This window comes from Streptomyces sp. NPDC104096, from assembly GCF_055584385.1.
On the sequence record NZ_JBVJMD010000024.1, the window covers coordinates 1 to 55,243 of the forward strand.

General features: G+C 70.2%; 52 protein-coding genes and 5 pseudogenes (1 of these 57 cut by a window edge). 30 read left to right on the plus strand and 27 right to left on the minus strand.

Features of this window, described 5'->3' with window-relative positions; translation table 11 throughout:
• Positions 1 to 482: 482 nt before the first annotated feature.
• Positions 483 to 1,159, plus strand: a pseudogene (locus tag ACZ60B_RS23540) (RNA-guided endonuclease InsQ/TnpB family protein); the annotation flags it as partial.
• Positions 1,160 to 1,175: 16 nt separating this feature from the next.
• Here ACZ60B_RS23540 and ACZ60B_RS23545 read toward each other — a convergent pair.
• Positions 1,176 to 1,793: a VOC family protein gene (locus tag ACZ60B_RS23545; RefSeq protein ID WP_469389987.1), complete on the minus strand. Its 618-nt coding sequence runs from the start codon at positions 1,791 to 1,793 to the stop codon at positions 1,176 to 1,178.
• Positions 1,794 to 2,027: 234 nt separating this feature from the next.
• Between ACZ60B_RS23545 and ACZ60B_RS23550 the strand changes: the two genes are divergently transcribed.
• Both ACZ60B_RS23550 and ACZ60B_RS23555 read left to right on the plus strand, forming a co-directional pair.
• Positions 2,028 to 2,267, plus strand: coding sequence for a hypothetical protein (locus tag ACZ60B_RS23550; RefSeq protein WP_469389988.1), 240 nt, complete (start codon positions 2,028 to 2,030; stop codon positions 2,265 to 2,267).
• Entirely contained in the window at positions 2,267 to 2,644 is a 378-nt protein-coding gene (locus tag ACZ60B_RS23555) for a fic family toxin-antitoxin system, toxin component (protein ID WP_469389990.1), read from the plus strand. Before ACZ60B_RS23550 ends, ACZ60B_RS23555 begins: the two co-directional genes overlap by 1 nt.
• Before the next feature lie 173 nt (positions 2,645 to 2,817).
• Here the strand turns inward: ACZ60B_RS23555 and ACZ60B_RS23560 are convergent.
• Positions 2,818 to 3,160 (minus strand): annotated as a pseudogene (locus tag ACZ60B_RS23560) (transposase); the annotation flags it as partial.
• Between the two features lie 59 nt (positions 3,161 to 3,219).
• On the opposite strand from ACZ60B_RS23560, the gene ACZ60B_RS23565 reads away from it, so the two are divergent.
• Positions 3,220 to 3,981: a maleylpyruvate isomerase family mycothiol-dependent enzyme gene (locus tag ACZ60B_RS23565; protein ID WP_469389992.1), complete on the plus strand. Its 762-nt coding sequence runs from the start codon at positions 3,220 to 3,222 to the stop codon at positions 3,979 to 3,981.
• Between the two features lie 273 nt (positions 3,982 to 4,254).
• Here the strand turns inward: ACZ60B_RS23565 and ACZ60B_RS23570 are convergent, their stop codons facing one another.
• From ACZ60B_RS23570 to ACZ60B_RS23585, 4 genes are all read right to left on the minus strand, one after another.
• A complete protein-coding gene (locus ACZ60B_RS23570; protein ID WP_469389994.1) occupies positions 4,255 to 5,235 on the minus strand; it encodes an aldo/keto reductase in 981 nt (326 codons plus the stop codon).
• A 748-nt stretch (positions 5,236 to 5,983) separates the two neighbouring features.
• Entirely contained in the window at positions 5,984 to 6,361 is a 378-nt protein-coding gene (locus ACZ60B_RS23575; protein WP_469389996.1) for a YybH family protein, read from the minus strand.
• A 33-nt stretch (positions 6,362 to 6,394) separates the two neighbouring features.
• Positions 6,395 to 7,120 (minus strand): SDR family NAD(P)-dependent oxidoreductase, encoded by a 726-nt coding sequence (locus tag ACZ60B_RS23580; protein ID WP_469389998.1) that lies wholly within the window; start codon positions 7,118 to 7,120, stop codon positions 6,395 to 6,397.
• 127 nt (positions 7,121 to 7,247) lie between these two features.
• Entirely contained in the window at positions 7,248 to 8,186 is a 939-nt protein-coding gene (locus ACZ60B_RS23585) for a LysR family transcriptional regulator (protein WP_469390001.1), read from the minus strand.
• A gap of 109 nt (positions 8,187 to 8,295) precedes the next feature.
• Here ACZ60B_RS23585 and ACZ60B_RS23590 point away from each other — a divergent pair, with 109 nt between their 5' ends.
• The 3 genes from ACZ60B_RS23590 to ACZ60B_RS23600 all read left to right on the plus strand — a co-directional run bounded on the left by ACZ60B_RS23590 (position 8,296) and on the right by ACZ60B_RS23600 (position 10,667).
• Positions 8,296 to 8,598, plus strand: a complete 303-nt coding sequence (locus tag ACZ60B_RS23590; protein WP_469390003.1) for a muconolactone Delta-isomerase family protein — start codon at positions 8,296 to 8,298, stop codon at positions 8,596 to 8,598.
• A gap of 56 nt (positions 8,599 to 8,654) precedes the next feature.
• Positions 8,655 to 9,842, plus strand: coding sequence for a YbfB/YjiJ family MFS transporter (locus tag ACZ60B_RS23595; protein WP_469390199.1), 1,188 nt, complete (start codon positions 8,655 to 8,657; stop codon positions 9,840 to 9,842).
• Between the two features lie 201 nt (positions 9,843 to 10,043).
• Complete coding sequence (locus tag ACZ60B_RS23600) at positions 10,044 to 10,667, plus strand: histidine phosphatase family protein (RefSeq protein WP_469390005.1); 624 nt, start codon at positions 10,044 to 10,046, stop codon at positions 10,665 to 10,667.
• 110 nt (positions 10,668 to 10,777) lie between these two features.
• Here the strand turns inward: ACZ60B_RS23600 and ACZ60B_RS23605 are convergent, their stop codons facing one another.
• The gene (locus ACZ60B_RS23605) at positions 10,778 to 12,289 is read right to left on the minus strand and encodes an SLAC1 family transporter (protein WP_469390007.1); all 1,512 of its coding nucleotides are present in this window, start codon (positions 12,287 to 12,289) and stop codon (positions 10,778 to 10,780) included.
• A gap of 576 nt (positions 12,290 to 12,865) precedes the next feature.
• Positions 12,866 to 15,652 (minus strand): multifunctional oxoglutarate decarboxylase/oxoglutarate dehydrogenase thiamine pyrophosphate-binding subunit/dihydrolipoyllysine-residue succinyltransferase subunit, encoded by a 2,787-nt coding sequence (locus ACZ60B_RS23610; protein WP_469390009.1) that lies wholly within the window; start codon positions 15,650 to 15,652, stop codon positions 12,866 to 12,868.
• A 378-nt stretch (positions 15,653 to 16,030) separates the two neighbouring features.
• Between ACZ60B_RS23610 and ACZ60B_RS23615 the strand changes: the two genes are divergently transcribed.
• Positions 16,031 to 16,399, plus strand: a complete 369-nt coding sequence (locus tag ACZ60B_RS23615; protein ID WP_469390011.1) for a MarR family winged helix-turn-helix transcriptional regulator — start codon at positions 16,031 to 16,033, stop codon at positions 16,397 to 16,399.
• Positions 16,400 to 16,859: 460 nt separating this feature from the next.
• On the opposite strand, the gene ACZ60B_RS23620 is transcribed toward ACZ60B_RS23615, so the two are convergent.
• Positions 16,860 to 19,106 carry a SpoIIE family protein phosphatase gene (locus ACZ60B_RS23620; protein WP_469390013.1) on the minus strand — a complete coding sequence of 749 codons (2,247 nt, stop codon included), beginning with the start codon at positions 19,104 to 19,106 and terminating at the stop codon, positions 16,860 to 16,862.
• 660 nt (positions 19,107 to 19,766) lie between these two features.
• Entirely contained in the window at positions 19,767 to 20,321 is a 555-nt protein-coding gene (locus ACZ60B_RS23625; RefSeq protein WP_469390015.1) for an ester cyclase, read from the minus strand.
• A gap of 156 nt (positions 20,322 to 20,477) precedes the next feature.
• Here ACZ60B_RS23625 and ACZ60B_RS23630 point away from each other — a divergent pair, with 156 nt between their 5' ends.
• On the plus strand, positions 20,478 to 21,089 hold the full coding sequence (locus ACZ60B_RS23630; protein ID WP_469390017.1) for a TetR/AcrR family transcriptional regulator: 612 nt from the start codon (positions 20,478 to 20,480) through the stop codon (positions 21,087 to 21,089).
• Between the two features lie 847 nt (positions 21,090 to 21,936).
• Here the strand turns inward: ACZ60B_RS23630 and ACZ60B_RS23635 are convergent.
• From ACZ60B_RS23635 to ACZ60B_RS23655, 5 genes and pseudogenes are all read right to left on the minus strand, one after another.
• Positions 21,937 to 22,650, minus strand: a complete 714-nt coding sequence (locus tag ACZ60B_RS23635) for an NADPH-dependent F420 reductase (protein WP_469390019.1) — start codon at positions 22,648 to 22,650, stop codon at positions 21,937 to 21,939.
• 19 nt (positions 22,651 to 22,669) lie between these two features.
• On the minus strand, positions 22,670 to 23,701 hold the full coding sequence (locus ACZ60B_RS23640) for an LLM class flavin-dependent oxidoreductase (protein WP_469390021.1): 1,032 nt from the start codon (positions 23,699 to 23,701) through the stop codon (positions 22,670 to 22,672).
• Complete coding sequence (locus tag ACZ60B_RS23645) at positions 23,694 to 24,743, minus strand: LLM class flavin-dependent oxidoreductase (protein ID WP_469390023.1); 1,050 nt, start codon at positions 24,741 to 24,743, stop codon at positions 23,694 to 23,696. Before ACZ60B_RS23645 ends, ACZ60B_RS23640 begins: the two co-directional genes overlap by 8 nt.
• A gap of 417 nt (positions 24,744 to 25,160) precedes the next feature.
• Positions 25,161 to 25,618, minus strand: a pseudogene (locus ACZ60B_RS23650) (FAD-dependent oxidoreductase); the annotation flags it as partial.
• Between the two features lie 96 nt (positions 25,619 to 25,714).
• Entirely contained in the window at positions 25,715 to 26,158 is a 444-nt protein-coding gene (locus ACZ60B_RS23655; RefSeq protein ID WP_469390025.1) for a VOC family protein, read from the minus strand.
• Between the two features lie 522 nt (positions 26,159 to 26,680).
• Here ACZ60B_RS23655 and ACZ60B_RS23660 point away from each other — a divergent pair.
• Complete coding sequence (locus ACZ60B_RS23660) at positions 26,681 to 26,941, plus strand: hypothetical protein (RefSeq protein ID WP_469390027.1); 261 nt, start codon at positions 26,681 to 26,683, stop codon at positions 26,939 to 26,941.
• Positions 26,942 to 27,025: 84 nt separating this feature from the next.
• Here ACZ60B_RS23660 and ACZ60B_RS23665 read toward each other — a convergent pair whose 3' ends face one another.
• The 3 genes from ACZ60B_RS23665 to ACZ60B_RS23675 form a co-directional block, all read right to left on the minus strand.
• Positions 27,026 to 27,622, minus strand: a complete 597-nt coding sequence (locus ACZ60B_RS23665; RefSeq protein WP_469390029.1) for a TetR/AcrR family transcriptional regulator — start codon at positions 27,620 to 27,622, stop codon at positions 27,026 to 27,028.
• 50 nt (positions 27,623 to 27,672) lie between these two features.
• Positions 27,673 to 29,028, minus strand: a complete 1,356-nt coding sequence (locus tag ACZ60B_RS23670) for an MFS transporter (RefSeq protein WP_469390031.1) — start codon at positions 29,026 to 29,028, stop codon at positions 27,673 to 27,675.
• 579 nt (positions 29,029 to 29,607) lie between these two features.
• The gene (locus ACZ60B_RS23675) at positions 29,608 to 30,075 is read right to left on the minus strand and encodes a MarR family winged helix-turn-helix transcriptional regulator (RefSeq protein WP_469390033.1); all 468 of its coding nucleotides are present in this window, start codon (positions 30,073 to 30,075) and stop codon (positions 29,608 to 29,610) included.
• Between the two features lie 365 nt (positions 30,076 to 30,440).
• Here ACZ60B_RS23675 and ACZ60B_RS23680 point away from each other — a divergent pair, with 365 nt between their 5' ends.
• The 5 genes and pseudogenes from ACZ60B_RS23680 to ACZ60B_RS23700 form a co-directional block, all read left to right on the plus strand.
• Positions 30,441 to 31,001 carry an NADPH-dependent FMN reductase gene (locus ACZ60B_RS23680; protein ID WP_469390035.1) on the plus strand — a complete coding sequence of 187 codons (561 nt, stop codon included), beginning with the start codon at positions 30,441 to 30,443 and terminating at the stop codon, positions 30,999 to 31,001.
• A gap of 303 nt (positions 31,002 to 31,304) precedes the next feature.
• Positions 31,305 to 31,460 carry a hypothetical protein gene (locus ACZ60B_RS23685; RefSeq protein WP_469390037.1) on the plus strand — a complete coding sequence of 52 codons (156 nt, stop codon included), beginning with the start codon at positions 31,305 to 31,307 and terminating at the stop codon, positions 31,458 to 31,460.
• 231 nt (positions 31,461 to 31,691) lie between these two features.
• Entirely contained in the window at positions 31,692 to 31,835 is a 144-nt protein-coding gene (locus ACZ60B_RS23690) for a hypothetical protein (protein ID WP_469390039.1), read from the plus strand.
• 464 nt (positions 31,836 to 32,299) lie between these two features.
• The gene (locus ACZ60B_RS23695; RefSeq protein ID WP_469390041.1) at positions 32,300 to 32,938 is read left to right on the plus strand and encodes a cysteine hydrolase family protein; all 639 of its coding nucleotides are present in this window, start codon (positions 32,300 to 32,302) and stop codon (positions 32,936 to 32,938) included.
• Between the two features lie 412 nt (positions 32,939 to 33,350).
• Positions 33,351 to 33,515 (plus strand): annotated as a pseudogene (locus tag ACZ60B_RS23700) (LuxR C-terminal-related transcriptional regulator); the annotation flags it as partial.
• A 112-nt stretch (positions 33,516 to 33,627) separates the two neighbouring features.
• Here ACZ60B_RS23700 and ACZ60B_RS23705 read toward each other — a convergent pair.
• Positions 33,628 to 34,107 carry a winged helix-turn-helix transcriptional regulator gene (locus ACZ60B_RS23705; RefSeq protein ID WP_469390043.1) on the minus strand — a complete coding sequence of 160 codons (480 nt, stop codon included), beginning with the start codon at positions 34,105 to 34,107 and terminating at the stop codon, positions 33,628 to 33,630.
• A 216-nt stretch (positions 34,108 to 34,323) separates the two neighbouring features.
• Between ACZ60B_RS23705 and ACZ60B_RS23710 the strand changes: the two genes are divergently transcribed.
• Positions 34,324 to 35,151 (plus strand): enoyl-CoA hydratase/isomerase family protein, encoded by an 828-nt coding sequence (locus ACZ60B_RS23710; protein WP_469390045.1) that lies wholly within the window; start codon positions 34,324 to 34,326, stop codon positions 35,149 to 35,151.
• Positions 35,152 to 35,304: 153 nt separating this feature from the next.
• Here the strand turns inward: ACZ60B_RS23710 and ACZ60B_RS23715 are convergent, their stop codons facing one another.
• Complete coding sequence (locus ACZ60B_RS23715) at positions 35,305 to 35,487, minus strand: hypothetical protein (RefSeq protein WP_469390047.1); 183 nt, start codon at positions 35,485 to 35,487, stop codon at positions 35,305 to 35,307.
• Between the two features lie 149 nt (positions 35,488 to 35,636).
• On the opposite strand from ACZ60B_RS23715, the gene ACZ60B_RS23720 reads away from it, so the two are divergent.
• Both ACZ60B_RS23720 and ACZ60B_RS23725 read left to right on the plus strand, forming a co-directional pair.
• Positions 35,637 to 36,077 (plus strand): polysaccharide deacetylase family protein, encoded by a 441-nt coding sequence (locus ACZ60B_RS23720; protein WP_469390049.1) that lies wholly within the window; start codon positions 35,637 to 35,639, stop codon positions 36,075 to 36,077.
• Between the two features lie 181 nt (positions 36,078 to 36,258).
• Positions 36,259 to 37,413, plus strand: coding sequence for a glycosyltransferase (locus tag ACZ60B_RS23725; protein WP_469390051.1), 1,155 nt, complete (start codon positions 36,259 to 36,261; stop codon positions 37,411 to 37,413).
• Positions 37,414 to 37,573: 160 nt separating this feature from the next.
• Here the strand turns inward: ACZ60B_RS23725 and ACZ60B_RS23730 are convergent, their stop codons facing one another.
• Positions 37,574 to 38,029: a MarR family winged helix-turn-helix transcriptional regulator gene (locus ACZ60B_RS23730; protein WP_469390053.1), complete on the minus strand. Its 456-nt coding sequence runs from the start codon at positions 38,027 to 38,029 to the stop codon at positions 37,574 to 37,576.
• A 409-nt stretch (positions 38,030 to 38,438) separates the two neighbouring features.
• Positions 38,439 to 39,452 carry an alcohol dehydrogenase catalytic domain-containing protein gene (locus tag ACZ60B_RS23735; RefSeq protein ID WP_469390055.1) on the minus strand — a complete coding sequence of 338 codons (1,014 nt, stop codon included), beginning with the start codon at positions 39,450 to 39,452 and terminating at the stop codon, positions 38,439 to 38,441.
• Between the two features lie 492 nt (positions 39,453 to 39,944).
• On the opposite strand from ACZ60B_RS23735, the gene ACZ60B_RS23740 reads away from it, so the two are divergent.
• Positions 39,945 to 40,523 carry a TetR/AcrR family transcriptional regulator gene (locus ACZ60B_RS23740; protein WP_469390057.1) on the plus strand — a complete coding sequence of 193 codons (579 nt, stop codon included), beginning with the start codon at positions 39,945 to 39,947 and terminating at the stop codon, positions 40,521 to 40,523.
• A gap of 469 nt (positions 40,524 to 40,992) precedes the next feature.
• Here ACZ60B_RS23740 and ACZ60B_RS23745 read toward each other — a convergent pair whose 3' ends face one another.
• Positions 40,993 to 41,556 (minus strand): CGNR zinc finger domain-containing protein, encoded by a 564-nt coding sequence (locus tag ACZ60B_RS23745; RefSeq protein WP_469390060.1) that lies wholly within the window; start codon positions 41,554 to 41,556, stop codon positions 40,993 to 40,995.
• A gap of 256 nt (positions 41,557 to 41,812) precedes the next feature.
• On the opposite strand from ACZ60B_RS23745, the gene ACZ60B_RS23750 reads away from it, so the two are divergent.
• Complete coding sequence (locus ACZ60B_RS23750) at positions 41,813 to 42,535, plus strand: molybdopterin-dependent oxidoreductase (RefSeq protein WP_469390062.1); 723 nt, start codon at positions 41,813 to 41,815, stop codon at positions 42,533 to 42,535.
• Positions 42,483 to 43,238 carry a cytochrome b/b6 domain-containing protein gene (locus ACZ60B_RS23755; protein WP_469390064.1) on the plus strand — a complete coding sequence of 252 codons (756 nt, stop codon included), beginning with the start codon at positions 42,483 to 42,485 and terminating at the stop codon, positions 43,236 to 43,238. The genes ACZ60B_RS23750 and ACZ60B_RS23755 overlap by 53 nt, the downstream gene beginning before the upstream one ends.
• Positions 43,239 to 43,573: 335 nt before the next feature.
• Here ACZ60B_RS23755 and ACZ60B_RS23760 read toward each other — a convergent pair whose 3' ends face one another.
• Positions 43,574 to 44,674, minus strand: a complete 1,101-nt coding sequence (locus ACZ60B_RS23760) for an alpha/beta fold hydrolase (RefSeq protein WP_469390201.1) — start codon at positions 44,672 to 44,674, stop codon at positions 43,574 to 43,576.
• A 349-nt stretch (positions 44,675 to 45,023) separates the two neighbouring features.
• Positions 45,024 to 46,346, minus strand: coding sequence for an epoxide hydrolase family protein (locus tag ACZ60B_RS23765; protein ID WP_469390066.1), 1,323 nt, complete (start codon positions 46,344 to 46,346; stop codon positions 45,024 to 45,026).
• Between the two features lie 761 nt (positions 46,347 to 47,107).
• On the opposite strand from ACZ60B_RS23765, the gene ACZ60B_RS23770 reads away from it, so the two are divergent.
• The 3 genes from ACZ60B_RS23770 to ACZ60B_RS23780 all read left to right on the plus strand — a co-directional run bounded on the left by ACZ60B_RS23770 (position 47,108) and on the right by ACZ60B_RS23780 (position 49,288).
• Positions 47,108 to 48,088, plus strand: coding sequence for a D-cysteine desulfhydrase family protein (locus ACZ60B_RS23770; RefSeq protein ID WP_469390069.1), 981 nt, complete (start codon positions 47,108 to 47,110; stop codon positions 48,086 to 48,088).
• A 655-nt stretch (positions 48,089 to 48,743) separates the two neighbouring features.
• Positions 48,744 to 48,941, plus strand: a complete 198-nt coding sequence (locus tag ACZ60B_RS23775) for a hypothetical protein (protein ID WP_375982038.1) — start codon at positions 48,744 to 48,746, stop codon at positions 48,939 to 48,941.
• 212 nt (positions 48,942 to 49,153) lie between these two features.
• The gene (locus ACZ60B_RS23780) at positions 49,154 to 49,288 is read left to right on the plus strand and encodes a hypothetical protein (RefSeq protein ID WP_469390071.1); all 135 of its coding nucleotides are present in this window, start codon (positions 49,154 to 49,156) and stop codon (positions 49,286 to 49,288) included.
• A 284-nt stretch (positions 49,289 to 49,572) separates the two neighbouring features.
• Here the strand turns inward: ACZ60B_RS23780 and ACZ60B_RS23785 are convergent, their stop codons facing one another.
• Positions 49,573 to 50,028, minus strand: a complete 456-nt coding sequence (locus tag ACZ60B_RS23785) for a MarR family winged helix-turn-helix transcriptional regulator (RefSeq protein ID WP_469390073.1) — start codon at positions 50,026 to 50,028, stop codon at positions 49,573 to 49,575.
• A gap of 278 nt (positions 50,029 to 50,306) precedes the next feature.
• A complete protein-coding gene (locus ACZ60B_RS23790) occupies positions 50,307 to 50,906 on the minus strand; it encodes a hypothetical protein (RefSeq protein WP_469390203.1) in 600 nt (199 codons plus the stop codon).
• A 524-nt stretch (positions 50,907 to 51,430) separates the two neighbouring features.
• Here ACZ60B_RS23790 and ACZ60B_RS23795 point away from each other — a divergent pair.
• The 6 genes and pseudogenes from ACZ60B_RS23795 to ACZ60B_RS23820 form a co-directional block, all read left to right on the plus strand.
• Entirely contained in the window at positions 51,431 to 51,619 is a 189-nt protein-coding gene (locus ACZ60B_RS23795; RefSeq protein WP_469390075.1) for a 2Fe-2S iron-sulfur cluster-binding protein, read from the plus strand.
• Positions 51,616 to 51,753, plus strand: a pseudogene (locus tag ACZ60B_RS23800) (molybdopterin cofactor-binding domain-containing protein); the annotation flags it as partial. The gene ACZ60B_RS23795 and the pseudogene ACZ60B_RS23800, both read left to right, overlap by 4 nt.
• Positions 51,753 to 52,229 (plus strand): lipocalin-like domain-containing protein, encoded by a 477-nt coding sequence (locus tag ACZ60B_RS23805; RefSeq protein ID WP_469390205.1) that lies wholly within the window; start codon positions 51,753 to 51,755, stop codon positions 52,227 to 52,229. The pseudogene ACZ60B_RS23800 and the gene ACZ60B_RS23805, both read left to right, overlap by 1 nt.
• A 532-nt stretch (positions 52,230 to 52,761) precedes the next feature.
• Entirely contained in the window at positions 52,762 to 54,624 is a 1,863-nt protein-coding gene (locus tag ACZ60B_RS23810) for a glycosyltransferase family 2 protein (protein WP_469390077.1), read from the plus strand.
• A gap of 140 nt (positions 54,625 to 54,764) precedes the next feature.
• The gene (locus ACZ60B_RS23815; protein ID WP_469390079.1) at positions 54,765 to 54,962 is read left to right on the plus strand and encodes a hypothetical protein; all 198 of its coding nucleotides are present in this window, start codon (positions 54,765 to 54,767) and stop codon (positions 54,960 to 54,962) included.
• Positions 54,959 to 55,243 carry the start of a DUF4331 family protein gene (locus ACZ60B_RS23820; protein WP_469390081.1) on the plus strand. Its footprint extends 864 nt past the window's final position, so 285 of the gene's 1,149 nt are visible here — the first part of the coding sequence; it begins with the start codon at positions 54,959 to 54,961; the stop codon falls past the right edge of the window. The genes ACZ60B_RS23815 and ACZ60B_RS23820 overlap by 4 nt, the downstream gene beginning before the upstream one ends.

A 55,243-nucleotide genomic window follows, 5' to 3' on the forward strand; every position in this document is an offset into this window, starting at 1 on the left:
ATCTCCGCAGAAGACTGGTCATTCGCCATCCACCAGGCAACGTCCCTCTCCGCCCTGCTGGAGCACTTCCCTCAAACCGGGTGGAAATGGGACGACATCGATCCCTCGCCCTCTTGACCGCTGCCCTCACGGAATGTGTGCCAGAACCCAACCCGGACCGCCCAGTTCGGGGCCACCTCAAGCCGGAAAAGCGGGGCCGGCTCAAGGTTCTGGCTCAACTTCCTTCTGTGAGCGTGCCCTGTGAGCGACGGCCGACTGCGGCTCTGGTCTTGGCGATCACGACGTGAAATGCTCGTCTGGTCGCTTCAACAGGCGCCGCCGGGGCGCCCGAGGCCCGAGGGCCGAACCAGTGGGAGTAAGAGGCGGCGCAGGCGGCAGCCGTATGCGTGACTCACGATCGGAGTCCTGAGTAGACCCCACTGGCCCCGGCATCCCGCTCGCACCAGCAGGACTCGCTTCCGGAGAAGTCGGAAGCCGACGCGGTGAAGGCGAGGCGGTCCCGTACCCTGCCCACCGCCCCTTCCTCGGTCACCGTGATCAAGGACGCGGCCGGACGGTACTTCGCTTCCTTCGTCATCGAAACCGACCCCGTCGCCGACCGGGCGCGGATGCCCGGCACCGACCGCACGATCGGCATCGATCTCGGGCTGACTCTCCCCCAGACTCCGTCCGGGGGGACCCCCATCGCGGCCCTGTCCGGCGGCACGAAGATCGACTCGCCTCGGTTCCTGCGCCGGGCGGACACCAGCTCTCCACCAGGCTGATCTCCGAGAATCAAGGGATCGCCGTGGAGGACCTGTCGGTGGCGGGACTGGCCCGCACGAGGCTGGCCAAGTCGGTGCACGACGCCGGATGGGCACAGTTCTTCAGCATGCTGGAGTACAAGGCAGCACGGTACGGGCGGAGCCTGGTCAGGATCGGCCGGTTCGAGTCCACCTCCCAGACCTGCTTTATCTGTGGTGTCAAGGGCGGACCCAAACCCCTGTACGTCCGGGAATGGACCTGCACCGCCTGCGGCACCCTCCACGACCGGGACCGCAACGCCGCACTCAACATCAAAACGGCCGCCGGACTGGCGGCAACGGCCTGCGGAGCGCCGGTAAGACCAGGAGCAATCCCGGCACAGCATCCGGCAGAGAAGGCCAGAATCCTCGGACTTCAACCCGAGGAGCAAGTCAACTGGGCAGTTCCGTGCCTGCCTGTTCGGCGACCATGTAGCGCGCGTACCAGTCGGGCCAGTCCGGGTCCTCGGCGCCGGTGCGTGCCTCATGCTCGCCGTGCGCGGCCGCGGCCCGGCGCAGAGCGCCCACCAGGTCCTCGGCCGAGGCGAATGCCGTGCTCGCGGGGTCCAGCCGGCCCGGGAGCCGGGTGGTGATCTCCTGCAGGATCCAGCCGTTGCCGTCCGGGTCGCTGAACGACAGGAACGAGCCGTAGCTGCTGCGCTGCGGGTCCGGACCGGGCACCCGGGCATCGGTCCCGGCGTGGTGGAAGACCCCGCCGGCGTCGTGGAAGACCTCGCTGGGCTCGGCGCCGCGCCGCTTCAGCTCGTCGCGGGCGGCGTTGATGTCGTCCACGATCAGGTACAGCCCCCGTGCCGACCCCGGCGCCTGGTCGGTGACCGAGGCGCCGAAGATGACCGACGTCGGGGAGCCGGGCGGGGTGACCTGGACGACCCGGAAGTCCTCGCCGGTGGCCACGTCCGCGTCGAGCCGCCAGCCCAGCGCCGTGTAGAACCCCTTGGCCCGGTCGACATCGGACACCGGCACCACCACGACCTCGAGTTTCATGTCCATGACTTGTGCCTCCTGTGCGGGAACAACTTGCCGACACTTACGAGACTCGCCGGGCGGCCGCCGCTTCGCATCAGGAGAACTCACGCGTCGGCAGGCGGCTGGGGATGCCGGGAGACGGGGCAGGGGCCCGGCAGCGGATTCCGGATCCCGGCCCCGGTACTCGGGGCCGTGCGCCCACCCGAGTCGCGGAGTTCTTCCAGCCCCCTGACTGGTAACAACTGTTACCATCACGGTATGGCGAAGACACAGCTGGGCGCGCGCGTCGACAGCGAGATCAAGGAACTGGCGGAAGCCCGCGCCAGGGACCGAGGCCTGAGCCTCGGCGACTACATCGCCGTCCTCGTGCAGGAAGACACCGAAGGACTGCGGCAGCGGGGTCTGGATGCCGCGGAACGGTTCCTCACCGAGCACCAGGGCGTTTTCGACGAAGCCGAAGACGCCGACTGCCGCACTCCCGGGGCACACGCCGCGTAATGGACCTGCACATCGACGTCCCCTGGATCCTGCGGGTCGCGGAGATCGCGGGGGCAGGGGATCCCGCCCCCGAGGACTACGGAGTGCCGGTGGCCGCGGTCGCTGCTCACCGGGCCGAACTACTGGACCAGCCCGTCTACGACGGCCCCTACGCCCGCGCCGCCGCCCTGGTGCACGTCCTCGGCCGCTGCCGATGGCTGGAGCGCTCCAACATGGCCGTGGCCGCTGCGACGGGCGTGATGTATCTGGAGGCTTCCGGGATCCCGGTCAAGCCCGCCCGGGAGGACGCCGTCGCCCTGCGCGACCTGTTGCGGGATCCCGCCTGCACCACTGCGGGGATCGCCGCCCTGCTGCGCGGCTGGCCCAGGGCCACTTGATTCCCGGCCGGGCACGGGGCCCGCGCGATCCTGCGCGGACGGCGTCTCCCCTCACCAGGAGCAGTGAGACCCGGGGAGGCGCATTCGCTCGAGGTGTTCAGCGACCTGGAGGAGCTGACACAATGCCTGGACTCGCCTGTAGGTGATCACACAGCACTTGTCGAAGTCGTAGCCCGGTCGGCGAACAACTGCCGTGGCCGGTGACGGGGACGACCGGTCACTCCGCGGATCCGCGGGATCGCGTCGGGCAGGGGCAGCAGCTGGGTGATGTCGTGGCGGTTGCCACCGGTCAGGGTGATGGCGAGCGGGGTGCCGCCTGCGTCGGTGATGACGGGGTGCTTCGAGCCGGGCCGGGCACGGTCGAGCGGGCGCGGCCCGGTCTTGGGCCGCCCCGCCGGGCCTGGTGGTGGGAGCCGTCGACCATCGCCCGGGACCAGTGCAGCTTCCCGGCCCGGTGCAGCTGGGTCAGCAGCACCTGGTGCAGCCGGTCCGCACCCCGGCCTCGTGCCAGTCCCGCGGCAGACGGCCTGGAAAATAGGGTGCGGTCGGCTGAGCTGGGGTGATAGGTAAGCGATGTGACAGAGAGTCTTGAGTATTCCGCCCTGCTGCAACTGATCGACGAGCGGTCGGCCGCGTTCCGGAGTGCGGTTGCCGCCGCGCCCAGCCTTGACGCGCCGGTGCCGTCCTGCCCCGAGTGGACGTTGTTCGATCTGGTGCAGCACCTGGGTACGGGTCAGCGCTGGTGGGCCGCGATCGTCGCCGCGGGCCCGGCCGAGGCTCCGCCGGCCAAGGATGCCGCGGAGGTGCCGCGCGAGCTCGAGGCGCTGCTGGCCTGGTACGCCGAGTCGAACGAGCTGCTGCTGAGTGCGCTGCGGGAGGCCGGCCCGGAGCGCGAGTGCTGGACGTGGTGGGGTGCCGGCGTGTCGCCGGCGAATGCCCGGGGCGTTGCCCGGCGCCGGGTGCACGAGGTGCTGGTGCACACCTACGACGCCCAGCTCGCCGCAGGCGCCGTGCAGCCGATGCCGGCGGACGTCGCGATCGACGGCGTGGCCGAGTTCCTCGACACCTGCAACTCCACCCCGGTGGCCTGGCCGCACGAGGCCGCCACCATCCACTACCACGCCACCGAGGGCCGCTCCTGGCTCCTCGCGCTGGACGGCACCGGCGCCTGGCCCGCACCCCTCACGGACGACGCCGCGCCCGCCTCCGCTTCGGCCACGGGCACGGCCGAGCAGCTGCTCCTCTTCGTCTGGGGCCGCCTCACGCTGAGCGACCTGAAGATCGAGGGCGACCGGCAGGTGTTCGAGCAGCTGATCGCCTGGGAGCCCGAGGAGTAGCCAGTCGATACCGCCGGCGGACGGCCTCGATGACGTCCGCGTCGGTGAACATCGCGAACAGCTCCGCCCCCGCGCGGCGGACGGCCAGTACGACCTCGTACAGCTCGGGCCCGAGCGTCTCCCGCAGCACCGCCGACCCATCCAGGAAGCGGGTCCAGGGAACCGGGATGGGGCCGCTTCCCCAGCCGGACACCGTCGGGCGAAACCAGCCGGCACGAGCACTTGTGCCGGCTCGTTGCGGCCGTGCCACGAAGGGGCGCGCTTGGCGGGTGGTCAGTAGCGGGCGCCCACCGGGGCCGGGATGGCGTCGAGGTCCGCGATGTCCGCCGGGGACAGCCGGACGTCCGCGGCGGCCGCGTTGTCGGCGAGGTATTTCGGTGTCTTGGTGCCCGGGATGGGGACGATCTGCGGGCCCTGGGCGAGGAGCCAGGCCAGGGCGACCTGCGCGGGGGTGGCGCCGATCCGCTCGGCGACCTGGCGGACCTTGGCGGCGATGCCGAGGTTGGCGTGCAGATTCTCCTGCTGGAAGCGCGGCAGACGGCGTCGCTGGTCGTTGTGCGGCAAGTCGTCGAAGGAGGCGAAGCGGCCGACGAGGAAGCCGCGGCCCAGAGGCGAGTAGCAAAGCAGCCCGATGGCGTGCTCCCGGCAGTGGGGCAGGACTTCGGCCTGGACGTCGCGGGTCCACAGGGAGAACTCGGCCTGCACGGTGGCGACCGGATGCACGGCCTGAGCACGCTGGATCTGCTCGACGGTGACGGTGATCTCGGACAGGCCCAGGTGGCGGGCCTTGCCGGCCGCGACCGCCTCGGCCATGGCGCCCCACGTCTCCTCGATGGGGACCTCGGGATCGATGCGGTGGAGCTGATAGAGGTCGATGTGGTCGGTGCCCAGGCGGCGCAGGCTGGCGTCGATGGCGGCACGGACATGTTCGGGCCGGCCGTTGGGCCTGACGACCGGGGAACCGCCCGGGCCGCCGGTGGGATCGACGGCCTCCAGGCCGACCTTGGTGGCGATCACCGCCCGGTCGCGCCGGTCGGCCAGGCTCCGGCCGACGAGAGACTCGTTGGTGTAGGGGCCGTAGACGTCGGCGGTGTCGATCAGGGTCACGCCCAGATCGAGTGCCTGATGGATGACGGAGAGGGAAGTGGCTTCGTCGCGTGGCGTGGCCATGTCGTAGGCGAAGGTCATCCCCATGGCGCCCAGACCGACGACGCCGACCTCAGGTCCGTTGGTGCCCAATGTGGTGGTACGCATGCTGTTCTTCTCTCGTGGCGGTTCCCGGTGCTCATGGCCCGTGGAAGGGAAGTGCCAGGAAGGGTCTGGCCTGGCGGTAGGGGAATGTCGAGGCTGTCGGCGTGTGGTGGGGCGTGGTCGGCCGAGGTGCTCAGGCGCGGGGCGCCCCTGCCGGTCGGCGCCCCGCGGTGATCTGGCTGTGCAGGCTTTCGAGGGCGGCGACGCAGATCTCCGAGAACGTGGGGGAGGGCTGGGACGGTGTCGCGCGGTGTGTCCGCGGGGGAGGTGGGCGCGATCTCCACGGTCGCCTGCTGCGGCCACGCCCGCTGCGGGACCGGGTGCGTAGCCGTCGGTGATGGCGCGCCCGTCACCGAGCACTGTGAGGAAGCCGTTGGAGTGGGCGAAGCACGGGTGCAGGTGGCGGTTTCGGCCGGTCCGGAGATCGGGGCCGTTGTGCGGAGCCTCCCCTCACTCGCGCCGGCCGAGGACGCCCGCCCCGCGTGGGTGTGGTCCCGGGTGAGGACGAGGACGGCGTCGTGGGCGGCCCGTTTCCCGCTTAGGGCCTGGCCGGGTCGGGGCCGGCGGCGACGGTCCTGTGCGCTCTCCCCCCGCCGGGTCGGTGGGCGATCCGGACGGGGGAGCCGCGCAGTCCGCAGCCGGGGACACCGAGGCGCGGGACGGTGCTGGGGGCCTTTCCGGAGGGGGCGGCGATCGCCGGGTGCGGCAGGCCCGCCCGCTCCCGAAAGCCGTCACCCCTGCACGGCCGGAATCACTGCTCCAGGCGCGAGACCTGGTAGTGGGCGATGTACCAGCCGTCCTCCAGACGCCTCACCAGGACCGCGAGTTTGACGGCCGCCGGAGACCGGCCGGTGAAGGTGAACACGGCGTCCAGGTAACCGAGTACGAGGTCGTCCGCGAATCGCCGGGTCTCGAGGACGCGGTAGGCGGCCTTCATCCCGAGCGGCTGGGAAGCGTAGTACTCGGCAACACTTGGCCTGCCGACGCCGTAGGGGTGCAGCCCCTGGAACACGGCGTCCTCGGTGAAGTTCGCGGCCACGTCCTTCGGCTCGTGGGCGTCGACGGCCGCCTTCCAGCGGTCGAGGACGTCGCGCAGGACCAGTTCGTCGTCCTTCGTCGTGCTGTTCATGACGTCATCCTTGCTCGGTGGTCCGGCCGCTGCTCAGTGACCGGCGCTCATACCGCCGTCGACGTGCAGGATCTCGCCGGTGACGAACGCAGCCGTCTCCAGGAAGAGCACCGCGTCGACGATGTCCCCGACCTCGCCCATCCGCCCGACCGGGTGCAGGGCGGCGAGGAAGTCATGGGTCTCCTCGGCGTGCATGGGGGTCTTGATGGTGCCGGGCGACACCGCGTTGACGCGGATGCCGCGGGTGGCGTATTCGATCGCGAGGGACTTGGTGGCGGACTGCAGACCGCCCTTGGTCAGCGAGGCCAGCACGGAGGGGACGTTGGAGTCCGCGTTGTCGACCAGGCTGGTCGTGATGCTGACGATGTGGCCGCCGCCCTGTGCGAGCAGATGCGGGACGGCGAGCTGCGTGATGTGGAAGAAGCCGGCGACGTTGATGCCCGTCACCGCGGCGTAGTCCTCGGCCGTGTACTGGGTGAACGGCTTGGCGACGAAGATGCCCGCGTTGTTGACCAGGGTGTCGATACGGCCGAACCGCTCGACCGCGGCGGAGATGACGCGCTGCGCGGTTGCCGGGTCGGCGATGTCGCCCTGGACGGTCAGGACGTCGGCGTCGTCGGCGGGCGCGATCGTGCGCGAGGTGGCGACGACGGCGTACCCGAGCTTGCGGTAGCCCTCGACGAGGGCGGCGCCGATGCCCTGGGACGCGCCGGTGACGACCGCGACCTTCTGGTGGGGCGTCTGGTTCTGAGTGCTCATGGTGACCTTCTCCGAATGGCTGACCGGTCTTAGCCGACCGGTCGACTATTTAGAAGGTAGGTCGGGCCGCCGACCTACGGAAGGATCGGATTCCTACCATCTGGGAGGCGCAGGCTCCCAGCGCAGATCAGCCTGGCAGCGCGTACGGATCGTCGGCGGGCAGCCAGGCGTCCGGGGCCCTGGTGCCGAGGTCGCCGATGCCGTCGCAGAGGGCGTCGACGACGGCGAGGACACCGGCACGGTTCTCGCTCTCGCGCCGGACCAGGGACCAGGTCCAGTAGGCCTTCGGTGCGACGATCTCGCGGCGGACGAGGTCCGGGGGGAGCGGATCGGTCTGTCCCTTGGGCGAGTTGACGACGGGGCGGGTGCAGCGGCGCACGTGGTCGAAGAACGCGGGGCCGGTGATCGCTCCGTCCGAGATGTGCACCGTACGGGCACCTGCGGCCCGTGCGAACTCCTCGCCGTACACGTTCCAGGAGGCCCAGGAGGTGACGTCCTCGTCGATGAGGACGTCGGTGTCCCGGGCCGCCACGTCGGGTACGTCGCTGCTGTCACCGCGACTGGCGACGGCGTAGAGCCGGTCGGCACCGATGAGGCGGGCCCGCAGCCCGAGCCGCTCGAGGTCCTCGCTGCGCACCCAGCACACGGCGAGGTCGAGGCTGCCGTCGGCGACCCGCGCGGCCTGGGTGTGGGAGGGGGCGACCCATGCGTCGACGTGTACCTGGGCCACCGCGGCCGTACGCGAGGTCAGGTCCGGGGGAAGCCAGTTGACGTAGCCGAGCCGTACGGCCTGGGAGCCGGACAGGCGGCCGGCCCGGTGTCTGAGGTCGTCGGCGCGGTCCAGCAGGGCGCGGGTGTGGGGGAGGAGGGCGGCTCCGGCCGGGGTGAGGGAGACCTTGCGGCGGTCACGGTCGAAGAGCCGGACACCCAGGTCCCTTTCGAGCGCCTTGATCTGCTGGGAGAGCGAGGGGCCCGCGATGAGGAGCCGCTCGGCGGCCCGGCCGAAGTTCAGTTCCTCGGCGACCGCGACGAAGTACCGAAGCTGACGCAGTTCCACACGCGCCATCGTACGCACGCTGGGAGGCTGCGCCTCTCAGCAGCGAGGAAGCCGGTCGTGGCATCGGTGCAGGTGAAGGGCGCAGGCTGGGCTCACCGACGACGAGACGGAGCGCGTCATGCGAGAGTTCCTGGTCGAGATCACCACCACCGTCCCCGAGGGCACCGGCCAGGAGGAGGCCGACCGGCGGCGGGCCGCCGAGGCCGTCCGTGCGAAGGAACTGGCCGTGACCGGCAATCTGGCTCGACTGTGGCGTCCCGTGGGCGAGTTGCGCAGCATCGGCGTGTGGCGGGCCGCCGACGAGGAGGAGCTCCACGAGAAGGTGCTCGCCACCCTGCCGCTGCGCCCGTGGATGACCCTCACCGTCACCCCGCTCGAGTCGCACCCCAACGACCCCGGCCGGAACGACGGTACGAAGTGAGGACCTCCTCCCCCCGGACCCATGTCGCCCGGGCAGCCGCCGCGCTCGCGGCGGGCATGGGGGTCGGACGCTTCGTCTACACCCCGATCCTGCCCCTGATGCACACCCAGGCGGGCCTGTCGGCCGGGGCCGGGGCGAGCCTGGCCACCGCCAACTACGTCGGCTATCTCGTCGGCGCCCTCGCGGGCATCCTGGCCCCCGTGCTGGTCCGGTCGCGCACCGTCCTGCGCGGGTCCCTGCTCCTGTTGACCGGCACGCTCGGCGCGATGCCCCTCACCCACAGCACCGCCGTGTGGGGCCTGCTGCGGCTGCTGGCCGGCCTGGCGAGCGCCCTGGTGTTCGTCGTCGCGGCCGGGTCGCTCCTGCACCACCTGCGGGAACACCCGCCGCATCTGTCCGGCTGGGCGTTCGGCGGGGTGGGCGGCGGCATCGCGCTGTCCGGTCTGCTGGTCCTGGTGCTGCGGTCCGTCGCCGACTGGCGGGCCGCCTGGTGGGCCGCGGCCGCGCTCGCCGCGGTGCTCGCCGCCGCCTCGTGGAACCTGCCGCCCGAGGACGCGCCCGTCGACCCCGTGGCCAGGAGCAGTGCGAAGCCCCGCACGCACCGCTGGTTCGGTGCGCTGTTCGTCAGCTACACGCTGGAGGGCGTCGGCTACATCGTCGCCGGGACCTTCCTGGTCGCGGCGATCGGACAGGGTTCCCCCGGCTGGCTCGGCAGCGGTGCCTGGGTGCTCGTGGGCCTCGCCGCCGTGCCGTCCTCGGCGCTGTGGGCCCGCCTCGGGCGCCGCTGGTCACGTCCCGGACTGCTGCTCACCGCGCTCGTCCTCCAGGCGGTCGGCATCGCCCTGCCCGCCATGGCCGGCGGTACGGCGGCGGCCCTCGGCTCGGCGGTGCTGTTCGGCGCCACGTTCATCGGCGTCAGCACGCTCGCCCTGGCCACCGGAGCCCATCTGCGCATCCCCCGCTCGGTCGCCCTGCTGACCGCCGGATACTCGGTCGGCCAGATCCTCGGCCCGCTGGCCGTCGCACCGGTCCTCCACCATGGCTACCACCGGGCGCTGCTGCTGGCCGCCCTCGTGGTCCTCGCGGCGGCGGCGGCCGCCGCCGTACTGCGGATCGGCTTCCCGCACCACATGGTCGTAGCAGGACACACAGCACCCGTGCGGCAGCGGGAACCGGCCGAGGACGACGTGCCCGCCGCGGCCGGTCCCGACAGCACGCGTGGCACACTCGGCCAACCGACGTGACGCCGCTGACGACCACGGCACAAGAGCTCGCGATCGCCGCCCTCGTAGAAGGGGGCCCTCGGCCTGGAACCGGACCACTGTCTGGAGCGTCATCGACGGGTGCCTGTGCAGGATGCGTCTGTCGGCGACGCAACCGCACGGCGCATGTCAACGTCCGTCCAGACGTTCGTAAGATCATGAACGTTGACGGAGGACTCGCCCATGACGGCAACAGCTGCCCGCTACCTCTACCTCACGCGGCACGGTGAGGCGTCCGAGGACGAGAGCACGTTGGCGGACAACGGCCGCCGCCAAGCCATCCTGCTCGGGAAGCGGCTTCGTGAGGCCCCTCTCACGGCGATCCACCACGGCCCGCTCGCGCGCGCGGAGCAGACGGCGCAGCTGGTCTGCGAGCAGCTCGACGGTGTCCCCCTGCGGCCGTCCGAACTGGCCGGCGACTACATCCCCTACCTGCCGCACCGCGAGGAACTGCCGTCGGAATCGGCCGATGCCATGCTCGGCCACCTGGCCCGGTTCCCGGCCGAGGAGCGCGAAAAAGGGCCGGACCTGGCCCGGGCGGCTCTCGCGCAGCTCACCGGACCCGTCGCCGGTGACGAACCGCGCCACGAACTCGTCGTCACGCACAACTTCCTCATCGGTTGGCTCGTCCGGGCCGCCCTCGACGCTCCGAAGTGGCGGTGGATGGGCATCAACCACGCCAACGCCGCGCTGACCGTCATCCGCTACGCGCCCGGCCGGCCCCCGGCCGTGCTGTTCTACAACGACATGGGCCACCTGCCCGCCGACCTTCGCTGGACCGGTTTCCCGCCCGACCTCCGCATCTGAGGGCGGCGATCCTCCATCACACCGGCAGTCACCAGACGAAGATCGAGCGACGGCGCCCGGCCGACGCATCTGCCTGGAGCAGCGTCCGGACGGGCGAGGGGGCCCTGCTCTCAGCGCGGGGCGCCTGCCCCGGGTCGGCAGCGGGTCCCCGCGCGGCCGCCGGGCGGCGCCGGAGCCCGGCGGCCCGCCATGGCGGCGAACGTGACGGCCCAGACCGCTGCGGCGACCCAGATCTCCCAGCGGCCTGTGACCGTCATCCACCCAATTCCGGTCGCGCCTCCCAGCTCGTGCGTGGCGACCGCGTACATACCGATCGGGAAGACGATGTTCCACCAGCCGAGCTCGTAGCGCAGCGGAACGCGGCGCACCAGGTGCCGCCATACGCCCAGGGCCAGCAGGAGCGGGATCAGCCAGCTGGAGAACGACCACAGGACGACGGACGTCCCGGTGATGAGCTGAGGGGACAACAGTGTGCCGCCCGGTGGGAGCGCGATGAGCCGCACCCCGGCGAGCACGACGATCGCTGCCGCGCCCATGAAGATCCAGACCGACGTCATGAGGCCTTCGGGCTGGACCGGCCGTGCCAGCAGCCTGGCCAGCACGATCGTGGCGATCAACAGGTACTGCACGAGTCCGATGGCCCAACAGATCACCGCCGGCACCGGCAGGAACTGACCCGAGGTCACCCGGGCCAGCGAAGCCGCCGCGAGCGCCACGGACTCGGATCCCACCGCCCACAGGAACCAGGTGCCGTTCACCTGGTCGAACGACGGGCCCCGCTTCAGCGAGGTGATGAGCGCGAGGGGAATGCCGTAGTCCAGCACCAGCCACCCCAACGCCCCGAACGCCAGGAACACCCCCGCCACGGCGGTGTGGCCCTCCGGCACGAAGCGCGCGGCCAGCACGTTGGAGGAGATGGCGAGGGTGAGGAAGGCGAAGGCGCGCGGCCCGAGGAGATCTGCGACGAACCGTCGGCGATGGCGCAGCAGCCGCCAGCCGTAGGCGGGCACCAGCACCGCGAATCCGGCCAGGGCCACCCAGAGCAGCGCGGCGGAGGCGGTGCCCGCGCCGTTGACATACAGGGCCGTGGAGACGATGCCCGTGCCCATGACGAAAGCCAGTGCTCCGGCGTTGAGATCGGCTACGGCGGTGGAGGCGGCTGTCCGGTACCCGGGCCGTCGGGGGCCGCGATCGGTGTGGGTGGGCTCGTCGGTGTGTGTGGGCTCGGGCGGGCAGGCATGGGGGAGCCGTGTTTCGCGGTGGCCGTTGTCGGTGAGCCATTCGGCGAGGACCGCGGCGTGGCTGCGGTCCATGTCCCGGGCGGCGGTCAGCAGGGTGAGGCTGCTGCGTCCAGCCAGTTCTCGGAGTCGGCCTGCCGCCTTCCGGTGCTCCTGATCGCTCAGTTCGGTGGCATAACGGCGGCGGAACTCGCCGAATCGCGGCGCGCTGTCGTCGTACCAGCGCTGCAGCTCGGCGGACGGGGCGACATCCGGGAGCCAGTCGTCGAACGGTGCGCCTTGGCGGCTCGTGCCGTCCGGCCAGAGCCGGTCGACCAGCACCCGTTCACCGACCTCGGAGGGCGTCTGCTCGTCGAGCCTGCGGCAGGTGATCCGACGAGCCATGACGCCCTCCTCCGGCCGTTCTTGCGTACAAGCATTTTAGTGAAATGAGCATTTCATTGTCTTTTGGGTGCGTTACGCGTGGGGGTGGTGCGGGGCGGCGACCGACGCGGCGGGTGCGGCACGTGCGACGGCCTGGCTGACGGTGTCGGCGATGGCCTCGACCGCTGCCGCAGCGCCCGCAACATCGCGGGGGTCGTGGTACGGGCCGGGGGAGGGCCTGCAGCACCGCTGGGGTCCACGGTCCGGTGGGGCCGGGTCCGTCGTCATGGTGACTCCGCACCGGTGCCGAGGACGATGGTCACGCCGGGCCGGTGCAGGGCAAGGTCCATCAGCACCTGGTCCAGCGCACGCTTCAAGAAGGTGCCGCACAGGGCGATGACCGCGTACGGCCCGCCATGACCGTCCCGGCGGCCCGGGCGACCGCATGCTGATCGCCGACGTCGAGGAACCGTGCCGGGTACCTTGCGGCGAAGCCGTTCGGGCCCACCGTGCCGGGCGCGGCCGCGGCGATCGCCACGACCCGCAGGTGTGTCGCCGCCGGTTCCACCGGCTCCCGGCCGAACGCTGCGGACCAGGTCAGTGGAAGGCCGATGCCACGAGAGCCGTCTGCTCCAGGCCGTGCCTGCGGGCCGAGCCGACCGCGGGTGCGGGCGCCGCGGGCCGGCTCACGCACTCCACCAGGCGTCCGGCCTGCCTGTGCAGACGCGGTGCGAGGAAGGACCACGCGCCCTGGTTCTCCGCTTCCTCCTGCACCCACCGCACGTCCGCGTCCGCGGGGAAGCGAGCGAGTTCCACCGCGAGCTCGTCCTCGGGGAACGGGTAGAGGCGCTCCACGCGGACGATCGCCGTGTCGGTCGAGCCCGACTCGTGCCGGTGGGCGTCGAGCTCGTGAAAGACCTTGCCCGAGCACAGCAACACGCGCGTGACCCCGTTGGGCTCCACCGTGTCGTCCGGCAGGATCGGACGGAAGCCGCCCTCGGTGAAGTCGGGCAAGGAGGAGACGACCGCCTTCGACCGGAGCATCGACTTCGGGGTGAAGACCACCAGCGGCCGCTTTTGGCCGTCCAGCGCCTGCCGCCTCAGTAGATGGAAGTAGTTGCCGGGCGTGGAGGGCATGGCCACGGTCATGTTGTCCTGCGCGCACAGTTGCAGGAACCGCTCGATCCGGGCCGAGGAGTGATCCGGTCCCTGACCCTCCAGGCCGTGGGGCAGCAGCAGCGTCACCGCGGAACGCTGACCCCACTTCTGCTCGGAGGACGCGATGTACTCGTCGACGACCGTCTGCGCGCCGTTGACGAAGTCCCCGAACTGGGCCTCCCACAGCACCAGGGCCTCGGGACGGCCCAGCGCGTAGCCGTACTCGAAGGCGAGCGCCGCCTGCTCGGACAGCATCGAGTCGTACGGTGTGAAACGCACGGCCCGAGGCCCGAGGGAGCGCAGGGGTGTGTGCTCGGCGCCGGTACGCCGGTCGGTCAGTACCGCGTGGCGCTGGCCGAAGGTGCCGCGCCGCGAGTCCTGCCCGGCGAGCCGTACCGGGACGCCCTCCAGCAGCAGCGAGCCGATCGCCAGCAATTCCGCGGTGGCCCAGTCGACCGTGCCCGTGTCGAGGGCCGCCGTGCGCCGGCGGAGCTGCGGCAGGACGCGCGGGTGGACGGTGAAGCCCCGCGGCAGGTCGCTCTGCGACGCGATGACCTGCCGGACCGTCGCTTCGCCGATCGCGGTCACCCCCTGGTGGGTCGTCTGCGGTGCGGTTCCTTGTCCGGCCCCGACGGCGGGGGCATCGTGAGAGGGGTCCGGGGCGGGGAGCGTCCGGGTTTCGGCGAAGGCCCTCTCGAGGTGGTCCTGGTAGTCGCGCCGGGCGCCCTCCACCTGCCGCTCGCTGATGTCCCCGTGGGCCACCAGGGACTCGGCGTACACCGTGCGCACCGAAGCCATGGCGTCGATCCGGTCGTACATCAACGGTTGCGTGACGGACGGGTCGTCGACCTCGCTGTGCCCGTGGCGCCGATAGCAGACCAGCTCGACCACGACGTCCTTGTGGAACGTTCGGCGGTAGTCGAAGGCGAGCCGCGCGACGCGGTCGACGTCCTCCGGACAGTCGCCGTTGACGTGGAAGATCGGGGCCTCCACCATTCGGGCCACGTCGGTGGCGTAGGTGCTCGAGCGGCTGCTGGCGGGCAGTGTGGTGAAGCCGACCTGGTTGTTGACGACCACGTGGACCGTCCCACCCGTGCGGTAGCCGGGCAGCTGCGACATGTTCAGCGTCTCGGCGACCACGCCCTGGCCGGCGAACGCCGCGTCGCCGTGGACGACGACCGGCAGTACGCGCGAGGGCCCGCTGTGCTCGGCGCCCGTGTCCTGCTTGGCGCGTACCACTCCCTGGGCGACCGGCCCCACGATCTCCAGGTGCGAGGGGTTCGCCACGACCGAGACACCGATCGTGCCGCCCTGCAGGGCACGGTAGGTGCCCTGCGCGCCGAGGTGGTACTTGACGTCCCCCGAACCCTGGACCGATCCGATGCCGACGGAGTCCTCGAACTCGCCGAAGATCTGGGCGTACGACTTGCCGACGATGTTGGCCAGCACGTTCAGTCGGCCGCGGTGCGCCATCCCGATGACGGCCTCCGCCACGCCGGCCTCGATGGCGCTGAGCAACAGGGCGTCGAGCAGCACGACGGCCGACTCGCCGCCTTCGAGCGAGTATCGCTTGTGGCCCACGTACTTGGTCTGCAGAAACGTCTCGAAGGCTTCCGCGGCCCCCAGCCGGTAGAGGATCCGCAGCTGCTCGGCACGGTCCGGCCTGTGCTGCTGCGGGCTCTCGACGCGCTGCTGGATCCATCGGCGTTCGCGGGAGTCCTGGATGTGCATGTACTCGAACCCGGCGCTGCGGCAGTAGAACTCCCGCAGGGAGCACACCACTTCGTCAAGCGTCATCGTGGCGCGGCCGGCGAACCCGTCCACGACGAACTCCTCCGCCCGGTCCCCGTCGTGGAGTCCGAACGCGGCGATGTCCAGCTCCGGATGTGCGACAGCAGGCCGGGACAGCGGATCGGTGCCGGCCATCAGGTGACCGCGCACGCGATAGGCGTGGATGAGCGCCGCGACCCGGACGGCCTTGAGGGGCGCCTCATCACGGACCCGGTGATCCGGACCGAGGAGACCGTGCCCCGGTCGGCTCGCCGGCCCGCCCGGAACGGGCGGGGAGGTCACGACGGACGGGGTCGCGAAGAAGTTCCTCCACGTCTCGTCGACCGAGCCGGGGTCGCGCAGGTACCGCTGCCGCTGTTCGTCCACGACCCATTCGTTGAGTCCGAAATTCAGCCCGTGAATCACCGTTCGAGTGGTGTCTGATTGCGACGCCATGGCGTGGAACGCCTTCTTCCCTGTTTCGAGGCCGTACGATTCCGGCGCGGCTCCCACGGTCGTCTGCCCTGCGTGTCTCCTGTCCGGAGATCTGGCATCTGCTTCACAGGCCGACCCGTGTGACCGCACCGCACCGGCGACCGTAAAACGCGGGCAGGCCGGGCAGGGACGGCCCACCGAGCCACATCTGCCTCATATCAGGACATCGGCCGGACGGCGGCTGCCCGCGTTCTGCGCCGAACTGCCGGAGGGCGTGACTTCGTGTCCTGATCCGAGGGCTACTTGTCCGCTCGGCCTGGCATCGGCGCCGCATGGAACCTGGTTAGGACCATGTGCCCGCCGGCCCGCGGCCGGAGAACCCGCGATCGGGGACGGAACATGATCGACTGCGATCCGTCGGACACCGCACAGCGGCCCCTGCCCATCCTGCACGGCCTGGGGATCCTGCACGGTGAGTTGCGAAGCCTGTACGATCTGTCGCTCCACGACTACCTGATCCTCGGTGTCCTCGCCGAAGCCGAGGGCCGGCCCGTACGCGTGGCCCGACTGTCCGATTCCCTCGGGGAGTCGGGGACCCGGATGTCCTTCCTCCTCAAAGGCCTGCAAGCGGCCGGCCTGATCGAACGCCATCGCCGTGACGGGGATCGCAGGACGGTCGAGGTCACCCTGACCGACGCGGGACGTGCCAGGTTCGCCGACGCCGAGAGCACCGCGCGCGCATGGCTGCGTCGGCATCTCACTCCTTGACGCTTCCCCCAGGGGCCGACGGCCGGTGGCCGGTCGCCGCCTGCGCACTCCGGGCAAGGCCGGGTCGGCCTTTGCCGCGGAGCACCGCGGGTGCGGCCCCGGCAGCTCGGCCACCGCGGGTCCAGCCACCGGGCCGTAGCAACTGACCTGCGCGTTCTTCACGCTTCGCGCCCGGCCGATCGCGGCACCCGCGACTACGGCATCACCCACCACCCTGGCCGCACCGTCGGCCCGTCCACCCACCGCCCCGCGTCACGAAAGCACCGTGCCGACCGGTTTCGATCTCCGGCACATCAACCACAGCCCGAGACGGACAGCCGGGCGGTCCTGGCTGGGTGAGGTCTCCGCGGTGGTGCTCCAGCGGTCCCTGCGCGACGCCGAGACCGCAAGCCGTGCCGCATGACAGCACAGCATCCGGCGGAGAAGGCCAGAATCCTCGGGCTTCAGCCCGAGGAGCAAGTCAGGACGGGATGGGGAGGTTCAGTGACACGGTCTTGCCCTGGCCGTTGGGGGAACTGATCCAGTCCTTGGTCAGTGTCTCCACGATCAGCATGCCGCGTCCGTGCTCGGCCTCTGCGTTCTCTTCCTCCGCCAGTGCCAGGGGTGACGGAACGGGGGGATTGCTGTCGGAGTCGCGAACCTCGAGCCGGATGTGGTCCTGGAAGGCCCGGAGTCGGACGTCCACGTCGCTGCCGGCGTGGATGAGCGCGTTGGTGACGATCTCCGACACGGCCAGTTCCAGCTCGTCCGACAGATCCTGCAGGCCCCACGAGCGAAGGTGGTCGTGCACGAAACCGCGGGCTGTCCTGGCTCCGTGAAGATCGCGGCGCTGGATGTGCAGACCGGCCGTCCGGGGTTCGTCCCGACCCTGTGCCCCTTCGTACAGCGCGAGCAGCAGGGCGGCGTCGTCGCGGCGCTGCCGGGGTCTGCAGAATTCCACGACGACCCTGTCGGCCAGTTGTTCGAGATCGGGTGTGGATCCGCCGCCGTCGTCCCTGAGCAGATTCTGGGCGCAGGCTTCCGGGTCGGTCGCGTACAGGCCGATCAGACCGTTGGTGTAGAGCATCAGGACCGAGCCAGGAGCGAGAGCGTGCTCACGTCCCCGGTGGACGTCGGTGGTGCGGACGCCCATGGGCAGGTTGGCGGGTGCGCCGAGGACGCCGGTGCTTCCGTCGGGACGCCGCACCAGGGGAGCGGGGTGACCGGCCAGGGCCACCTCGACCGTGCCGTCCAGAGTGTCCAGCGCGACGACGCAGCAGGTCACCAACAGATCGGTGCCCAGATCGGCGAGAAGTCTGCCGGTTCGGTCGATCACCGTCGTGGGCCGGTGGCCCTCGGAGGCGTAGGACGCCACGGCGGTGCGTACCTGGCCCATGACGGCGGCGCTCTCCATGGAGTGGCCCTCGACATCGCCGACGACCAGGACGGCGCGGTCGTTGGGCAGCTTGATCACGTCGTACCAGTCGCCTCCCACCTTCGAGTGGACGTCGGCAGGCCGGTAGCGCGCCGTCGCGGCCAGCCGCGGCAGGTCCGGAAGCCGCGTCGGCAGGAGGAAGCCCTGTAGGTACTGGGCCACCTCACGCTGTTGGGTGCTCAGCTCGATGCGTTCCACCGCGGCCCCGAGCAGTCCTGCCATCATGCCGAGCAGGGTCCGCTCCTCGGGCGGGAAGTGCCGGGGGTCGGAGAAGGCCAGGCAGCAGACGCCGATGACCTGTCTGCTGTCGGTCAGGGGCAGGTCGATGAACTGCCCGTCGCCGGTGAGCGGCAGGTAGACCTCCGTTCGGGCCTCGTCGTCGGCGAGCAGGTCGCCGCCCGCGGCGCGGCTCGCGTGGATGAACAGTGGACGTCCGTCGAACGCCCTGGCTGCCGGTGTCCGGGCGTCGAGGCCGGTCCCGTGCAGGCCGCGGATCATCCGTGAGGAGTCGCCGCTGTGCCCCAGGACCCACAGCCGGCCCTCGTCGGCGGTAACGAGCGCCAGGGCTTGGGCCTTCAGCGGGGACATGACACAGTACCGGGCGGCCGCCACGACGTCGTTCGCGGTGGTGGCCCGGTTGAGCAGCTCGGCCAGCCGCCGCAGCAGGTACATCATGCTCGCCCCCGCCGACCCGAGGACACCGTGCACTCCCCAGCCGGGGAGGCACACGTTCATGTCGATGTCGGCCTCTGGCGGGATGAGCAGTGGGACGGGACCCGCCGTCAGGTCGACGCCGTCCTTGACGAGCCCCGTCAGGGCGTCGGCCATCCGGCGCCCGACGTCTTCGAGCGCCGCGCGCTCGACGGGGCTGTAGTCGCCGAGGGTCTCCGAACGCAGTACGGTCAGGACGCCGAAGCGCTCGTCCTCGGCGGTGACGGGGGCGGCGAGAGCGGTGTAGGGGTAGGGCAGCGCGTGCTTCTGATCGGGAGCGGCGGGATTCGGATCGATCAGTACGGCCGTTTCCCCTGTCTTCCACGCACGTACCGAGGCGGAAGGCGTGTCCAGCTCCATGCGGCCGGGGAGGGTGAAGCACGAAGGCGCGCTCCCTCCGGCCAGTGCGAGCCGGAGTCCGCCCCGGCGCTCGTCCGGCAGGTAGACACCTGCCGCCACGGCTCCCAGCCGGCGTCTTGCCTCGCGGGCGCCGCAGTACAGGACCTCCGCGAGGTCCGCACCGTACACGGCGAAGGGCTTGTCGCCGCGATGCGGTTCTCTCTCTGGTCTGCTGCTCGTCACGGGACGGTTCCCTCCAGCGGCGCGCCGGACATCGGAAGGAGATATGCCGCCTCTGCGGCGATATGTAATTATTCGGCGCAAGGGTGCTCCGCGCGAGCCCTGCACGGGGCCGAGAGACGGACCTCCGACGTCCGCCGTGCCCTCCGTGTCGGATGAGCCGGTGACGGCCTCTGCCCGGGATCGGACGATCCGTGCGGGGAGGGGCCCGGAGGAGAGGCGAGGACGGCACGGGCACCGGGCGACCGCGGGTGGACGAAGGCGCCGGCGGCCTCAGCCGGATGAGCTTCTCCGTTTTCGCCGGCGCCCGGAGGCCGACCGCCGGGCCACCGCCTAACACGAGGGGCGGACGGGCGGCGTCGTTCGCGGAGCGGCGGATGTCGCCGCCCTGGAGCGAGGTGAGCCCGTACCCGGCGCCGGTCCGACGGACGGCGCCGTGGAGGGGGTCACTGCTCGGTCGGACCGTCGCCGCCGAGGTGGCCGGCCTCGCTGGAGGTCTTCACCAGGTGGTGGTCGGCGATCGGGGTGAGCTGGAGCAGTTCGGTCTCGGCGGTCGTGCAGGGGCGGTGGCCGGGCTCGGTGCAGAAGGCGTCCCCGGCCCTGAGGAACTCCTCGGTGCCGTCCGTGTGTTCGACGCGGACCTCCCCCGCGGAAGGGGTAGCCCTACGGCTGGGCGGCTGCCGCGGCTGCCTGCGCGCTCACCTGGGTGGCCGCGCGTGAGGATCGCCCGGTCAGCCGCCAGGAGATCATGCGCAGCATGCCGGCCGGCGCCGGCGGGAACACCCCGAGCTGGCCCAGCATGGTGATGTCGTCGCGCACCGCTTCGTGGGTGACGACCTTGCCGTCGAGCAGACCGAGCACGTGGATCTGCTCGAAGTCGATCTCGCGCCCGGTCGGCGGCACGGCCTGGTCGAGCGCGCCGTCCCGGAAGCGGACGAAGGGTCCGGTGTGCCGACCCTGCATCCGAAGCCGGACCCAGACCTGGTCGCGGTCGGACACGACGCCGAGCACGGTGAAACGCAGGTCGCTGAAAGCGGAGCGCATCCAGGCGCTCGACGCGAGAACTCCGGCGGGCCCGGGAGCCGAGCAGGCCGTGGGCGACACGGCGGCCTCGCGGTTGTGGAAGTCCTCGTGGACCACCTCGGCGGCCAGTGCCGGATCTCCTGTCTCGAGTATGCGGAAGAGGCCGCGGCCCAGTTCCGGAGCGTCCATTGCCATGGTGATGCCTTTCGCCGGCGATGCCATCGGTGCTGTGGGCGTCAGACGGCCGGAGGTGTCCGGCTGCGATTGCCGCCGGTCCGGGGCGCGAGACCGGTCACAGCATCAGTTCGAGTAGTAGCATACCTAATGAATTCATGGTGCTAGCATCCTTCTGTGCCGTCCAAACGTCGCTACGTGTCCCCGCTGCGCGAGCAGGGTGCGACTCGTACCCGAGAACTGATCCTTCGTCATGCCACGGAGCTGTTCGCCGAGCGCGGGTACGGACGTGTGACCGTCGTCGACATCGCCTCGGCCGCCGGGGTCGCCTCGAAGACCGTGTTCGCGAGTGTGGGCAGCAAGAGCGACATCCTGAACCGGATCATCGACCAGGGCGTGGTCGCCTCCGGCTACGAGCAGGCGACGGCGGGTGTGCTCGCCCTGCGAACGCCGGAAAAGGTCCTCGAAGCGCTGGCTCACGGCACGCGTCTGGGCAACGAGAGCCAGTTCGCCGTGCATGAGGCGATCCACAAGGCGCTTCCCGTCCACGAGGACGGCGAGGTGTTGTGGGAGCGTGCGACCGCGGCCTACCGGGACGCGTTGTGTGCCGTCGCCCGTCATCTGCACACGCTGGATCCGGCGCCCCGCTGTCCGGTCGAGGAGACGGCCGACCTGCTGTGGTACTGGTTCGGGCCCCTGGGCTGGCGCAACCTGGTGATCGAGAGCGGCTGGACGTGGGACCGCGCCGAGGAGGTCCTGTGCCGGATCGCCGTCGCCTCGCTCCTGTGACACCGTCTCCCGGCGGTGGGGAACATGCGCGGCGCGTCACGGGGCGGTGGCCGTAGCCGGTCGCGGAGCCCGGCGCGGCAGCGACCGGGCGGGCCGTCCCGCCGGTCCGGGAGGTCACGATCCTCTTCGCTGGGGCGACCGCATCCCCGTGGTGGCGTGTGCTCGGCGGCCTGCCCGTGAGCCGCGGGATCGGCCCGTCACACCACTGTGCGGGGCACGGTCACGACCACCCTGCCGCGGCGGACCCGCCGTCGGCCGATACCGTTTCGGAGCACCGGGACCCGTCAGCCCCGGCGTGAACGGCCTGTCGGCGAGGCCGACTTGCCTGCCCGGTGCGGGATTGGCAACCGAAGGCCCGGGCCGCACCGCCGGAGCGCGCGGCCGGTGCCTGGGCCGCCGGTGTGCGTCCACCGCTCTTCCGGCTCCCGCCGGCGCGCTGCCGCGAGCCGACGAGGAGGGACGGCCGGGCAGATGTGCGGGCGCGTCCGTCATCGCGCGTCCGGCCGCACACCTGTCATACGTCACCGCAACGTAGGAGCATCCGTATCCTGACCGACGTCCGGCGCCGAACCGTGCCGGCCGGCCCCACCTGCGTGGGGCTCACCGCGGACGCCACGGACGGGCGCGGCGCCCTTCGCCGAGGCCGACCCCGAGGGGCTGCGGCGCCTGGTCGACGGACGACCGACCGGTCCCGAACAGACGTACGCGCTCGTGTCCACGCGCCGCGAAGGTGTCGCCCGCAGCCGCGACGCGTATGCGGCCCCGTCCCCGCGGCGGGGCCGCACACGCACGCCCGGTGCGGTCCGGCGTACCCGGACCTCGAAGAAGCCTACGGCGGCAAGGGCTCCTACGCCGCGGCGGTGGGCGGGCTCGCGGCGGCGCGGGCCCGGCCGACCACCCGTCCGCGTTCCGACGCGGGGAAGCGGTCGACCATGGCCCGCAGCTCGGCGGCGCTGACGTCGGCTCCGAAGGGTTCGGTGCCGGGTTCGAGGCGTACGCCTTCGGCGAGCGGGCCGACGATGACGGGGTCGAAGCCGAGGGCGTCGACGAGGTGTGCGGTCGTGGCCCGGTCGGCGGGAGTGTTCCCGGCGACGGCGATCGCCTTGCGGCCGGGCGTGCCGGCCGGACGGGCCTCGTCCTCGAGGTCGTGGTAGCCCATGTGGTTGAAGGCCTTGACCACGCGGGAGCGCGGCAGGAACGCCTGGAGGATCTCACTGGTGGAGGTGCGCGGGTCGGTCAGGTCGTCGCGTATCCCGTCGACCTCCCACCAGTAGTTCATCGCGTCGACGACCAGTCTGCCGTGCAGCGCGGCGACCGGGATGCTGCGGTACTTGCCCAGGGGGAGCGCCAGGATCGCGACGTCGGCCGAAGCCGCCGCCTCGGCGGCGGTGACCGGGGTCGCGCCGGGTGCGAGGACCTCGACGGTGAGCGCGATGTTCTCGGGCGCCCCCGATCCGGCGATCAGGACGCGAAAGCCTGCCGACACGGCCAGTCGTGCCAGTACGGTGCCTACTTTTCCGGCTCCCAGGATGCCCAGGGTGCGGATGTCCTGTACGTGCATTGCGTTGCCTTTCACGACGTCAGTCGGCGAGGATGTCGCGGACCATGGGGATCACCTTCGTGCCGTAGAGCTCGACCGCGCGCAGGCGGGCGCTGACCGGCTGGGGACCCGCGGTGTACAGGAGGTCGAACCTGCCGACGCCGAGTCCGCCGACCGCGTCGGCGATCCTGCGCGCCACCGTCTCGGGCGAGCCGATGTACAAGGAGCCGTGCTCGATCTCGGCTTCGAACTCCTCCCGGTGCACCGGTGGCCAGCCCCGCAGCGCGCCGATGCGGTCACGCATGAGCCGGTAGCCCGGCCAGAACACCTCCCGGGCCTCTTCGTCGGTGTCGGCGACGAATCCGGGGGAGTGCATGCCCACCGGATGCGCCGTGGTGCCGAACTTTTCCGCCGCGCGCCGGTAGAGGTCCGTGTACGGCAGGAAGCGTTCGTAGGAGCCGCCGATGACGGCGAGCATGAGCGGGAGGCCGTGCCGGGCGGTGCGGATGACCGACTGCGGTGACCCGCCGACGCCGACCCAGGTGGTCAGGCGTCCCGACTCGGTGGTCGGGAAGACCTCGGTGTTCTCCAGAGGGGCCCGCACACTGCCCGACCAGGTGACGGGCTTCTCCTCCAGCAGCCTCACGAACAACTCGAGCTTCTCCTCGAACAGCTCCTCGTAGTCGGCGAGGTCGTAGCCGAACAGGGGGAAGGACTCGGTGAAGGAGCCACGGCCGAGGATGACCTCGGCCCGCCCGCCGGAGAGGGCGTCGACCGTCGCGAAGCGCTGGAACACCCGCACGGGGTCATCGGAGCTGAGCACGGTCACACCGGAGGACAGGCGGATGCGCTCGGTGCGCGTGGCGATGCCGGCGAGCACGGTCTCCGGGGACGACACCGAGTACTCGGGACGATGGTGCTCGCCCAGTGCGATGACGTCGACGCCGATGTCGTCCATGAGGACGGCTTCGTCGACGACCTGGCGTATCGCCCTCGCATGGGAGACCGGGACGCCGGCGTCGTCCTGGGGGATGTCCCCGAACGTGTCCAGGCCGAAAACGATGTCATCCATGGACGGACTCCTTGGCGAGCAGTTCCCTGACCCGCGGGGCGACCTCGCGGCCCAGCAGCTCGATCGTGCGGGCCCGGGCCCGGCGAGGCAGGTGCATGATGTCGTACTTGAGGTCGAAGCGGCTCAGCTGCAGGTCACGGGCCGTCCGGGCGATCTTTTGGGCGACGGTTTCCGGGGAGCCGACGAACAGTGCGCCGTGGTCGATCTCCGCCTCGTACCGTTCGCGGGTCGGCTTGTAGAAGCCCCGCTCCTCGGCGGCCCGGGCCACGACCGGCCGCCAGTACTCCCACCAGGTCTCGACCGCTTCCTCGTCGGTCTCGGCCACGAGGCCCAGGGAGTGCTGACCGATCGGTTGCGCCTCGTGCCCGGCCTCCTTCAGCGCCGCGCGGTAGAGCGTGACGTGACCCGCGAACCGTTGCGGGCGTCCCCCGATGATCGCCATCATCATGGGCAGCCCGTAGCCGGCGGCACGCACCACGGAGTGCGGGCTGCCACCCACGCCGATCCAGGTGGGGATTCCGCCGTCGCCCATCCGGGGGCGCAGCAGCTGTTCGGCGAGCGGTGCCCGGAACGAGCCGGACCACGTCACCGACTCCTCCCGTTGCAGGCGCATGAAGAGGTCGAGCTTCTCCTCGAACAGCTCCTCGTAGTCGGCGAGGTCGTAGCCGAACAGGGGGAAGGACTCCGTGGCCGATGCCCGGCCGAGGACGAGCTGGGCCCGGCCGTCCGACACGGCGTCCAGGGTGGAGAAGTCGTGGTACAGCCGCACGGGGTCATTGGTGCTCAGGACGGTCACCGACGTGCCCAGGCGGATGCGTTCGGTGGCGGTGGCGATGGCGGAGAGCAGCACGGCAGCGGCACTGTCGACGTGGCCCGGTCGGTAGTGCTCGCCGAGGCTGAAGACGTCCAGCCCGGAGGATTCGGCGAGGGCGGCCTCCTCGACGAGCAGGCGGACGGTCTCGGCGTCGCTCAGCACGCGGCCGCCGTCCGTGGCGACCTCCCCGAACGAGTTGAGGCCTATTTCGAAGGTCAGGGGCGTCATGGTCTCCTCCACCGGTGATCCCGCGGACCGCAGGCCACTCGGAAGTTATTGATTGACGAAACAAGTATCTCCATAGATGCTTGACGTGTCAATTAAATAGGTGAGGTGCTGGGCGTTAGGGGTTGAGGGCGTGTCCGCTGTCGGGCCGGTCCGCCCGTCCGCCCGTTCCTTGCGAGTGGGTGACGGGCCGCTTCATGACTCGCCCATTCCGGGGTGGCCGCCGTGCTCACGGCGCTTCGTCCCGGTCGGGATTCCGCCGCCCGCCCGGCGCATCGACCACAAGTCAAATACTTGATGAACCAATTGAGCGAGGTGGCCCGTCGTGACCCGCGCCACGCAGATGCCGCACGCCGCCGTCCTGGCGCCCAGCAGGTCTGCCGGAGGCCGCCCCTGTGACGCCCGGCGGCGGCGAAGGGCGATCGTCCGCACGGCCCTGCGGCACGCGGCGACGGGCGCGGCGGCGTGCCGCGCGGTCAGCCGGACGGTGCCTCCGTCCAGGGTCCGCACCGGCACCTGCCGCGGTCCGGTGGGCCGGCCGTGGCCGCGTACGAGGTCGACGGAGACCGAGTCGAGCCGGTCGACCTGGTCCTCGTCCCTCCAGTGGGCGGCCGTCCGGTCGCGGTGCGCGAGGACCGCGTCGACATCCAGAGGTCCTCGCGCGGCAGCGACCGGGCCCGGGGCGCGGCGCGCGTCGGCGCCGGCCGAAGCGGCGCCTTGCTGGGTTCACGGGCCCAGGACGAGCATTCGCCGCCGAGCGGTTCGCGCTCCACGATCGCGGTGCTGAGCCCGGCGGCGCGGGCCCGGTCGGCGACGTTCTCACCGACCGGGCCCGCGCCTATGACGACCACGTCGTAGGCGCGTACGGACTCGTTCATCATTGCTCCTGTCGTTCAAGGAGGTTCAGGCCTCCGCGCACGAGAGTCGGCCGGACCTCACGTGTCCTCGAGCCGTGTCCGGTCGACGGACGCGGTTCACCGGCCGGGGAGCCGCGTCGTGATCTCCTGCAGCACCCACCCGTTGCCGTCCGGGTCGCTGAACGCGGCGAACGAGCCGTAGCTGGCGCGCTCCGGGTGCGGGCCGCTGACCCTTCCCTCTTCGGTGCCGCGGTGGAACACTCCGCCCGCGTCGTGGAAAATCCCGCCCATCTCGATGCCGCGGTCGACGAGTTCGGCGTGGGCCGCCTCGATGTCCGACACGATGAGGTGCAGTCCCTGCACCGAACCCGGTGCGGCCGTGGTGACACCGGTGCCGAAGAGGATCGAGCACGATGATCCGGGGGGCGTCAGATGCACCACGCGGTAGCTGTCGTCGGCGACGTGGTCGACGTCGAGCCGGAAGCCCGCTTTCTCGTAGAAGGCCTTGGCCCGGTCGACGTCGGAGACGGGCAGAACCACAACTTCGAGTTTCAGATCCATGTTCGCTTCTCTGTTCGTGGACGGGAGGTTCGCGCCTCGTGAGTCACCGGTTGAGCCGGTGACGTGATGGCGATCATGGCATCGTGCGCGTAACCAGTCAAGGAGGTGACGTTGTCGTACGCTTGCTCGGCCGCCGCGAGTTGCCGACGGCGAGGGCCGATACGGTCGATGCCGTGACCGGAGGTCTGCTGTGTGGTGCACCTCCGCCGGCCGGTGCGTGCGACACCTCGCGTGAGCTGTCTGACGGGCATTCATGCGCGTGCCGTCCGCGGGCCTCTGGCCGACGTGGGCGCAGCCCGGCACCGTCTGCTGCCGCACGGACGGTTGAGCCTCCGGGGGAACCGGATGGCCGTCTGCTCGAATTCGGTGAGGGATCCGGCTGGGCTCTCGCCTCCGAGGTGGGCGGTGATGCGTCCGAACCGCGGCTCGCGGCCGACCCCGGTCGGGCGCTCGCCCTCACCGAGGACTGCATGCGTCTGATCACGGCGAGAGACGTGGATCCGGGCGACGGAGATCGCGCCCGTGCGGGGCGCCGCGCTGACGGTCGTCGGACTGCGGACGCGGGCTGAACACGTCGTGGAGGCCTTCGCACGGGGACTGGGCGGACTGGACGCCGCTGCCGCACGGCCCGCCTTTGAGGAGTGCCAGGCGATACGTGCCGAAGCCCGCGACGACACCGAGTCGGCGACGCCGGCCCGGGGCGAGGCGGCCTGGGCGCGGCAGCCGCGCCCACGTGAGGAGGCACGGGCCCGGGAGGCGCCGAGCACGGTCGGGCGCAGCTGAATTCGGCGATGCGCAGGAGTGGGTTCCAGGACGGCGCCGGCCGTGATCGTTCAGCCGCTCGGATCTCTAGGGCACCGCGAGCGCCTACGAAGCCGGCGTACCGTCCGCTCGCGCCGCCGCGTCGAGCAGGATGGCCGCCGCGGCGCGAGCGGTCGTGGCGGCGGACGGATCACGGTCCATCCGGGCCGACTGCCCCGCGCCGTCGTACAGCAGGTGGAGCTGGCGGGCCAGCGTATCGGGGGCGGTGAATCCGGAGGCCGTGGCCAATTCCGTGAACAGGCCACGCATCCAGAGACGGTAATTGTCGGCGACCTGGCGGATCGAGCTGTCCTCGGCCGTCTCGGCGGTGGCCCGCACGAACGCACAGCCGTTGTACTCGGGGTCGGTGATCGCCTCGCCCAGCGCGTCGAAGACGCCGAGCAGCTGCTCACGCGGCGTGCGATAGCGCGTCAGGGTCCGGGTGATCCGGTCCTTCATGCGTACGTACCGCAGGTCGAGGTACGCGCAGACGAGGCCTTCCTTGCTCCCGAAGGTGTTGTAGAGGGACGCCTTGGCGACTCCGGCGTGTTCGATGACACGGTCGATGCCGACGGTCTGCACGCCTTCACCGTAGAAGAGCTCGTTGGCTGCTTCGAGCAGCCGCTCGCGTGCGGACGCCTTGGTCCCGGTCCTGGTCGCCATGGTCATTCCCTCGCAGACAGATCTGTTCATTCTAACTCCGCAGAGCTTCGTCACACCTTTGAGGCCTGGGCCACAGGCGCTTCCTCGGAGACGAAGTCCTGCGAGCGGATCACCGACACTCGCTGCGCCGATTCCACCCGGTGGCCGCTGAGCAGCAGTCCGGTCAGAGCCGCGAGAGCCAGCACGATGACGGCGATGCCGTACTCCCTGGACGTCTGGATCAGTCCGCCGCCGTGCACGATCAGAGCGCCGGCGATCACGGCCGGCACACCCAGGCCCACGTAGCACACGACGTACAGGAGGGAGAGGACTCCGGCGCGTTCTTGCGGCTGCACCTGCGGGATGACCAGCCTGATGCCGCCCTGGAAGCCGCTGCCGAAGCCGACGCCGGAGATCGCGCCGCCCACGAAGAAACCGATCACGGAGGCCGTACCGCCGGTGCCCGAGCCGATGGACACCAGGGTGATCGTCACGCCGACGACCAGTGTGCCGATGCTGATCAGCATCATGGTCCGCGTTCCGGCGCTGCGCACCAGCAGGACGGCCAGGCCGGCGCAGCACGAGATGACGAACAGGGGCAGTCCGCCCCACACCACCGAGTCGGAGCGCACCAGGGTCCGGGTGATGGCCGGTCCCAGGGCGCCGTACAGGCCGGCCAGCGCCCACACCGCGAAGATCACGGGCGTGGCGATGGCCACCGACGCGCGGGCCGACCTGGGCAGCTTGAACTCGGGAACCAGGCTGGACAGCGCACCCGGCTTGCGCGTCACCGTCTCGTTGAGGGCGAGCACGGCCAGCGCCTGCACGACGAAGACACCGAGAAGCACGGCATAGATGAGATGGGTGGGGGCCGGCAGGTACTGCACGATCAGTCCGGAGGCGATGGCGCCGCTCGCGGTCCCCATCGTGGGTGCGAAGGAGTTGAGCAGGCTGCCCTTGCGCGCGTCGATGTCGAGCATCCCGGCGCCGATCGCCCCGACGGCCGCCCCGGTGCTCACTCCCTGCAGGACACGGCCGACCAGCAGCGTGCTCACGTCACCTGCGGTGATGAACACGACCATGGCCACCACCTGTACGAGCAGGGCCATCAGAAGCACCGGGCGTCTGCCCACCTTGTCGGAGACCCTGCCGAAGACCAGGAGCGAGACCAGCACGGCCACCGCGTACGTGCCGAAGACGATGGTGACGGTGATGGGGGAGAAGCCCCAGTGCTGCTGGTAGATCGCGTAGAGGGGGGTCGGTGCGCTCGACGACGCCAGCAGCGATATGAGGATCGATGCCAGCAGGGCGATGGAGGACTTGGGCCCCAGGTTCAGGGTTCGGCGCCGTGTGGCCGCGTGAGCGGGAGACGGCCTGGCCGGGGTGCCCGGAGACGAGGGCTGACGCGTGGTGGATGCGCGGCTCATGGGTCACTTTCCGAATAGGGCGAAACGAACGCCTTCATGTTAGACAGATCTGTCTGATGGATGCGAGACCGGATGAGGTGAGGTAAGTCGCAGCAGCTCATCACGCGTGGTCGTCGCGCCGCGCATCACAGGCGTCGGCGGGAGTAGTCCGAGGCCGACGCGCTCCTCACGCATGAAGTTCGGGGTCGGGCGGCCCGGTCACGCCGCCAGCCGCTGCGCCCACACCGAGCAGACCGGTCTGTCCAGACCGTGCGCTCTCGTCCCTCGTCCCGCCGCTCGACCGTCGGCTTCACGACGGTCGGTGCGGCGATCGCCGGTATCGGCGGGGCGCACGGGCTCCACGCGGCACGCGGGCGCCCGGTGCCGCCCGGGTTCGGTGCCGGACCGGTTCACACGCCGCCCGGGAGCTGCTCGAACGGCACGGGTTCGTGGTAGGCGTCACCGGGCGTTGGCGGCTCGCTGCGGCCTGGACGGCCACAGGTGACTCCAGGGTGGCGCCGTCGGGGCAGGCGTCACCCGTGCCTCGTGCCGTCACGACGGCCGTTCGCCGGGGAAGTGGGTCGTAGCCGCGTGCGGCGCTCAGGTGGCGACGTTGCGCAAGGCGGCCGCGAGCTTCTTCAGGTCCAGTTCCTTGAGGTGGTCGAGGAAGTGGCGGCGGATCGCGTCCAGATTGGTGGGCCAGGCCTCTTCCAGCCGGGTGAGTCCGGCGTCGGTCAGCGAGGCGTGCCAGCTGCGGCCGTCCCGCTCGCACCGCAGCCGCTCGATGAAGCCCTCGCTCTCCAGCCGGTGCACGATACGGGTCGTACCGCTGAGTGACATCTCGATGGCACTGGCGAGCTCGTGCATGCGCAGCTGTCGATCAGGGGCCTCCGACAGGTACATCAGGGACAGGTACTCCGTATTCGACAACTGCTGCTCTCGCTGCATCTGGGCGTCGATGGCACGCGGCAGGGCGTAGAGGACGGAGGGGAGGGCGCGGACGACGGCATCCTCGTCGGCGGTGAGCGGTCGCGGCGCGTCCGGGGGCGGGGTGGGCTTGCGTGTCATGGGGCATACCTCACGTGTGTGCGGTGGGAAGCACGTCTGCCGACCGAGCGGCCCGGCTCCCCGGTCTGCTGCAGTTCTCGTTCGAGCCCTGCGGTCCTTTCCCTGTGGGACGGCCCGGCCGGGCCGTCGGCGTTGATCCCTTCCGCCCCTCGGACCTGCCCGGCAGCCTCGTGGGCCGGCCGACGGGCCGAATGCGAGGCGCGGGCGGGACCTGCCGCCCGTGGACCGCCCGTCATCCAGCGATTGCTTGACGAAGCAAGTTCTTATGTTAAGTTGCTTGTCGAAGCAAGTATATCCCGATCCGGTTTCCAGGGTTGTATCCATGCCCGGAACGGACACGGGATCTTTTCCACGAAGGGTTCAGCGTGACCAAGATCGGAATCATCCTCGGCAGCACCCGCCCCGGCCGCAACGGAGAGGCTGTCGCCCGCTGGGTGCACGATGTCGCCTCGAAGCGGACCGACGCGGAGTTCGAGGTGGTCGACCTCCTCGACTACAAGCTCCCCCACCTCGACGAGGTGCTCCCGCCCTCGCTCGGCCAGTACTCCCAGCCGCACACGCAGAAGTGGGCGAACAAGATCGCCTCGTTCGACGGCTTCGTCATGGTGACGCCCGAGTACAACCACTCCACGTCCGGCGCCCTGAAGAACGCCATCGACTACCTGTACGCGGAGTGGAACAACAAGGCCGTCGCGTTCGTCGGCTACGGCGGCCTGGGCGGCGCCCGCGCCGTCGAGCACCTGCGCCTGATCGCGGGTGAGCTGCAGATGGCGGACGTGCGTTCGCAGGTGTCGCTCTCGTTGTTCCACGACTTCGAGAACTTCAGCGTGTTCAAGCCCGGCGACTTCCAGGTCGAGGCCCTGAACACCACCCTGGACCAGGTTCTGGCCTGGAGCAAGGCGCTCGCTCCGCTGCGTGCCGCGTAACGAACGCACATCGACGGCCCGCCCCCCCGGCGGGCCGCGAGATCCGTGGCGGGAACCCGCCGCACGGGCGCGACCGGGTGGCTTCCGGCCGACGGCGGACAGCGCTGCGGGAGTCCGCCGGTCGCACATGCTCGCCAGGGCACGGCGGTGGGCCCCTGCCCGGTCGCCGTCCCTGTGCGACGCAACCGACCGCCACGGCGAGTTCCATGGCCGGTGGGAGTACGCCGTTTTCACGCGAGCTCGGCCCGACTCTCACCCTGGCAATCCTGGCGGGTCACTTTGTCGGGCACCCACCATGAATTCGTGGCGACCGAGGCGCAGCAGCCGGGTCCCGCCGGGCCGACACGGCAACCGCTGACCGCGGACGAGGAAGCCGTGGTGCCGTCCCTCGGTCGTGTCATCCACGCCGTGGCCCGCGCCGTCGACGCCGACACGATGCGGAGCAGCGGCTCTCCTTGATCGAATACCTGGCTCCGGTCCACCTCTCCGAGGCTCCCGGCCGGCAGACGCGCATGGGCGATCCGGCCGTCGCGGCCGAAATGACGGGCAGCGGTATGACGCGCCTGGCGGACCGGTTGGAGAACGGGCTCCGCGCTCGTCCGCTTCGTCGGCCTCGTCGAAGTGGCCGCGGCGGCGGGCTTGGTGGCGGGCATCTGGTAGCAGCCGCTGGGCATCGCGGCCGCCGTCGGGATGGCCGTACCGCTCCTCGCGGCGATCGGTCACCACGTGAAGTGGGGCGACTACGGGGACAGCGCCGCTCGTGGCGCTGCCACGGTGCCGGTCGTGCTCCTGCTGGTGGCAGTGGCGGCGGCCGCCACCCCGGCCGCGTCGTAGGGACCGTTCGGCTCATCGGCGCGGGGTGCGGACACAGCCTCGGCACCGACGCACGTCCGCATCGAGACACGTCGTCATCGACATGTCTCGATATGGTCGAGCGGCGCTCGGCTCGAGGCGGGCTCTCCACGTGACGAGTGCGGATGCGCTCTCCGCGGGAACTCCTCGTCCGCGCGGGAGCGGGCCCGCACGGCCGAGATGCATGCGCAACGGGAGCGTGAGAGCGTGGTGGCGACGGTCGCGGAATCCCCCTGCCCCACCGGCGGTGGGCCCGAGGGGCGAGCCGGCAAGGTGAGGGCGGTCGCCCGACACCGAGTCGCGGAGACGGTGGAGCGGCGTTGTTCCGCGGGAGCACGATCCCCAGGGCTGGCGCGCCCGGGGATCGTCGCCTTGAAGGCGGCGGGATGTTCCAGGGTGGATGCGTCGCCAGGTCCCGCGTTCGCCAGGGGAAGAACCGAGGAGCGATGAACGCCCATGATGTGACATATTCTCCCGAAAGCACTGCCCTGCTGATCATCGATCCGTACAACGACTTCCTGTCGGAGGGCGGAAAGGTTTGGCCGCAGGTCAAGGAGGTCGCGGAGGAAGTCAAACTTCTCGACCACATGCGGGCGGTGCTCGCGGCCGCCCGTGCGCGTGGTTTCCAGGTGTTCATCGTGCCCCATCACCAGACGGCGCCGGGAGACTACGAGACGTGGGACCACCTGTCCCCGACCCAGCGGCGTGTCGTCCAGCGGCAGATCTTCGCGGCCGGCAGCTGGGGCGCCGAGTGGCATCCGGACTTCGTGCCCCAGGAGAACGAGCTGGTCATGCGGCAGCACTGGTCGTCGAGTGGCTTCGCGAACACGGAACTGGACATGATGCTGAAGCAGCACCACGTCCAGAAGATCGTGATCATCGGCATGAAGGCCAACACGTGTGTCGACACCACAGCCCGCTTCGGCCAGGAGCTGGGGTATCACGTGACGCTCATCCGTGACGCCATCGCCGCCTTCTCGTGGGAGGAGATGAAGGCGACGTTCGACATCAACGGCCCTCAGTACGCCCACGCGATCTTCACCACGGACGAGTTTCTCAAAGTCATCGAGGAGGCCGCCGCGTAAGCGGACTCGGACGGCGGACGCAGCGCGCGGCGCAGCCGGAACCTCTGGTACGGCTGCACGGCTGCACGGCTGTCGTGGAGCGGCGGCCCGACGGCGAGATCGGCCGGACGGTCACGTCGCCTGCGCCGACGCAGAACCGGGCGACGACGGGCCGGCCGCCGCGGCTACCGCGCCCCTCCCCGCGACGCGGAGCCGGCGCCCCGGCCCCACTGCCCGGTCGGCGTCGGCACGGCAGGCCGACAACCAGGTGACGTTTCGCCTGTAGGCTCGCGCCTTCCCGGGTGCTCTGCGCCGGCTCGTCGACACCGTCGCGGGGGCGCCTGCCGAGGACCAGGAGGCACCGCACCCCGGGGCCGGACGGCAGTCGCCGGGTGCGGGCGGACAGGACGCGCGCGGACAGGACGCGCGCGGCGTGCGGGAACTCCTCGACCGGCTCGGGGCCCGCGACAGCGAGGTCTCCCTCGCTGTCGCGGAGGGGAAGACGAACGCTCGGATCGCGGCCGGGCCGTACCTGAGCGTCCCGACGGTCAAAGCGCACGTCTCCCACGTGCTGACCAAGCTCGAACTCGACAACCGTGTCCGGATCGCCCTGCTGGACTGCCGCGCCGGTCAGAACCGATCGTCGCTCGGAGGTGCGCCGGAGCCACGGCGCACAGGAACTTCCTGTGCGCCGGACGTATGCGCCAGGTTCAGGGCTGGGCGGGGGGCGCGTCGACCGGTGCGCCGAGGTCGACGTCCGTCAGCGGGATCTCCCGTCCGTCCTCGTCGACGAAGGCGACTCGCAGGGCGTGGCCCTCCGTCCTGCTGGCCCGGCGGACCAGCGGGCCGTCGGGGTGTGGACAGTGCTGGTCGCCCCATTGCTGGAGGGCGCCGAAGACCACCATGAGGTCACGGCCGGCGGGGGTCAGGTGGTAGGCCATGCGCGAGCGGCTGCCCGCCTCCCGGTAGGGCCGTTTGTCCAGGACCCCGCTGTCCACCAGGGCGCCGAGCCGATGCGTGAGGACATCGCTCGCCACGTGCAGCCGCTCCCTGAAGTCCGAGAAACGGCTCGCTCCCTGCAACGCCTCGCGCAGTATCAGCAGACTCCACCGGTCGCCGGCCACCTCCAGTGCGCGACCGATCGAACAACGCGTCCCCTCCGCGCCGAGATGAGGGCTCCTGTTCGTCATAGGACCATTCTACCCCTGAGATGGTTTTTCCAATTCAGATGCTAGGTTGGGAAACAGGTTTCAGGATCCAGGCCTTCGGAGGCGGAACCACCCGCCCGGGCCGCGCCGCGGCCGACACCCGCAGGCATCCGGCGGTCACCGCGTTCCCGCACGGACTTCCACCCGAAACCGTGCATTGGCGCGAAGAACCCTCGTCACCGCAAGGAGCAATCCCGCATGAGCACCCCTGAGCAGTTCGCCGTCGAAGAGGCCGGCCCGTCCTACTGGAGGGTCACCTTCTCCAACGGAGAGATCAACCTGATCGACCCCGACACCGTCGAGCAGCTCGCGGAGCTGGTCACCCGCATCGAGCAGGCCCCGGACCTGACCGTCGTCGTCTTCCGCAGCGCCAACCCGGACTTCTTCATGGCGCACTGGGACTTCCTCTCGGACCGCACCCGCGTGGCCGCCATGAAGCCGGCCCCCTCGGGGCTGCATCCCTACGCCGACAACATGTACCGGCTGGCCAAGGTGCCCGCCGTCACCATCAGCGAGATCAACGGCCGCGCCCGGGGTGCCGGCAGCGAGTTCGCCCTGGCGACGGACATCCGCTTCGCCGGGCCGAACGCCGTCCTCGGACAGTTCGAAGTGGGCGTCGGATCGGTTCCCGGCGGAAACCCCAGCGGTCGGCTGCCTCACCTGGTGGGCCGGGGGCGCGCTCTCGAGATCCTGCTGGGAGCCGACGATTTCCCCGCGGACCTCGCGGCGGAGTACGGCTATGTCAACCGCGTTCTCCCGGAAGGCGAACTGGAGCGGTTCGTCGACACCTTCGCCCGCCGCGTCGCGGGCTTCGACAAGATCGCCGTCACCGGCACCAAGGCTCTGGTGGACGCCGAGTCGATGCCGACGGACGGATCCCACGCCGCCAGCCTCACGGCCTATTTTCAGTCCGCCGGACGCCCCGAGAACGCCCACCGCGTGCGTTCCCTGTTCGAGCGTGGGCTGCAGAAGCCCGACGGCGTGGAACTCGACCTCGGCCGCCGCCTGGCCGAGTGGCCGACGTGAGCTGCCCGCCCCGATACGACCCACCCGGGCGCTGCGCGGACGCGACGGCGTGGCGCGGGCACCGACACCGCCCGCGATCGGCGCGGGCGCCTCCATCCGGAACCGGAGGCCCCGTGCGCATCGACCACCGCGGAAAGGCAGGCGCGATGACGCTCACCTGATCAACGCCTTCACCTCGGCCGGCGGCCTGTGGTCGAACGAGGCGATGCGTGTGGCGAGGCGGTCCACGTAGGCGTTCAGTTCGGCATCCGGCAGCGCCCGGTCGATCCAGCCGTACCGCTCCGCCGCCGTGGCGTCGAATATCGTTCCGGGACCGAACTTCGAAATCTCCCCCACACGAACCGTCGCACGCCGACGCTCCGTCCTGGCCGGTCGGGCCGGCGCCCGATGGCGAACCGTCCCCTCCGTCGCCGTACGGCCCGGAACTCCCCGTTCGGCGCGGTGATCGACACGATCCTCGCACCGGCGCGTGCAGCACCCGGCGGATGGCCGTGGAGAGGCAAGAGATCGGTAACCGCACGTGGTCCCAAAAGATCCCGACGGAGCAGGACGGCGAGGGCATATGCGAAGAAATATCCTCTGTTCAGCGTGATGCGCGACGGATCGCGGGGCGCACCCCGGTCCTGATGTGCCCGCCACAGGGTCGGACCGACGACGACGTCTGCGCGGCGATGAGGAAGCCCGGGCCGGCACAGATCCTGTGGAGTGCCACGGCCGCCCGGGTCCCGGAGTGCCTCGCGCAGCGTGGTGGCCCGGCGAGCACGGCCGACCCTGCCACCGTCATGCCGTCGGGGAACGGGCGGCAGAGCTCCTGCGGCGGAGGTGAACGGCCTGAGCGCCGCCGAGTGACCCGCACCGCACCGGCCGTCCGCCGGGAACGGAGCACCTTCTTCCCGGCGGACGGTACGGGCGCACCTGCGCAGTGAAAGGTCCGCGCGGGCCCTGCCCTTGCTCACCGAAGCAAGATATTTGACGGAGCAAGTAAATAATAGGTATGTTCCAGATGTCACCGCCTCATCGACATACAGCGCGGTATGTCATGACGTCTGTCATGGGCGGCAATCCGCCAGAGCGGCTTCTGGCGACGTCGAGTCAGGACTCCCCGCCGTGCGCATCCTCTTCTTCAGCAACCCGCTCCCCGAACGCCTCGCCCCCCTGCTGCCGCTCGCCCGAGCGTTGCGCGAGAACGGGCACACCGTAGCCTTCGCGACGGCCGTGGAAGCGGCGCCCTGGCTGGAGCCGGACAGCTTCGAGCTGATGCTCTTCGGCCCCACCACGCACGAGGTGACGGCCGAAGTCGCCCGTCGTATCGGTGTGGACATCCTGTTCGCCCCGACGACGGACGTCATGGCGGAGTACTTCGCCGGCGCACGTGTGGACCTCATGGCGGACGAGGCCGTGGACCGGGCCGGGCCGTGGGCGCCCGATCTGATCGTCTCCGAGCAGTGCGATCTGGTGGGGCCACTGGTCGCGAGCGCACACAAGGTGCCGTGCGCCGTGGCGGTCACCGGTCCTGTGCCGGAGCCGGAGGAACTCGACGCGCTCACGGCAACGGTGCGTTCGCGTTACCTCGACCGCGGACTCCAGCCCCCCGCGCGGACGCCGTCCGGACGCTGGCTGCTGCACCTGTCCCCGCCGACCCTGCGGCACGAGGAGGGGCCGCCGTCGTCCCCTCACCATGTGGCCATGCGCGCGGAGCCCTGCCTGGGACCGGTGCCGCAACCACGAGCACGCCGAGACCCGGGCACGGGCCGGCCGAAGGTGCTGGTCGGCTTCGGCGCCGAGGCGGTGACGTCACTGGAGCTCGGCCCCGTGCTCAAGGCGTTGAGTGCGCTCGACGTCGACCTGCTGGTGGCCGCGAAGGGCAGGAGGGTCGATGTCCTCGAAGGGGAGACGGAGGGGATACGACTCGTGCCGGGCACCGCGGTCGCCGAAGCACTGGAGGACGTCACCGCGGTGCTCCACCACGGAGGTCCTGACATCACCTTCGCCGCCGCGGCACGCGGTGTCCCCGCCGTCGTGGTGCCCGAATCACCCGCGCAGCTGCGGTGGGCGGAGCGCCTGGCGGCGGCCGGTGCGGGCATCGTGCTGCCTGCCGGAGAGCGGGATCCCGCGACGATCGCCGCCGGGCTCTGCGCCCTGTTGGCCGACGCGCGGTTCACCGCTGCGGCGTCGCGCCTCCGCGAGGAGGCGGCTGCGATGCCGACGGCGGTACAGGTCGCCGAGTGGCTCGTCACGGAGGTGGCGGCAGCCGACGGGTGACGACGTGTGCGCCGGGAGCGAGGGGTACGTCGTCCGGTCGGCGCGGCTTCGCCGGACCCGTGACCCGACCCGGCGGCTGCGCGCGCCCCGCGAACGCGTCCCCGTGCAAAAGACCGCAGGACGGCGTCCCGCGGCGATCCGGGGCGGGGACCGCACGGCGTCAGCAGGGCGCTATGCGCTCCAGCACCTTCGCTGCCGCGGCGATGTCGCAGCCCTCAAGGTGCGAGAAGACATGGCGCCGCACACTCGCGAGGTTGGTCGGCCAGGCCTGCTTCAGCTGGGTCCATCCGGCGCTGGTGAGGACGGCCAGCCACGCCCGGCGGTCGTCGGGGTCCTTCTCCCGCAGCACCAGGGATTGGGACTCGAGCCGGTTGACCACGCGGGTCATGCCGCTCAGCGACATCCCACACATATTTGCGAGCTCACTCATTCGCATCTGGTTGTACGGCACCTCGGAGAGGTGTACCAACACCATGTACTCAACAGTGGAAATCGAATGTTCTTCCAGCATGTCCGCGTCGACGACTCGAGGCAAGAGCGTCATTACTCTGCCCAGCGCCCGTAGGAAGGCCTCCTCGTCGGGCTTGAGGGGCTGGATATTCTTCGCGTCTGCCATGCGGCACAGTGTAGGTGGCGTCCCGCTGCGGAAAACGACGGTCGTACGGTCCTTCTTCGGCCCCCACCTCGGAAGGAGCCGATGGTCGGCGCCCTTTCGTGAGGAGATATCCGGAGCCGGGCGACCGGCCGGTCACATGTTCGCTTCCGGCCGGCCGTATCGCCGCGCGGGAAACCTGAACATGCATAGGTGACTCGGTGAGCGAATACGTATCAGAGAAGGAAGCGTCCGGACGGGTCACGGAAGCCGAAGCCCCTGGGCATCCGATGTCCGGCCCGAGCCGCCAGGGGTGCATCACACGGTTCTGCGCCACGTCTGTCGTGCCCTGGACCGCCCAGGGCACGACAGACGTGGCGGAGTCGGCAAGGGCGGTGCCGGGTGAGATCGTCCGGCCCGGTACCGCCGAGGCTCAGGCGGCCGTGTCGAGGACGACGCGGAAGCGGGCCCGGCCGGACAGCATGTGCCCGTACGCCTCCGGTGCCCGGGTGAAAGGCATGACCTCGACACTGGGGCGGATGCCGTGGGCGAGGCTGAACGCGAGGTTGTCCTCGTTCTGGATGGACGAACCGGTCAGGCTGCCGACGACGGAGCGCGTGCCGAAGATCAGGTCGGGGGTGGCGACGGTCAGCGGGTCGGGTGCGGCACCGACGACGACGAGCCTGCCGTTCGGGGCGAGGCCGCGGACCAGCGGGTTCATCGAGGTGCCGCTGGACGCGGTGGCGACGATGACGGAGGCGCCGCCCAGGGCGCTGAGCGCGGCTGCGGGGTCGTCGTCGCCGTCGATGTACTCGTGGGCGCCCAACTGCCGTGCGTACGACTCCTTCTCCTTGCCGCGCGCGATGGCGGCGACCCGGTAGCCGAGGCTGCGCGCGTACTGCAGGGCCAGGTGTCCGAGGCCGCCGATGCCCTGTACGGCGACCAGGGCGCCGGCCCTGGTCGGACCCTGCTGGAGGGCCATGAACGTGGTCAGTCCGGCGCACAGCAGCGGAGCGGCGTCGATCGCCGAGATGCCGTCGGGAATCCGTACCAGCCCGCTGGCCCGGGCGTAGAGCACCTCCGCGTAACCGCCGTCGACCGTGGTCCCCGTCTGCTCCTGGTTCAGGCAGTTCACGAAGTCGCCCCGGCGGCACGATTCGCATTCCCAGCACTGGCCGTGCAGGAAGCCGACGCCGACACGGTCGCCGGCCTGCCAGGTGGTGACGCCCGCTCCCACGGCGTCGATGACGCCGACGACCTCATGCCCTGGAACGACGGGTCGCGAGGGGTCGCTGCGCAGTCCCTCCACCGCGAGGACGTCGGTGTGGCACACACCGCAGGCCTCCACGCGCAGGCGCACCTGCCCCGGCGCGGGGTCGGTCAGCTCGCGCTCGACCAGCTGCAGGTTGCGGACACCGGTTGCCTCGAAGGCCCGGTATGTGGACATGGTCGCTCCTTTGTGTGGTGTTGCCTGCGCGGGTCGGGCCGGGTGCGGCGTCGACAGCGGTGACGTTGCGGCGCACCGTGCCGGCGCCGCACTCGTCCCCGGCAGGGATGACAGTCTTCAAAATGACCGGTCGTCTTAAAAAGACTAACTCATCCCGACGGGCTTTGGTCCCGCGCCAGGTGTGCCGCGGTGCACCCGTTGTGGACAGCGAGTGCACCGCGGCACGCGGGAAGGGCTCAGCCTGTGGTGGGGACGGCCGCAGCCTGCGGCAGGGGCGACCGCGACGGTATTGTCGGGGGCTTTCGGGCCGCCGGGTGGAGGGGGTCTCTGGACCCTTACCTGTGGGTTGACTACAATATGGGCGGTCATTTTCACTGGAATGCTTCCCGCTCATCCGGCTCATGCGTGGCGGCCCCCTGGGTCACACGTACGTGCGAAGGAGCGGCGGGCGCTCCGCTGGGTGCCGGGGCGTGTTCGACGGAAAGCGGGACGATGGGACGAGTGTCCAAGCGGGAGGAGATCGCGCAGGCGGCCCTCCAGCGATTCCATGCACAGGGCTTCAACGCCACCGGCGTCAGTGACATCACCAAGACCGCCGGTGTTCCCAAGGGCTCGTTCTACAACCACTTCTCCAGCAAGGAGGAGAGCGCCCTGGAGGCGCTGGCCCGGTACACGGCCACCCTGCGCTTCGAGATGCTCACGACGCCGGGCCGGCCCCCGCTGGAGCGGCTTCGGGCACACTTCGAGTTCCTGAGCCGCGACACGGTCGAGAACGGGTTCGTGCGCGGATGCCTGGTCGGCAACCTCGGTGCCGAGCTCGCGGACCACAACGAGGAGATCCGGGCCGCGGTCAAGCAGGGATTCGACGGGTGGGCGGCGCAGATCCGGCAGGTGCTCGTCGAAGCCCAGGAGGCCGGTGACCTGCGTGGTGATCTCGACGTCGGGGCCACCGCGCTGTTCGTCCTCAGCGCCTGGGAAGGGACGCTGATCGCCGTACGGGCCGACAGGTCGGCGGCGGCCGTGGACGCGTTCTTCCGCACCGTATTCGACGTGATCCTCCGCCGGGACTGATCGCCCCGCCCGGACCGTGGGCGTCGCGGCGGAGGACCCGGCTCCGGCCGGCGTTCGTGACAGCGCCGGGTCTTGCTCCACGCCCGCCCTGTCCGTGCGGGCGGCCAGGGAGTGGGGAGCCAGGGCGCTCGCCGACCGGGCGTTCTCCGCCATCAGGCCCGGAGCCGCCCGTGCGACGTCCGACGCTCAGCGGGTGAGCCTGCCCGCCGCGCCCGGGACGGTCCCGGCCACGGCCCGGCTGGCGGAGCTGGACCTGCCGGCGGCGAGGAGGGCGGCGACCGAGTGCGCACGTCACCCGGCAAGACCGCGCCGCTCTTTGGTGACCGCGCGATTCACGGTGGTGCCGCGGGTGCCGGCCACATCTCCGACTGGGAGCACGGAGCGGGCCGGACGGGTCCGCCGGTGGCCCGCCGCCCGTGGGGGAGCGGCGGGGCACCGCCCGCTTCTGAGCCCCGGGTGGTGGCTCAGCTCAGGAAGCGGCCGTCTGGGGAGCGCTCTGCTTCCGGGCGCGATAGGCGGCGGCCTTGAACTTGTTGCCGCAGGAGTCCATGCCGCACCACCGGCGCCGTGTGCCCCGTGAGCGGTCCACGTAGACACGTGTGCACTCGGGGTTGCCGCACTCCTTCAACAGCGGCACCTCCGGACCGCTGAGCAGGTCGACGGCGAGCCGGGCGACGGTGGACAACGCCTGGTCCGTGGTCGCCTCGGTCCAGCGCCCGGTCCGGGTGAGCTGCGGTGTCGCCGGGAGCCTGCGTGCGGCGGCGTTGAGGATGTTCAGCGCCCCGTCGCCGTACTCCTCTCCCCGGCAGCGGGCCGTGACGAGTTCGTAGATCGCCTCCCGCAGGGTCTTGGCTCGCTCGACGCCGGCTTCGTCGCTGGGCGTGATGGTGTCGACGAGTCCGCACTCCACGAACCAGGCGTCCAGCCGGTCCGGAGTCGCGAACATCTCGAATCGCACCGTACGCCGCGCGCGCAGCGTCGCGGCGAAGTCGAGGGCCGCGTTGCCGCAGACGAAGGCATGCTCGTGATTCACATCACCATTCTGGCCAGTGACGTGCGGGATGGCAAGGCGCCGAGCGGATCTCCGGCCCGGCGCGGGTGGTGGTTTCGCTCGTGGGCCCGGCCGCCGTTGACGGTGCACGGGGGTCGTGCCACTATCGTCACCGGTTGAACAGGTGACGCGGTGGAGGGCCGGTTCTGGCCGCGCCTTGCTCCACTGGTGCCCCGACGACACATCGCGTACGGGCGTTCCCTGTCTGTGGAGTCACCGCCCCGAAAGAGGACAGGACATGGTCGAGCGATCGAAGCGGAACACGGACGGCGCACCTGTGGGGCGGCGGGCGATGCTGGGGATGCTCGCCGCGGGTGCCGCCGGCCTGGCCTCCGCTCCCTATCTGCAGCGTGGGTGGGAGGGGTTCCTGGGAGCCGCCTCGCAGGTCGACGCGACCGGGCTGACCGGCCTGCTCCCCAACCCGGGCGGCTTCCGCTACTACAGCGTGGTCGGTTCGGTGCCGCACAAGGACGCGACGAACTACGAGCTGCGGATCGACGGCCTGGTCGACCGGCCGGGAACCTACACGCTCTCCGAACTGCGGCGGATGAGTCAGACGCGCGTCGTCGCCGACGTCCAGTGCACCGACGGGTGGCGCGTGGACGACACACCCTTCGAAGGTGTGAGGCTCGCGGACCTTCTTGCCGCCGCAGGAGTGCGCTCCGAAGGCGCCGCCGTCCGGTTCTCCTGCTTCGACGGCGCCTACACCGAGAGCCTCACCCTGGAGCAGGCGCGTCGCTCGGATGTCCTGGTGGCACTCACCATGCAGGACAAGCCCATCACGCATGAGCATGGGGGACCGGTGCGTCTCTTCGTGGCTCCCATGTACTTCTACAAGTCGGCCAAGTGGCTGTCCGGCATCACGGTCACCGACAGGGTCGTCCCCGGTTTCTGGGAGGAACGCGGATATGCGGTCGACGGCTGGCTCGACGACGCCGACCGGGACGATGAAGCGGCCTGAAGGGCCCGGGAGGGTCCGCCGGTTCACCCCCGCCGAACGGATGGTCCACCGCGCGACCGGCTGGCTCATGCTGTTGGTCCTGGTCACAGCAGCCTGTCTGTACTTCGGCCCGCTGGCCCAACTCGTCGGCCGCCGCCATCTGGTGGCCGCCGTGCACGAGTGGTCGGGCATCTGCCTGCCGGTTCCCTTCCTCCTGGGTCTGCTCTCCAGGGAGTTCCGGGCCGACCTGCGCAGACTGAACCGCTTCGCGGTCTACGACCGCCAGTGGCTGCGGGCCGTCCGCCGACGGCGGAAGGCACCCGAGGCGCGCCCGGCCGGCAAGTTCAACGCGGGCCAGAAGATCTACGCGGGGTGGATCGCAGGTGCCGTGCTGGTCATGATGTTCACCGGTCTGCTCATGTGGTTCCTGGGCTTCCTGCCGGCCGTCTCCCGCACCAGTGCCATCTTCGTCCACGACTGCCTCGCCTGGGCGATCGCCGCTGTCCTGATCGGGCACATGCGCAAGGCGTACCAGGACCCCGAGGCCAGACGCGGGATGCGCACGGGGTTCGTCAGCAGGTCCTGGGCGGCGCGGCACCACTCCCGGTGGCTGCGGGAGGACCCGAACCGGGACGGAACGCCGGTCTCGAGTCCGGGACAGCACGCAGTCGGCCATCCGGATGCGGCGGGTCCGCTGCCGGAAGGCGATCGCGGTGCCGGGTGAACCACGGTGGTGTGCGCTGGAAGACGGTGAGTGCCGCGACCCGGTCGACGGCGGCCGCGCAGATCAGGCACCGGGGACGGCGCTCGCCGGTCGAGGTGGTCACCTCCCGGCGGGCGTCCGCTCCGATCCACCGGGCGCCGGTGACCTTCCGGCCGAACCGTACCCGGTCGACGAGCCGACGGCGCCGGGTCACGTCCCGCAGGTGGTCCAGGATCTCCGGATGACCGGTGAACAGCCGGCTCCGGTCGGGGTTCCGGTCGAAGGAGTACGAGTACAGGGGGAGCGGGCGGGCATCGCCCTGCGAAGAAGTGCGGCGGACCTCGTGAGTGGTGCTCCTACGCGCCGTGTTGTCCGGCTTCGGATCGGTCGTCGAGGTGGTCGACGTCGACGACGGCCTGGGCGAAGGCGGTGGGGGCCTCCTGCGGCAGGTTGTGGCCGATGCCGGCGAGCGTGCGGTGGGCGTACTCGCCGGTGAAGCGGTCGCGGTAGGAGGCCCCGTTGCCCGGCGCGGTGAACGGGTCGCGTTCGGGGTCGATCGTTATCGTCGGCACGGTGATGACGGGGCGCGTGGCGAGCACCTTCTCGTAGCGGTCGTACCTGCGTTCGCCGTCGGCGAGCCCCAGGCGCCAGCGGTAGTTGTGGATCACGATGGCCGCGTAGTCGGGGTTCTGGAACGCGGCGGCCGTCCGCTCGAACGTGGCGTCGGAGAAGTGCCAGGTCGGAGAGACGGTGTCCCAGACGAGACGGCACAGATCGTTCCGGTACTTCTTGTTCTCCATGGCGAGACGCCCTCGCTCGGTGCTGAAGTAGTACTGGTACCACCAGGTGTACTCGGCCTTCGGGGGCAGGGGCTTCTTCTGCGCCTCGACGTTGGTGATGAGATATCCGCTCACGGACACCAGTCCCTTGACGCGCTCCGGCCACAGGGCCGCGATGATGTCGGCGGTGCGTGAGCCCCAGTCGAATCCGGCGAGAAGGGCTCTGTGGATGTGCAGGGTGTCCATCAGCGCGACGATGTCGAGCGCAACCGCCGACTGCTGGGCGTTGCGGAACGTCTTGGCCGAGAGGAACCGCGTGCTCCCGTGGCCGCGCAGGTAGGGGACGATGACCCGGTACCCCTGCGCCGCGAGCAGCGGCGCGACGTCGACGAAGCTGTGGATGTCGTAGGGCCAGCCGTGCAGGCAGATGACGACGGGTCCGTGCGCGGGGCCCGCCTCGGCGTAACCGATGTCCAGCACGCCCGCCCGCGCATGCTTCAGCGTGGGGAAGGAGGTGTGGGCGCCCGGGGCCACCGGGGGAACGCTGGGGACCGGGGTGCCACTCCCGGAGGGGTCGGGGGCCGCGCCCCCCGCGTGTGCCCGGAGTCCGGCCAGTGAGGCCGCGGCCGCGCCGGTACCGACGCCGGCGGCTCTGTTGAAAGTACGCCTGGTGATTATGGGAAACTCCTCCGTCATGTGACTGCGGAAGGCGGATGCGGTGGTCGCAGACGCTCCCGTCAGGCAATTCCGGATCACCGCACCCGATGGCGCGGTGACTGTCCATAGTCGACGTCATGGTTCAGACAAGTGATCTATTACCACCTGATTCGGCATATACGGCATTCTGGTCGTCATGCTGTGGCCGTCGGCCTGACGCACTGTCCGGCGGCGGACGCCGCAGATCGAACCCAGGTGTTGAAGCCGGGACGGGCCGGCCGAGCGACCTCGGTCCGCCGGGGCAGGGCGACGACACCCGTCGGCCGACGACGCACCGACGGGTGTCACGGGCCTCGCCGTTCGGCGGCAGCTACTTTCCTGCGCGCTGCTGCTTGCGCAGTGACGAGAACGCGGCGCGGAGTTCGTCCGTGAAGATGTCCGGGGCTTCCCAGGCCGCGAAGTGGCCGCCGCTGCGTGCCTTGTGGAAGTAGAAGAGGTCGTGGTAGGCGCGTGACGCCCAACTGCGCGGGGCCTGGTAGATTTCGCCGGGGAACACCGTGATGGCGGCCGGGAGGGACACCGAGACGGCGTTGAAGTTGTTGGCGTTGTTCTCCCAGTAGAGCCGAGACGAGGAGACCGCTGTGTTCGTCACCCAGTAGAGGGTGATGTCGTCGAGCATCTCGTCCTTGGTGAGCACACGCTCGGGATGGCCGCCACTGTACGTCCATGCCGCGAATTTGTCGTACATCCAGGCGGCCAGTCCGGCGGGCGAGTCCGTCAGTCCGTACCCCTCGGTCTGAGGGCGGGTGACCATCATGGCCGAGTAGCCGGATCCGGTCTTGTAGAAATCGGCGAGCTTGTTGTAGGCCGCCTTTTCGTCGGGACCGAGACCGGCCGGTACCGGGTCGCCGCAGGCGAGTTTCTCCGCGATGTCCGGAGGCACGGTGGCCGGGAAGTTGACGTGGATCCCGAGAAGTCCCGGAGGCCGCTGTACGGCCATCTTGTCCGATATCACGGCACCCCAGTCGCCGCCCTGGGAGACGTAGTGCTTGTACCCCAGGCGGTCCATCAGCACGGCCCAGGCCCGGGCGATGCGGTCCGGGTTCCATCCGGTGGTCGTCGGCCGCTCCGAGAATCCGTAGCCGGGCATCGACGGGATGACGAGGTGGAAGGCGTCCTCGGCGCGGCCTCCGTGGGCCGTGGGGTCGCTGAGCGGCCCGATGACCTTCAGGAACTCCAGGACGGAGCCGGGCCAGCCGTGGGTCAGGATGATCGGCAGGGCGTTCGGGTGGCGGGAGGGAACGTGGATGAAATGTATGTCCAGGCCGTCGATCTCGGTCAGGTACTGCGGCAGGGCGTTGAGCGCCTCCTCGATGTTCCGCCAGTTGTACTTCGTGCCCCAGTACTGGGCGAGTTCCTTCATCCTGGCGAGCTGGACGCCTTGGGAGCTGTCCTGGACCGTTTCTCGGTCGGGCCAGCGCGTCGCCATGATCCGGCGGCGCAGATCTGTCAGATCCTGCTGTGGGATGTTGACGCGGAAGGGACGGATGCTCTGCCGCTCACTCGCCGAGACCGGCTTGCCTGCATATTCCCAGAAACGCGGTCCGAGAGTCCCGGTCGCCGCCACGGTCAAAGTGGTGGCCGATGCGGCGAGGAAATTTCTGCGGGAGTACGGGCGGAGAAATTCAGGCATCACAGATCTCCCTGCATTCAAGCCTTGATCCGGAGACGCGGAGTGCGCGGAGAAAACGCCTGCTCGACGAGTTCCCTCCTCATCGGCGAGCTTTCCACTCATTGGCGCGAACTGAATTCTGCGCACACCGAGTCGCTGCATGGCAGGTGAACCGACTCGAGCTCGGCTTCGAGCGTGTAGTCGCGTGACATCGAGGCGCTCACGCGACCCGACTGGCTTATTACTGTCCGTAACGCTAACTTGCCCTGTGTGAGGACGCAACTCGGACGAGGGTCGACACGGCACCGAGGGTGCGGGCGCCGGTGGACGACGACGACCTCCGTGACGACGAGCGGACCCCGACGTCTGCGGCATGTGGCAGGCCGACTCCGAGGTTCACACCTCAGGCCGGTCGGCACGACACATATGAAGGTGTGACCCGGCCCGAAGGTGAATCGCGCCGCCTCCGCGGTCGGCGGGTGTGTGCCGCCCGCCGGTCGCACAAGTGTTCATCTGTATCCCGCGCTCGGATCCTGACGGTTCGCTGAGCAGCAGCATGATGAGGTGCGCGATCGCAGCCATCGTCGTGTGGACGTACGTCGGCCGCCCCGGGCCGGGAAGTAGAGTGACGGCCGTGCTCGTCCCGCAGTAGCACGGTACGTTCCTCCCCGAGGAAGACACGTCCCTGTGGTACCCGGGCGGTGCGCCTGTCGTCCAGCACGTCCCTCCCTTCCCGTGTCTCTTGTGTCGTATTGCGGACGAGTACCTTCGTTGGAGAATTCATGAGCGCCAAGGCCTCCCTTTCCACATGGCCGACACCGATGGAACCCATGCCTCGCCTGGCGGCAGCGCTCGGCCTGAACGGTGGTGAACTCTGGGTCAAGCGGGACGATCTGACCGGTCTCGGCGGTGGGGGAAACAAGGTACGGAAGCTGGAATGGACGGTGGGGCAGGCCCTCGCCGCCGGAGCGGACACGCTGGTCACGACCGGTGCGGCGCAGAGCAATCATGCCCGTCTGACCGCGGCCGCCGGCGCGCGCCTGGGGATGAACGTGGTCCTGGTGTTCCCCGGGACGCCCGACAGCGCGGCGGCCGGCTCCGGAAACCTCGTGCTCGACAGCCTTTTCGGGGCCACCGTCCACTGGTCCGGCGAGACGGACCCCAGTGCCATGGGCGCTGTCGCATCGGACGTGTGCGAGCAGCTTCGCGGGAGCGGTGCGCGCCCCTACGCGATTCCCTTCGGCGGGTCGAGCCCCCTGGGTGCGCGAGGGTATGTCGAAGGCGGCGACGAGATCCGTTCGCAACTGCCCGAAGTGGACCACGTGGTCGTGGCGCTCGGCTCCGGCGGCACCATGGCCGGGCTCGTCGGCGCCCTCGGCGAGGAACGTGTGCTCGGCGTCGACTGCGGGGCTGTGGCGGAACCGGCCGAGGTGGTCGCCGCGCTGGCCGCCGAGGTCACCGGCCGCAGCGTCACGGCCTCGTCGCTGCGCGTCCGCCTCGACCAGGTCGGCCCTGGCTACGGAGTGCTGCACGAGCCCGTCATGGAAGCTCTGAACGCGACTGCGCGAGCGGAGGGCATCGTCCTGGATCCCACTTACAGCGGGCGGGCCATGGCGGGCCTGATGGCCGCCGTGCGTGACGGCGAGATCCGGCCGGACCAGCGCACCGTGTTCCTTCACACCGGCGGGCTTCCCGGGCTCTTCGGGCACACGCAGACGGTTCGGCGCAGCGTGGCCGCGCTCCGTTCGTTCCCCTCCAGTTGATCTTGAGGAGTGTCGGTGTGCTGGGTGGGCGGGCCGGACGGGCCGGCCTGTCCGCCGAACGCGCACCCGATCGTCTCCGGCAGCGCCGTTCGTGACGGCTTCGTCCGACGATCCCTGCGCAGACGCGCAGCTCCCCCTTCTCGTGTCGTGCGACGCCTGCCGTACGTCCGAGTGCCGCATGCCACAGACGTGAACCCGCCGGCCGGACAAGCCCGTTCTGCGAAGTGCAGGTTGATGCCTGGCGCTGGGGGTGGTCCCGGCCGCGGCCGGGACCACCCCCGCAGCGGGCAGCGTGGCGCCCAGCGCCATGGCGCGCGCCGCGGGAAGGGGTTGTGTCGTCTCTGCGGGTATGCGGGCCTGAGACATGTGCTTTGAGGCGGCATGTAACTGAGGCGCTTGGTTTTCACACGTGCAGGAGCCTGAAAGGAGTCATGTTTTCTGTAACGACTTTGGTCCTGCTCGCGTGAGCGCAGGTGGTGAGGGGCCCTGTCCGGTCGTGATGTGGATCCTCCGAGCGGGGAGCCGAAGCCCACCTTACTCAGAGATGTGTGATCGGCACATCTCCGTAACCCCCTTGACTGGTGACGCTCGGGTGATGCAATGTGGGGCTGCCGGCGCCGGACGGGCCGGTTCGCTACGGCGGAAGGAAGTCACCGTGGACACTCACCCTGAGTCGGACGCGGCAGCGGCGGCGGTACGGCATGCGCGATTCGGCAAGCTGCCGGAGCGCATCCAGTTTCACCAGATGGTCGAGGAAGAGACGGCCGGGCCGAACGGTGGGGCCGCCAACGCCTACAACCCCGAAGGCTCGTGGAACCACTTCTCGTGCCTCGCGCTCGACCTGGGCCTATGAGTCCCCGAGCGCAGGTGCGTGACCATGGGTGAGACCGGACACGCGGAGCTGTGCCTGGCAATCCAGCAAAGCAGTGGGTGCACGAGGCTCAACGACTCCCTCGACGCGTCAACATTGCGGATGTGACGCGGACCGTGTAACGGCTGGTCGTATGTGCTGTTTGCCGGCACACATAACCTCGCCCCGTCGATTATCCCGGTCCGCAGGAGGGCGTGACCGTCATCTGCAAGGGCAGCGGCGCGTTCGTGCTGTTCGAGGAAGGCGCCGTGGACCAGGTCGTGCCGCCTGCCGGGCGGGAGATCGACTTCGGGCAGATCCTGTGCTCGACCTGCGGGACGGCAAGGTGATCCGGCACGGGGGCGGTGCGTGACGACGTCACGATGCTTGATCAGCTCGGGGTCTTTCCGCCGGAGCCGGTAGCCGGGATACGCATGCTTGCCCGGCGGGCCGGCCGACGAGCGGCCAAGGCGGCGGCAGAGGCGGCGACGAAGGCGCCCCGAGCCGCCCAGGAGGCCGCGACCATGCTGCATCCGCGCACGGTGTGCACCGTTTCGCGTCCGGACCCCCGTGTCAGAGCGAGGGGCGCGCGTCGGCACGGTGCGCCTCACGGCAGGGGCGCCGCCGCAGGACATCACTGTGGCGCTATGCGCTCCAGCACTTCCACGGCTGCGCCGACGTCACAGCCGTCCAGACGCGAAAAGACGTGGCGCCGCATGCTCGCGAGGTTGGTGGGCCAAGCCTGCTCCAGCTGCGTCAGCCCGGCGTCCGTCAGGACGGCGAGCCACGCACGTCTGTCGTCGGGCGCCTTCTCCCGCAGGACCAGCGACTGCGACTCGAGCCGGTTGACAACTCGGGTCATCCCGCTCAATGAGAGCCCGCACAGGTTGGCGAGTTCACTCATCCGCATCCGGTTGCGCGTCACCTCGGAGAGGTGCACCAAAACCATGTACTCGGTGCCGGAAATCGGATGTTCGTCGAGCATGTCCGCGTCGATCAGGCGCGGCAGAAGAGTCATCACTCTGCCGAGTGCTCGCAGGAAGGCCTCCTCGTCACGATTCAGAGGCTTGATATGCGTCACGTCTGCCATGGCCACAGTGTAAGTGGCTCAACACGGATACGGACGAGGCCTGTTCGCTGCTCTCCGGTTCGCGCCCGGAACACGAAAATGACGGTTGGGAGCAGTTCGCCGCAGATCGGGACGAGATCGAGCCGTGCGACAGCCACGAAAGGCGATACGCCGACTTGTAATTGCGTTGCAAACCAAAACATTCGTACGGAGTGTGTGGTCACCCGAATCCGACGTGCCCCGCCCGGTCCGCCCGACGGGGCACCTCTTCGTCGCGCACAAAGATCGACCATGTCCGGTCAGTCGGCTTCCTCCCCCGTGCTGGAGGCGTTTGGCTCCGCGGGCTGGACGAGGGTGTACCTCACCGATCGCTGCTGCTTGTGACGCTGAACGCGGCCCTTGGCGACCAGGGACTCGATGGTGTTCCGCACGACCTGAGGTGTCGGCGCACGGTCCGGGTACTTCTCCAGGATCTCGTCCCGCAGCTCCTTCGCCGGACGAGGTTCCGTGTGGGCCCCGAGCAGATCCATCAGGACGTCTCCGAGCAGAGGCCGGCGCGACTTCCCCTTCGCGCCGGACTGCGTCGTGCTCGTGCGTCGGGTCGCCTGCGAGGGCGTCCGGCGTGATGTTCCTGTCGACACAGGAGACGTGTTTTCACGTGTTTGTGTTCCATGCCCGAGTACGGGCCCGCTCTGCGTCTGCTCAGGCGGCGGCGACGCGTCCGCCAAGCCCTCGTAGCGTTCGGCGAGGGTCAGGATGTCGACCAGGAGTGCTTCCTCCTGCTTCAACACCGTGATCTTCTGGGTCAGTTCATGTTGCCGACGGCGATTTGCCTCAAGATCCGACGCGGCTTGTTCCACGTACCGCGATCGGAGCGAGGGGGCTGATTGGCTGGTCACAACCGTTCGCTCCTTCTCATCAATGACGCTGCGCATGCTACCCAGACCTATGTATGAGGCGCGTGGCCCCTACTGGACAGTAGCCTGGGCATGTGACGACGCCGACCGGCGAGGTGCTCGCAGGTGCTCGGGAGCCATGTTCCAGTCTCGGTTCTCTTTCCCGCGGCAGGAAGTGTGAGGAGTCGGGACCGGATACGGTCCGTGGTGAGCGTGCGGTCACCTCTCTCATCCGACGGGCCGTGCACACGTGCAGTACTCACACCTGGATCGTTCCCGTCACCGCGTCCCCCCGCGACGCTCTCCGTCACCCCGACTGCGGACGCGCCGGCAAGCGGGCGGTTACCGGGCCCCCTTGACATGCCGATGCGGTGTGCTGTCGGGACTCGTACGGTGGAACGAGAAACAGCTGGTCACCGAATGCCGTGGTCGCGCACAGGGGCGGGGGAGCGCGTCCCACCGCCGGTGGGCGGTGTGCCGAGACCCGTGGACAGGCGGGGGGCGCCGGAAACCGAGGTGCCATGACGATGCGGGCAAAGCCTGGCGGAACACGGGCCGTTCCCCAGGCGGAGTTCACACTGCGGGTCAACGACATGGCCGAGGGCCGGACCGGAACGCCCGAGGAGATCCGTGAGTACATGAGCGGAGACATCTGCCGCTGCGGGGCATACGAGAACACCGTCGCCGCGATATCCCCGAGGAGCCCGTCCATGTGACGGCGCCCTTCGCCGGAGGAGGATTCGGAGCCGGTCTGCGGGTGTGGTCGCACGTCGTCCTGGCGGTGCCGACCGCCCGGGTGACCGGACGCCCGGTCCAACTCACCCTGACCCGGCCGCAGATGTTCACCGCCTGCGGCCACCGGCCCAAGGGCCGGCAACGGATACGGCTCGGCGCTGCGCGCGACGGCCACGGCGTCCTGTCTCCTACGAGGCCACCGCCGTGGACGACGGGGAGGTGGTGCGGCCCTACGGTGAACACCCGCTCGGCCTCATCATGTACACCGCCGACGAGTACATGCCCGCCCAGATCACGCCCCCGGACCGGCCGCTGTTCGCGGAGGGGCGGCAGGAGTACGGAACTGAGCAGGAGCCGGCCGAAGCGGTCCGCCACTACCTGGCCCGCACCGGCACCTTCCGGGTCCCGGACGGCAACAGCGTCGTACACGAGGTCACCCTGTGCCTGTACCCGAACTGGATGGGCGACGGGCAGACCAGGGTGGCGCGACTGGACGGGAGCACGCTCGAACTGGAGCCACCCGAGCCCCTGAGCGTCCAGGGCAGACCGCGCACGGGCGTGCTGACCTGGGAGCGCGCCGAGCCGCACTGACCCGGCGAGAAGCCGGCGCCCGACTCCCGGCCCGGCAGGTGACGGGCGGTCCTCCGGACCAGGTCCGTTGCCGCCATGCCGAATCCGAGCCCGTGGCGCGCCGGTCGCCTCTCGTGCCGCGCAAGGTGGCCGGGTTCGTATCCACGCTCCCGCAGCCGGTTGAGGATCTTGAGACCGTTGCAGGCCGGCCGGTGCCTGTCGGTGACAGCCCCCCACGGGGCGTCGTCGCCGAGGGCTTTGCGGGCCGGCTCCCGCAACGCCTGCCGGTCCTCCTCCATCGCCCGCCTCCCTGCATCCGTTGCCTTGTAGACCCGCCTCGTGCGCCCGCCGGCCATGGGCTGCTCGGAGCTGAGCGGTCCGCCGGTCTTCAGCCGGTGCGGCGTCGGACACGGCGTGGCCGGGCTGCGCACACGATGTGACCGCCACGGCGCGCTTCGCCAATCCGTCGCCGGTCGCCGCCTAGGGTGTCCGACGCCGGACGTGGGGGACTAAAACGCCTATGACGGGGCGAACTGACTCGGAGCAGGAGCCGATGACCACCGTTGAACAACAGCCGGACCGGACCTCCGTGGTGACCGCCGAACCCGCCACCACCGCCGGGCCACGACCACCGGGCCGGCTCCGACGCATCGCCGGGCCGATCGCCCGTGCCGTCCGGCCCTTCGACATCACCGTCGTCGCGTTTTTCCTCCTCGCCGCCCAACTCCTCTACATGAACCTGTGGGCCGACCTGGCCCACCAGTACCTGACCGACTCGGGAGGGGACCAGAACCAGGCCGAGTGGTTCATCGCGATGGCCGCCGAGAACGTCGCGCACCTCCACAACCCGTTCTTCACCACCGTCCAGGGGTTCCCCGACGGGGTGAACCTGATGGCCAACACCGTCATGCTCGGCCTGACCGTGCCGCTCACACCGATCACGCTGGCGTTCGGGCCGACCGCGACCTACGCGCTCCTGCTGACTTACGGCCTCGCGGCGACGGGCATCGCGTGGTACTGGGTGCTGCGCCGGTGGTCGGTGCGCAGCCGTCCCGCGGCCGCGGTCGGCGCGGCAGTCGCCGCCTTCGCCCCGCCGGTGATCAGTCACGGCAACGCCCACCTCAACTTCACGGCGCTCTTCATGATCCCGCTGATCGTCGACCGGGTGCTCCGTCTGTGCCGGGGCGACCGGGTCGTACGGGACGGAGCGTTGCTCGGTCTGTTCACCGTCTATCAGATCTGCATCGGCGAGGAGGTGCTGCTGATCGCCGCGGTGGGGATGCTGCTGTTCGCCATCGCGTACGCCCTCGCGGACCGCGGTCGCGTGCGGGACGCCGCGAAGTCCCTTCGCAAGGGTCTGCCGATCGCGCTCGCCGTGTCCCTGCCGCTGGTCGCAGGGCCCTTGTACTTCCAGTTCTTCGGACCGGGCAGCTACACGGACGTGCCGCACGGCCCCGTCGTCAACAGCCCGCTCTCCTTCCTGCAGTTCTCCGGACGAGCGCTGGCCGGCGACCAGGCGATCGCGGACCGGTTCGCCGTGAACCGCCTCGAACAGAACGCCTTCTACGGCTGGCCGCTCGCCGCGCTCGCCCTCGCGATCGCCGTCCGCCTGTGGCGGCGGCCGCTGGTGAAGGCACTGGTGTGCACCGCGATCGGTGGGGCAGTGCTCTCCATGGGGTCACGCATCGAGATCCCCGGCACCGGCGTCGTCGTGTCCGGACCGTGGCGGCCGATCGCCGAGCTGCCCTTGTTCGGGTCGGTCATCGAGAGCCGGTTCGGCATGGTCTGCGGACCCGTGCTGGGTGTGCTCGTGGCGCTGGCGGTGGACCGCCTCGCGGCCACGTCCGATCTCCGGCTGAAGACGTGGGGGCTCGCCGCCGTCGCCGCGGCCCTGCTGCCGATCGTGCCCACCCCGTTCCCCACGAACGTCCGGCCGCCCGTGCCCGACTTCATCGCCCACGGGACATGGCGCCAGTACGTCGGCGAGGGCCAGACCCTCGTGCCCGTACCGCTCGCCCACGCCTACACCACCGAGTCGCAGCACTGGCAGTCCGCGACCCGGATGGCCTTCACCATGCCGGGCGGTTACTTCATGGCGCCCAACGGCCCCGAACACACCGGTGGTTACAATCCGGACCCCCGCCCCACCTACCGGCTGCTCGGGTCCGTGTACACGAGCGGGGAAGTCCCGGAGATCGGCCCGCAGCAGAAGGCCGAAGCCGAGGAGGACCTGACGTACTGGAAGGCGGGGGTCGTCGTGCTCGCGCCCGGGTTCAACGCTCCGCCTCTCTACGAGACCCTGAAACAGCTCCTGGGCCGGGACGGCACGCAGGTCGGCGGAGTCTGGGTGTGGGACGTGGACTACGGCACGTCCACCGCTCGGACCACGGAAGGCGAACGGCCCGGTACCGCCTGAACGGCCGGCACCGCCTGCAAAGGGCCCGGCTCCGGCCGAATGCCGCACCCCTGCCGGGAACGTCGGGGGCGTGCCTCAGCGTGCGAGCGCGCCGCACATGCGGGTGCGGTACTGCCTGCTTCGAACTCGACACCAGCGAGGTGGAGCCCGCGCCCGTCGGCCCCGGCAGCGTCGTGGCGCCCGAAGCGCAGAGGGTCATGGAGGCCGGCGAGGGCCCCGGTGAGGTCCTGGTCTTCACGCGGAGTGGCTACCTGGCGTGGCTGGAAGCCTGCTCATGGAGCGACGACATCGAGGTGACACTGTCCGCCGCGCGACACCGGCTGCGGCCCCGCCCTTGACCCCGACCCGGCGAGCGTCCAGCGGTCTCCGATCGTCACGACACCACGAGCCGACCGACATCACGCGTTCAAGTTCAACAGGCCGTCGTCACAGAGCGTCTGGAGTCACTGCCATGTCCCATCACCTTGATTCCCCCGCGGCCCGGGCCGACGCCCGGCTGAACATCTCCGACACGTACGTGTTCCGAGGCGAACACGGCACGGTCTTCGTGATGAACGTGTCCTCCGATGCCGCGGGCCGGGAGACGCAGAGCGGCTTCCATCCCGAAGCGCGATACGAG

Excerpts from the sequence above, each read along its gene's own strand:
- ACZ60B_RS23665 (WP_469390029.1), bottom strand. The coding sequence starts at position 27,622 with ATGGCGACCAGGACCGGGACCAAGGCGTCCGCACGCGAGCGGCTGCTC.
- ACZ60B_RS23785 (WP_469390073.1), bottom strand. The coding sequence starts at position 50,028 with ATGGCAGACGTGACGCATATCAAGCCTCTGAATCGTGACGAGGAGGCC.
- ACZ60B_RS23695 (WP_469390041.1), top strand. The coding sequence starts at position 32,300 with ATGAACGCCCATGATGTGACATATTCTCCCGAAAGCACTGCCCTGCTG.
- ACZ60B_RS23615 (WP_469390011.1), top strand. The coding sequence starts at position 16,031 with ATGATCGACTGCGATCCGTCGGACACCGCACAGCGGCCCCTGCCCATC.
- ACZ60B_RS23705 (WP_469390043.1), bottom strand. The coding sequence starts at position 34,107 with ATGACGAACAGGAGCCCTCATCTCGGCGCGGAGGGGACGCGTTGTTCG.
- ACZ60B_RS23635 (WP_469390019.1), bottom strand. The coding sequence starts at position 22,650 with ATGCACGTACAGGACATCCGCACCCTGGGCATCCTGGGAGCCGGAAAA.
- ACZ60B_RS23740 (WP_469390057.1), top strand. The coding sequence starts at position 39,945 with ATGGGACGAGTGTCCAAGCGGGAGGAGATCGCGCAGGCGGCCCTCCAG.
- ACZ60B_RS23675 (WP_469390033.1), bottom strand. The coding sequence starts at position 30,075 with ATGACACGCAAGCCCACCCCGCCCCCGGACGCGCCGCGACCGCTCACC.
- ACZ60B_RS23720 (WP_469390049.1), top strand. The coding sequence starts at position 35,637 with ATGGCCGTGGAGAGGCAAGAGATCGGTAACCGCACGTGGTCCCAAAAG.
- ACZ60B_RS23690 (WP_469390039.1), top strand. The coding sequence starts at position 31,692 with ATGGCCGTACCGCTCCTCGCGGCGATCGGTCACCACGTGAAGTGGGGC.
- ACZ60B_RS23670 (WP_469390031.1), bottom strand. The coding sequence starts at position 29,028 with ATGAGCCGCGCATCCACCACGCGTCAGCCCTCGTCTCCGGGCACCCCG.
- ACZ60B_RS23755 (WP_469390064.1), top strand. The coding sequence starts at position 42,483 with ATGCGGTCGACGGCTGGCTCGACGACGCCGACCGGGACGATGAAGCGG.
- ACZ60B_RS23590 (WP_469390003.1), top strand. The coding sequence starts at position 8,296 with ATGCGAGAGTTCCTGGTCGAGATCACCACCACCGTCCCCGAGGGCACC.
- ACZ60B_RS23655 (WP_469390025.1), bottom strand. The coding sequence starts at position 26,158 with ATGGATCTGAAACTCGAAGTTGTGGTTCTGCCCGTCTCCGACGTCGAC.
- ACZ60B_RS23735 (WP_469390055.1), bottom strand. The coding sequence starts at position 39,452 with ATGTCCACATACCGGGCCTTCGAGGCAACCGGTGTCCGCAACCTGCAG.
- ACZ60B_RS23765 (WP_469390066.1), bottom strand. The coding sequence starts at position 46,346 with ATGCCTGAATTTCTCCGCCCGTACTCCCGCAGAAATTTCCTCGCCGCA.
- ACZ60B_RS23595 (WP_469390199.1), top strand. The coding sequence starts at position 8,655 with ATGGGGGTCGGACGCTTCGTCTACACCCCGATCCTGCCCCTGATGCAC.
- ACZ60B_RS23645 (WP_469390023.1), bottom strand. The coding sequence starts at position 24,743 with ATGACGCCCCTGACCTTCGAAATAGGCCTCAACTCGTTCGGGGAGGTC.
- ACZ60B_RS23585 (WP_469390001.1), bottom strand. The coding sequence starts at position 8,186 with ATGGCGCGTGTGGAACTGCGTCAGCTTCGGTACTTCGTCGCGGTCGCC.
- ACZ60B_RS23605 (WP_469390007.1), bottom strand. The coding sequence starts at position 12,289 with ATGGCTCGTCGGATCACCTGCCGCAGGCTCGACGAGCAGACGCCCTCC.
- ACZ60B_RS23710 (WP_469390045.1), top strand. The coding sequence starts at position 34,324 with ATGAGCACCCCTGAGCAGTTCGCCGTCGAAGAGGCCGGCCCGTCCTAC.
- ACZ60B_RS23625 (WP_469390015.1), bottom strand. The coding sequence starts at position 20,321 with ATGGCAATGGACGCTCCGGAACTGGGCCGCGGCCTCTTCCGCATACTC.
- ACZ60B_RS23640 (WP_469390021.1), bottom strand. The coding sequence starts at position 23,701 with ATGGATGACATCGTTTTCGGCCTGGACACGTTCGGGGACATCCCCCAG.
- ACZ60B_RS23545 (WP_469389987.1), bottom strand. The coding sequence starts at position 1,793 with ATGGACATGAAACTCGAGGTCGTGGTGGTGCCGGTGTCCGATGTCGAC.
- ACZ60B_RS23795 (WP_469390075.1), top strand. The coding sequence starts at position 51,431 with ATGCGGGCAAAGCCTGGCGGAACACGGGCCGTTCCCCAGGCGGAGTTC.
- ACZ60B_RS23770 (WP_469390069.1), top strand. The coding sequence starts at position 47,108 with ATGAGCGCCAAGGCCTCCCTTTCCACATGGCCGACACCGATGGAACCC.
- ACZ60B_RS23730 (WP_469390053.1), bottom strand. The coding sequence starts at position 38,029 with ATGGCAGACGCGAAGAATATCCAGCCCCTCAAGCCCGACGAGGAGGCC.
- ACZ60B_RS23600 (WP_469390005.1), top strand. The coding sequence starts at position 10,044 with ATGACGGCAACAGCTGCCCGCTACCTCTACCTCACGCGGCACGGTGAG.
- ACZ60B_RS23555 (WP_469389990.1), top strand. The coding sequence starts at position 2,267 with ATGGACCTGCACATCGACGTCCCCTGGATCCTGCGGGTCGCGGAGATC.
- ACZ60B_RS23610 (WP_469390009.1), bottom strand. The coding sequence starts at position 15,652 with ATGGCGTCGCAATCAGACACCACTCGAACGGTGATTCACGGGCTGAAT.
- ACZ60B_RS23580 (WP_469389998.1), bottom strand. The coding sequence starts at position 7,120 with ATGAGCACTCAGAACCAGACGCCCCACCAGAAGGTCGCGGTCGTCACC.
- ACZ60B_RS23550 (WP_469389988.1), top strand. The coding sequence starts at position 2,028 with ATGGCGAAGACACAGCTGGGCGCGCGCGTCGACAGCGAGATCAAGGAA.
- ACZ60B_RS23810 (WP_469390077.1), top strand. The coding sequence starts at position 52,762 with ATGACCACCGTTGAACAACAGCCGGACCGGACCTCCGTGGTGACCGCC.
- ACZ60B_RS23570 (WP_469389994.1), bottom strand. The coding sequence starts at position 5,235 with ATGCGTACCACCACATTGGGCACCAACGGACCTGAGGTCGGCGTCGTC.
- ACZ60B_RS23575 (WP_469389996.1), bottom strand. The coding sequence starts at position 6,361 with ATGAACAGCACGACGAAGGACGACGAACTGGTCCTGCGCGACGTCCTC.
- ACZ60B_RS23750 (WP_469390062.1), top strand. The coding sequence starts at position 41,813 with ATGGTCGAGCGATCGAAGCGGAACACGGACGGCGCACCTGTGGGGCGG.